Annotated in this window: 61 protein-coding genes (1 of these 61 running past the window's edge); 22 read left to right on the forward strand and 39 right to left on the reverse strand. The window is 38.2% G+C overall.

The features are described from left to right. Window positions 1-205 precede the first annotated feature (205 nt). The 8 genes from N0B48_RS06170 to N0B48_RS06205 all read right to left on the reverse strand — a co-directional run bounded on the left by N0B48_RS06170 (window position 206) and on the right by N0B48_RS06205 (window position 6669). Window positions 206-1678, reverse strand: a complete 1473-nt coding sequence (locus tag N0B48_RS06170) for a thiol-activated cytolysin family protein (protein WP_259837561.1) — start codon at window positions 1676-1678, stop codon at window positions 206-208. A gap of 2 nt (window positions 1679-1680) precedes the next feature. Continuing rightward, window positions 1681-2748: a thiol-activated cytolysin family protein gene (locus tag N0B48_RS06175; protein ID WP_259837562.1), complete on the reverse strand. Its 1068-nt coding sequence runs from the start codon at window positions 2746-2748 to the stop codon at window positions 1681-1683. 277 nt (window positions 2749-3025) lie between these two features. Further along, window positions 3026-3625 carry a hypothetical protein gene (locus N0B48_RS06180; RefSeq protein WP_259837563.1) on the reverse strand — a complete coding sequence of 200 codons (600 nt, stop codon included), beginning with the start codon at window positions 3623-3625 and terminating at the stop codon, window positions 3026-3028. Between the two features lie 4 nt (window positions 3626-3629). Beyond that, the gene (locus N0B48_RS06185) at window positions 3630-5183 is read right to left on the reverse strand and encodes a thiol-activated cytolysin family protein (RefSeq protein WP_259837565.1); all 1554 of its coding nucleotides are present in this window, start codon (window positions 5181-5183) and stop codon (window positions 3630-3632) included. 306 nt (window positions 5184-5489) lie between these two features. After that, window positions 5490-5885 carry a DUF7674 family protein gene (locus N0B48_RS06190; RefSeq protein WP_047449580.1) on the reverse strand — a complete coding sequence of 132 codons (396 nt, stop codon included), beginning with the start codon at window positions 5883-5885 and terminating at the stop codon, window positions 5490-5492. A gap of 48 nt (window positions 5886-5933) precedes the next feature. After that, the gene (locus N0B48_RS06195) at window positions 5934-6065 is read right to left on the reverse strand and encodes a hypothetical protein (RefSeq protein WP_259837567.1); all 132 of its coding nucleotides are present in this window, start codon (window positions 6063-6065) and stop codon (window positions 5934-5936) included. A gap of 81 nt (window positions 6066-6146) precedes the next feature. Beyond that, complete coding sequence (locus tag N0B48_RS06200; RefSeq protein ID WP_259837569.1) at window positions 6147-6503, reverse strand: DUF7674 family protein; 357 nt, start codon at window positions 6501-6503, stop codon at window positions 6147-6149. Between the two features lie 4 nt (window positions 6504-6507). Continuing rightward, a complete protein-coding gene (locus N0B48_RS06205; RefSeq protein ID WP_259837571.1) occupies window positions 6508-6669 on the reverse strand; it encodes a hypothetical protein in 162 nt (53 codons plus the stop codon). A 446-nt stretch (window positions 6670-7115) separates the two neighbouring features. Here N0B48_RS06205 and N0B48_RS06210 point away from each other — a divergent pair, with 446 nt between their 5' ends. Further along, on the forward strand, window positions 7116-8129 hold the full coding sequence (locus tag N0B48_RS06210; RefSeq protein WP_259837573.1) for a nucleoid-associated protein: 1014 nt from the start codon (window positions 7116-7118) through the stop codon (window positions 8127-8129). Between the two features lie 306 nt (window positions 8130-8435). Further along, on the forward strand, window positions 8436-9209 hold the full coding sequence (locus tag N0B48_RS06215; protein WP_259837575.1) for a cyclase family protein: 774 nt from the start codon (window positions 8436-8438) through the stop codon (window positions 9207-9209). A gap of 63 nt (window positions 9210-9272) precedes the next feature. On the opposite strand, the gene N0B48_RS06220 is transcribed toward N0B48_RS06215, so the two are convergent. The 6 genes from N0B48_RS06220 to N0B48_RS06245 are packed head-to-tail and all read right to left on the reverse strand — an operon-like array spanning window position 9273 to window position 15438. Then, the gene (locus N0B48_RS06220) at window positions 9273-10022 is read right to left on the reverse strand and encodes a succinate dehydrogenase/fumarate reductase iron-sulfur subunit (protein WP_259837577.1); all 750 of its coding nucleotides are present in this window, start codon (window positions 10020-10022) and stop codon (window positions 9273-9275) included. Between the two features lie 12 nt (window positions 10023-10034). Next, window positions 10035-11951 carry a fumarate reductase/succinate dehydrogenase flavoprotein subunit gene (locus tag N0B48_RS06225; RefSeq protein WP_259837578.1) on the reverse strand — a complete coding sequence of 639 codons (1917 nt, stop codon included), beginning with the start codon at window positions 11949-11951 and terminating at the stop codon, window positions 10035-10037. An 11-nt stretch (window positions 11952-11962) separates the two neighbouring features. After that, window positions 11963-12619, reverse strand: a complete 657-nt coding sequence (locus N0B48_RS06230) for a succinate dehydrogenase cytochrome b subunit (protein WP_259837579.1) — start codon at window positions 12617-12619, stop codon at window positions 11963-11965. Window positions 12620-12635: 16 nt separating this feature from the next. Beyond that, window positions 12636-14066: an anion permease gene (locus N0B48_RS06235; protein ID WP_047449555.1), complete on the reverse strand. Its 1431-nt coding sequence runs from the start codon at window positions 14064-14066 to the stop codon at window positions 12636-12638. Window positions 14067-14087: 21 nt separating this feature from the next. Further along, a complete protein-coding gene (locus tag N0B48_RS06240; protein WP_259837582.1) occupies window positions 14088-15248 on the reverse strand; it encodes a porin in 1161 nt (386 codons plus the stop codon). A 22-nt stretch (window positions 15249-15270) separates the two neighbouring features. Beyond that, window positions 15271-15438, reverse strand: a complete 168-nt coding sequence (locus tag N0B48_RS06245) for a hypothetical protein (RefSeq protein ID WP_259837584.1) — start codon at window positions 15436-15438, stop codon at window positions 15271-15273. 381 nt (window positions 15439-15819) lie between these two features. On the opposite strand from N0B48_RS06245, the gene N0B48_RS06250 reads away from it, so the two are divergent. The 3 genes from N0B48_RS06250 to N0B48_RS06260 all read left to right on the forward strand — a co-directional run bounded on the left by N0B48_RS06250 (window position 15820) and on the right by N0B48_RS06260 (window position 19631). Next, window positions 15820-18009 carry an ATP-binding protein gene (locus N0B48_RS06250; protein WP_259837586.1) on the forward strand — a complete coding sequence of 730 codons (2190 nt, stop codon included), beginning with the start codon at window positions 15820-15822 and terminating at the stop codon, window positions 18007-18009. 27 nt (window positions 18010-18036) lie between these two features. Beyond that, on the forward strand, window positions 18037-18588 hold the full coding sequence (locus N0B48_RS06255) for a biliverdin-producing heme oxygenase (protein ID WP_259837588.1): 552 nt from the start codon (window positions 18037-18039) through the stop codon (window positions 18586-18588). Between the two features lie 116 nt (window positions 18589-18704). After that, window positions 18705-19631, forward strand: coding sequence for a malate dehydrogenase (locus tag N0B48_RS06260; protein WP_259830962.1), 927 nt, complete (start codon window positions 18705-18707; stop codon window positions 19629-19631). A gap of 194 nt (window positions 19632-19825) precedes the next feature. Here N0B48_RS06260 and N0B48_RS06265 read toward each other — a convergent pair whose 3' ends face one another. From N0B48_RS06265 to N0B48_RS06320, 12 genes are all read right to left on the reverse strand, one after another. Continuing rightward, entirely contained in the window at window positions 19826-20767 is a 942-nt protein-coding gene (locus tag N0B48_RS06265) for an RDD family protein (RefSeq protein ID WP_259837590.1), read from the reverse strand. Window positions 20768-20876: 109 nt separating this feature from the next. Next, window positions 20877-21425 (reverse strand): hypothetical protein, encoded by a 549-nt coding sequence (locus N0B48_RS06270; protein ID WP_259837592.1) that lies wholly within the window; start codon window positions 21423-21425, stop codon window positions 20877-20879. Window positions 21426-21467: 42 nt separating this feature from the next. After that, the gene (locus tag N0B48_RS06275; RefSeq protein ID WP_259837594.1) at window positions 21468-22385 is read right to left on the reverse strand and encodes an alpha/beta fold hydrolase; all 918 of its coding nucleotides are present in this window, start codon (window positions 22383-22385) and stop codon (window positions 21468-21470) included. 66 nt (window positions 22386-22451) lie between these two features. After that, entirely contained in the window at window positions 22452-22895 is a 444-nt protein-coding gene (locus N0B48_RS06280) for a hypothetical protein (protein WP_259837596.1), read from the reverse strand. Between the two features lie 262 nt (window positions 22896-23157). Beyond that, window positions 23158-23670, reverse strand: a complete 513-nt coding sequence (locus N0B48_RS06285; protein ID WP_259837597.1) for a hypothetical protein — start codon at window positions 23668-23670, stop codon at window positions 23158-23160. A gap of 27 nt (window positions 23671-23697) precedes the next feature. After that, a complete protein-coding gene (locus N0B48_RS06290; protein ID WP_259837599.1) occupies window positions 23698-24066 on the reverse strand; it encodes a hypothetical protein in 369 nt (122 codons plus the stop codon). 663 nt (window positions 24067-24729) lie between these two features. Beyond that, window positions 24730-24963, reverse strand: coding sequence for a bacteriocin-like protein (locus tag N0B48_RS06295; RefSeq protein ID WP_259837601.1), 234 nt, complete (start codon window positions 24961-24963; stop codon window positions 24730-24732). Between the two features lie 211 nt (window positions 24964-25174). Continuing rightward, the gene (locus tag N0B48_RS06300) at window positions 25175-25912 is read right to left on the reverse strand and encodes an SDR family oxidoreductase (RefSeq protein ID WP_259837603.1); all 738 of its coding nucleotides are present in this window, start codon (window positions 25910-25912) and stop codon (window positions 25175-25177) included. A 69-nt stretch (window positions 25913-25981) separates the two neighbouring features. Then, a complete protein-coding gene (locus tag N0B48_RS06305) occupies window positions 25982-26566 on the reverse strand; it encodes a TetR/AcrR family transcriptional regulator (RefSeq protein WP_259837604.1) in 585 nt (194 codons plus the stop codon). 121 nt (window positions 26567-26687) lie between these two features. Beyond that, window positions 26688-27221 carry a GNAT family N-acetyltransferase gene (locus tag N0B48_RS06310; protein ID WP_259837606.1) on the reverse strand — a complete coding sequence of 178 codons (534 nt, stop codon included), beginning with the start codon at window positions 27219-27221 and terminating at the stop codon, window positions 26688-26690. A 24-nt stretch (window positions 27222-27245) separates the two neighbouring features. Continuing rightward, window positions 27246-27638 carry a VOC family protein gene (locus N0B48_RS06315; RefSeq protein ID WP_259837608.1) on the reverse strand — a complete coding sequence of 131 codons (393 nt, stop codon included), beginning with the start codon at window positions 27636-27638 and terminating at the stop codon, window positions 27246-27248. A gap of 5 nt (window positions 27639-27643) precedes the next feature. Then, complete coding sequence (locus N0B48_RS06320) at window positions 27644-28690, reverse strand: tetratricopeptide repeat protein (protein ID WP_259837610.1); 1047 nt, start codon at window positions 28688-28690, stop codon at window positions 27644-27646. Between the two features lie 233 nt (window positions 28691-28923). Here N0B48_RS06320 and pafA point away from each other — a divergent pair, with 233 nt between their 5' ends. Beyond that, window positions 28924-30570 (forward strand): alkaline phosphatase PafA, encoded by a 1647-nt coding sequence (gene pafA, locus N0B48_RS06325; protein WP_259837612.1) that lies wholly within the window; start codon window positions 28924-28926, stop codon window positions 30568-30570. A 508-nt stretch (window positions 30571-31078) separates the two neighbouring features. Here the strand turns inward: pafA and N0B48_RS06330 are convergent. Genes N0B48_RS06330 through N0B48_RS06340 form a run of 3 tightly spaced genes read right to left on the reverse strand, consistent with a single transcriptional unit; the run spans window position 31079 to window position 33979 of the window. Beyond that, window positions 31079-31333, reverse strand: a complete 255-nt coding sequence (locus tag N0B48_RS06330) for a hypothetical protein (protein ID WP_259837613.1) — start codon at window positions 31331-31333, stop codon at window positions 31079-31081. Next, window positions 31314-32444 carry a tetratricopeptide repeat protein gene (locus tag N0B48_RS06335; protein ID WP_259837614.1) on the reverse strand — a complete coding sequence of 377 codons (1131 nt, stop codon included), beginning with the start codon at window positions 32442-32444 and terminating at the stop codon, window positions 31314-31316. The genes N0B48_RS06330 and N0B48_RS06335 overlap by 20 nt, the downstream gene beginning before the upstream one ends. Beyond that, the gene (locus N0B48_RS06340) at window positions 32441-33979 is read right to left on the reverse strand and encodes an AraC family transcriptional regulator (RefSeq protein WP_259837615.1); all 1539 of its coding nucleotides are present in this window, start codon (window positions 33977-33979) and stop codon (window positions 32441-32443) included. The genes N0B48_RS06335 and N0B48_RS06340 overlap by 4 nt, the downstream gene beginning before the upstream one ends. A 239-nt stretch (window positions 33980-34218) precedes the next feature. Here N0B48_RS06340 and N0B48_RS06345 point away from each other — a divergent pair, with 239 nt between their 5' ends. Further along, on the forward strand, window positions 34219-35535 hold the full coding sequence (locus tag N0B48_RS06345; RefSeq protein WP_259837617.1) for a T9SS type A sorting domain-containing protein: 1317 nt from the start codon (window positions 34219-34221) through the stop codon (window positions 35533-35535). Window positions 35536-35918: 383 nt separating this feature from the next. Here N0B48_RS06345 and N0B48_RS06350 read toward each other — a convergent pair whose 3' ends face one another. From N0B48_RS06350 to N0B48_RS06395, 10 genes are all read right to left on the reverse strand, one after another. Then, complete coding sequence (locus N0B48_RS06350; protein WP_259837619.1) at window positions 35919-37166, reverse strand: phage tail-like protein; 1248 nt, start codon at window positions 37164-37166, stop codon at window positions 35919-35921. Between the two features lie 67 nt (window positions 37167-37233). Next, window positions 37234-38481, reverse strand: a complete 1248-nt coding sequence (locus N0B48_RS06355) for a phage tail-like protein (protein ID WP_259837621.1) — start codon at window positions 38479-38481, stop codon at window positions 37234-37236. A gap of 73 nt (window positions 38482-38554) precedes the next feature. Continuing rightward, on the reverse strand, window positions 38555-39805 hold the full coding sequence (locus N0B48_RS06360) for a phage tail-like protein (protein ID WP_259837623.1): 1251 nt from the start codon (window positions 39803-39805) through the stop codon (window positions 38555-38557). A gap of 117 nt (window positions 39806-39922) precedes the next feature. Then, entirely contained in the window at window positions 39923-40243 is a 321-nt protein-coding gene (locus tag N0B48_RS06365; protein WP_259837625.1) for a barstar family protein, read from the reverse strand. A 62-nt stretch (window positions 40244-40305) separates the two neighbouring features. Beyond that, complete coding sequence (locus N0B48_RS06370) at window positions 40306-40614, reverse strand: GIY-YIG nuclease family protein (RefSeq protein WP_259837626.1); 309 nt, start codon at window positions 40612-40614, stop codon at window positions 40306-40308. Window positions 40615-40680: 66 nt separating this feature from the next. Then, window positions 40681-41196, reverse strand: a complete 516-nt coding sequence (locus N0B48_RS06375; protein WP_259837628.1) for a ribonuclease domain-containing protein — start codon at window positions 41194-41196, stop codon at window positions 40681-40683. 40 nt (window positions 41197-41236) lie between these two features. Next, a complete protein-coding gene (gene nadE / locus N0B48_RS06380; protein ID WP_259837630.1) occupies window positions 41237-42031 on the reverse strand; it encodes an NAD(+) synthase in 795 nt (264 codons plus the stop codon). Window positions 42032-42316: 285 nt separating this feature from the next. Then, complete coding sequence (locus N0B48_RS06385; protein ID WP_259837632.1) at window positions 42317-42850, reverse strand: GNAT family N-acetyltransferase; 534 nt, start codon at window positions 42848-42850, stop codon at window positions 42317-42319. 1 nt (window position 42851) lies between these two features. Continuing rightward, window positions 42852-43379, reverse strand: a complete 528-nt coding sequence (locus N0B48_RS06390) for a GNAT family N-acetyltransferase (RefSeq protein WP_259837634.1) — start codon at window positions 43377-43379, stop codon at window positions 42852-42854. 9 nt (window positions 43380-43388) lie between these two features. Further along, the gene (locus N0B48_RS06395) at window positions 43389-44030 is read right to left on the reverse strand and encodes a leucine-rich repeat domain-containing protein (protein ID WP_259837636.1); all 642 of its coding nucleotides are present in this window, start codon (window positions 44028-44030) and stop codon (window positions 43389-43391) included. 52 nt (window positions 44031-44082) lie between these two features. Between N0B48_RS06395 and gldB the strand changes: the two genes are divergently transcribed. The 15 genes from gldB to N0B48_RS06470 all read left to right on the forward strand — a co-directional run. Beyond that, entirely contained in the window at window positions 44083-45066 is a 984-nt protein-coding gene (gene gldB / locus N0B48_RS06400; protein WP_259837638.1) for a gliding motility lipoprotein GldB, read from the forward strand. 129 nt (window positions 45067-45195) lie between these two features. Further along, window positions 45196-46098 carry an ABC transporter ATP-binding protein gene (locus N0B48_RS06405; protein WP_259837640.1) on the forward strand — a complete coding sequence of 301 codons (903 nt, stop codon included), beginning with the start codon at window positions 45196-45198 and terminating at the stop codon, window positions 46096-46098. 7 nt (window positions 46099-46105) lie between these two features. Beyond that, a complete protein-coding gene (locus N0B48_RS06410; RefSeq protein ID WP_259837642.1) occupies window positions 46106-48310 on the forward strand; it encodes a thioredoxin-like domain-containing protein in 2205 nt (734 codons plus the stop codon). Window positions 48311-48335: 25 nt separating this feature from the next. Next, window positions 48336-48665 (forward strand): gliding motility protein GldC, encoded by a 330-nt coding sequence (gene gldC / locus N0B48_RS06415; protein ID WP_259837643.1) that lies wholly within the window; start codon window positions 48336-48338, stop codon window positions 48663-48665. Window positions 48666-48693: 28 nt separating this feature from the next. Continuing rightward, complete coding sequence (locus N0B48_RS06420; protein ID WP_259837645.1) at window positions 48694-49254, forward strand: hypothetical protein; 561 nt, start codon at window positions 48694-48696, stop codon at window positions 49252-49254. An 11-nt stretch (window positions 49255-49265) separates the two neighbouring features. Further along, window positions 49266-50408: a cystathionine gamma-synthase gene (locus N0B48_RS06425; protein ID WP_259838675.1), complete on the forward strand. Its 1143-nt coding sequence runs from the start codon at window positions 49266-49268 to the stop codon at window positions 50406-50408. A gap of 19 nt (window positions 50409-50427) precedes the next feature. Beyond that, window positions 50428-50913: a nuclear transport factor 2 family protein gene (locus N0B48_RS06430; protein WP_259837647.1), complete on the forward strand. Its 486-nt coding sequence runs from the start codon at window positions 50428-50430 to the stop codon at window positions 50911-50913. Window positions 50914-50922: 9 nt separating this feature from the next. Continuing rightward, window positions 50923-51375, forward strand: coding sequence for a GNAT family N-acetyltransferase (locus tag N0B48_RS06435; RefSeq protein WP_259837648.1), 453 nt, complete (start codon window positions 50923-50925; stop codon window positions 51373-51375). A 91-nt stretch (window positions 51376-51466) separates the two neighbouring features. Beyond that, entirely contained in the window at window positions 51467-51973 is a 507-nt protein-coding gene (locus N0B48_RS06440; RefSeq protein WP_259837650.1) for a DinB family protein, read from the forward strand. A gap of 192 nt (window positions 51974-52165) precedes the next feature. Continuing rightward, on the forward strand, window positions 52166-52591 hold the full coding sequence (gene tnpA, locus N0B48_RS06445; protein WP_259837652.1) for an IS200/IS605 family transposase: 426 nt from the start codon (window positions 52166-52168) through the stop codon (window positions 52589-52591). A gap of 441 nt (window positions 52592-53032) precedes the next feature. Further along, entirely contained in the window at window positions 53033-53581 is a 549-nt protein-coding gene (locus tag N0B48_RS06450; RefSeq protein ID WP_259837654.1) for an L-threonylcarbamoyladenylate synthase, read from the forward strand. 105 nt (window positions 53582-53686) lie between these two features. After that, on the forward strand, window positions 53687-54031 hold the full coding sequence (locus tag N0B48_RS06455) for a nuclear transport factor 2 family protein (protein ID WP_259837656.1): 345 nt from the start codon (window positions 53687-53689) through the stop codon (window positions 54029-54031). Window positions 54032-54076: 45 nt separating this feature from the next. Then, a complete protein-coding gene (locus N0B48_RS06460) occupies window positions 54077-55498 on the forward strand; it encodes a CCA tRNA nucleotidyltransferase (protein WP_259837658.1) in 1422 nt (473 codons plus the stop codon). Between the two features lie 132 nt (window positions 55499-55630). Beyond that, the gene (locus tag N0B48_RS06465) at window positions 55631-56674 is read left to right on the forward strand and encodes a hypothetical protein (protein WP_259837659.1); all 1044 of its coding nucleotides are present in this window, start codon (window positions 55631-55633) and stop codon (window positions 56672-56674) included. After that, window positions 56634-57200 carry the start of a hypothetical protein gene (locus N0B48_RS06470; protein ID WP_259837660.1) on the forward strand. 1779 nt of this gene lie beyond the right edge of the window, so 567 of the gene's 2346 nt are visible here — the first part of the coding sequence; its start codon is at window positions 56634-56636; the stop codon falls past the right edge of the window. Before N0B48_RS06465 ends, N0B48_RS06470 begins: the two co-directional genes overlap by 41 nt.

The raw sequence follows: 57200 nt of genomic DNA on the forward strand, positions 1-57200 counted from the left end.
TTCAATAAACTTTCTGTATGATCAATAATAATCGGCGTTACAAAGAATTCTACCAACTATATTTGACTATTAAACCTTTTAAAAAGATTTATAAAAATATCCTGTATTTCTATCTTTTGACTTCAATAACTTCCCTCTTCGAGCTTCTGACTTCCTTCCATAATGATAAAACTGGAATGTCTTATCCCGAACCCAGGTTATCTTATTAATCGATCACAAGGTAATTGTACTTGTCACTTGGTGCTATGCTGTATTCCACATCTTCAGTGTAGATAGGCACTACTTCACACCCGAATCTTCCCCTTGGCATACAAGGCCCGTTTTCACGGGACAGTACCTGATTGGGAATGCTCATATTAATATTCATTCCGGCATTTTGAAGAATGATAGGCTCATTGGTGGTCGTGTAAGTCCAGGCCCCATTCATACCGCTATTTTTTCTTCCTACTTTTGATATTTTGTTGATCACAAAGCGGATGCTCGGATGGGCAATCGTGTTGGTCTGGCTCTTGCTGGAGTAGAAATACAGTTTTAGGTCCACATTTCTGTTTCGGCCACTGGTAACATTTTCTTTCACCAATTTTACATAAACCGGTGGGTTTTTAATGTCAAATTTAAAGGTGGTCTTCACCGGAGAATTATCCTTTAAATAAGAGTATGTACAGAAAATCGGAACACCTGGCTGGCTTTTAGAGAATGTTCCCTTTGAAATATGGTTCACGAAAGCTTCATAGCCTTTGAAAGACTGTGCCGCTGTAACGCCGCTTCCACCTATCAGATAAAGATTGAAATCTGCTCCGTTCAGGAAGTTTTTTTCCTCCTGAGTCAGATAGCTTTCCCCTTTTACAAATAACTTGCTGAATGATTCATTGATCGTCGTTCTTGCCGTCTCTGCCAGTTCATTGGTTTCAATCGTTAAAACACCCATTCTTCCGTAAGAAATAGAATTCACATACACCGGTTCTACACCGCCGCTATCGAAATTGTTGTCATTAACAAGTGATCCGGCAGGAATATCCATATCCAGCGTGAAAGACGTCTGGTAAAATTTCACATAGAATCCCGTTCTTTTTGCAATCATCCCTTCTTCAATATTCGTAGAGGAAGAATTCTTACCAAATAAAGATCTTGTATTTACATTTGATCCGAAGGCAACTTTAAGCTCATCATAAGACGTAAACTGCTCCACACTGTAGCTCAGCGTTCCGTTCTGTGTAAAATCAGCAGACTGGATATAATCCTGCACCAGCTGTCTTGTTTTGGAAAGAGAAGGCTGGTCAATCGTAAATGCCGTTTTCTTATTCAGTGCTGGAATAGACATAGAAACCGTAACAGGCTTTACCGAAGCCGTAATGGGCTTAAAATTCATATCCTGTATGGAATTGCCTTTCAGCAGAGATCCCGGGAAAATGTACATCTGTAAGTGAGGAAGGACAATAGATTCTGAAGATTCAAACTCTTTTGTTTCTATAAATTCTTCTGCATTCCCACCTTTGGCGAGCATGCTTCCGTTCTTACCTGATAATGCGGATGGATACGTTCCGAATGAAGTCACATTCACCACCTGTTGAGGAGAACGGACCATTTCCTGAGCTTCTGCAGATCCCTCAAGCTCATTCGTACAACTTTGTAAGGCAGCTATAGAAATAGCTGCCATTAGGAATATTATTTTTTTCATGTTTATTTATCTACAGTAAACGTAGTGTAGTATACTGAATTGTCACCTGCATGAGCTGCCGTAAAGTTAATTGGAACTCCAGGAGCGTTAGCTGTAAACTGGCCTCCGTTCACAATGAAGTTAATAAAGCCCGTGTAACCCTGTACTACTTGTACTGCATCAGAACCAATACCTCCCAGGATATACACTTTCAGATCGGATTCTTCAAGAATTTTTTTACTCTGAACATCAATACTGATGGATCCGTTAACCATTTTAGCATTTAAAGCTGCTTTTAAAGCAAATGCGGTTTCGTTGTAAGAATAATCAGATTCAAGAGAGATGATTCCCAGTCTTCCGTAAGTAATGGAGTTGATGTAAACCGGATTTTTAGAAGCCGCCAGATTCAGGTCAGATTCATTTTTGAAGATATTTCCGTTATCAGGAAGATCCATATCGATGGTGAAATTCTTCTGGGTAAACTTAGCAAAGATCCCTGTATTTCTTTTCACTTTATTGTTGCTTCCGCTGATGTCGATGCTGAAAATACTTCCGATATTAACGTTAGCTCCGAATGCAATCTTAAGTTCACTGTAATAAGAGAACTGCTTGATGTTGTAATCAAAAGCAAGAGACTGCTGACCACTGAAGTTGGCACTCTGCATCGCTTTGAAGATAGAAGATCTCATGCTTGAAAGGGTTGGTTTTTCAATCGTGTCAACAATAAAGTCAGACGGGAATGAATAAGAAACCGTGATAGGCTTTACAGGATAAGAGATTGGTGTGTAAGACAGATTGTCCAGGGTAGTGGAATTGTAAACACCTCCGATAAATGTTTTGTTAGGAGAGGTTACTACCATCTGGTCACTGTTTAGTGTTACCGTAGTGGTTTTGGAAGCGACTTCTTTTCCGCCTACAGATACTTCGTCATAGTTTAAATACTTGGAAGGTAAAGCGACAACAGGATTTAGTTTGGCAGCCTTTGCTCCTTCTGTTACAGTTTGCGTTTCCTCATTGATATCCTGACGGCAGGAGATTGAAGTAATACTGGCTACAACCAGTAATGCGATAGGTAAAATGATTCTTTTCATAAATTTAATTTGAGGTGCTAAAAGTATAGTTTTTACACAAGTCGGTGAAATATTTATGTATTAAATCTTTATTAACCATTATTAATAAAAGATTAATGAAGTGTAACTGTTTGATTGTATTTAAAATAGTTCTCTTTGTAGTGATAAATATCATGTGAATCTGCAAAAAAATCCAAAAAAAAACTCCCCTGATGATTTATCGGGGGAGGCTGTTCTCAGATCAAATAAATGTATGAAAGGATATTTCTAGGATCTGATTACACATCGTGAAAATTTGTTATAAGTTTTTGTAATAATAATCCATATTCGCCCACACAATGTCATCTCCGGTGGCATCCATTGATGATGGGTTGTCGAAAGCACTTTTCCCGAAAATATCCTGATAAGCTGTCATTCCAAAAACAGTTTTCTGGGAAATGGTTAGAGCGTTCACATTTTCCCTTGGCATCTTTTTCACATATCTGAACGATCTCTTAAGCGTAAATGAAGCTTCATTTTTATTAAAAATACCTACAAAACTCTTTCCGCTGTTTTCATTAATGAATACCGAATCCTTCTCAATATTCACAATATATTTAATATCTGCTGACGTTCCGGATATAAGATGCAGGGAATTATTTTTCAGATCAAGACTTATTTTTTTCCAGGCCGGTTCCTGATACGTACTCCAGTAGCTGTTCAGATAAGATTCTGAAACATCAGTTTTCTGACCGGAAGGGCCTTTGTACACTGAAATATTCTGTACTGCGTAATTTTTGTACTCAAATTGAAAAACTTCCTTTTCCGTAGGATTAGGATTTTCAATAATTTGATCATCATTACTGCTGCATGACACTGCAAGCAGGGAAGTAAGAATGATGTAGAATGATTTTTTCATAATTTTAATTGATTACGATATAACTGTTGCTAGGATCAGGCAGAATGGTATAGGTGTATTTTGCACTCTGGCTCATATTTCTGCCGTTCACGAAATTTCTCAGTTCGTTATCCAGAACAATGTTCAACGGGTTTACACAGTAAGGAGCATTATTGGGATTGGCTATGTCAAAAATGCATGAGGTAGAGTAAAACCCTGAAACATTGGTGTAAGTATCACCGCCGGCATTTTGGAGGGTAATTTCCCTTGGATAGCTATATTGATCAATGAAAGGACTCTTCATGCCCAGAATATTATCTCCTGTTGCCGTTCTGTCTGCTTTAATCTTAAACTTTACATACGGTGGAGCAATCATTTTGGTTCTGGAACGGCTGTCATAATAATGAAGTGACAGCTTTCCCATCTTGCCAAACTGCGTAGGTCCAAATAATGTAGTTCTGAAATTTTCTATATTTTCTATTTTCAGCTCTACGTAAACAGGTTTCTTTTTAATATCGAATTTGAAGGTCGTCTTCACTGGTGAATTATCATTCAGGTAAGAATAAGAACAGAAGATAGGAACTCCCGGCTGACTTTTAGAGAAAGTACCTTTAGAAATATGATTAACAAAAGCGGCATATCCCTGAAAAGACTGTGCTGCTGTAACGCCGCTTCCGCCAATCAGGTATAAATTAAAATCAGCACCATTCAGGAAGTTTTTTTCCTCCTGAGTCAGAGAACTTTCTCCATTTACAAATAGCTTGCTGAAGGTCTCATTAATCGTCTTTTTTGCTGTATCTGCCTGCTCATTCGTTTCAATAGACAGAACGCCCATTCTTCCGTAAGAAATAGAACTTACATAAACAGGTTCCACACCGCCACTGTCAAAATTATTGTCATTAACAAGCGATCCTGCCGGAATATCCATATCCAGCGTGAAAGACGTCTGGTAAAATTTCACATAAAATCCGCTTCTTTTTGAGATCATTCCCTCTTCGATGTTGGTAGAAGAAGAATTTTTCCCGAATAATGATCTGGTGTTCACATTCGATCCGAAGGCTACTTTCAGCTCATCATAAGAAGTAAACTGTTCAACACTGTAACTTAAAGTACCGTTCTGCGTAAAATCTGCAGTTTGGATATAATCCTGTACCAGTTGTCTGGTCTTAGACAATGAAGGCTGATCTATCGTAAATGATGTTTTTTTGTTCAAAGCCGGAATAGACATAGAAACGGTAACTGGCTTTACCGAAGCCGAAATAGGTTTAAAATCCATATTCTGGATAGAATTCCCTTTCAGAAGAGATCCCGGGAAAATATATGCCTGTAAATGAGGCAATACGATCGATTCTGAAGACTGAAATTCACGGGTTTCCGTAAAATCATCAGTATCTGTTGCTCCCTTCGCTAAAGTTTTAAACTTTGAAAGTGATGAAGGATAACTTCCGTATGAAGTAATATTAATAACCTGTTCAGGTGTACGTGCCATCTGATTATCATCCATTTTTGCCGCCTCATCAGTACAGCTCCCCAAGACTGCTAAAGAAAAAGCAGCCATTACATATATAAATTTTCTCATAGTCTGTTTTTACTCCGGATACGGTCTTCTGAAATAGAAAAGAACAAAATCCGGCGCGGTTGAAATTACAGTATACCAGTAATTCCTTGTATAGTGAAATTCATGGGTGTAAAGATAATATTTTGCACCATACTGTGAAATATAATTTATGAAATTTGTTGAAAGTGTAATAAAACAGGCTGTTTTTGATAATAAACCATTGATATTGAATTAAATATTTAAGGGTGAAAAGTATAATTTTTGGAAAACAAAAAACTCCCCAGACAAAAATGCCTGAGGAGCCTATTTACAAATTAAATTATTTTCTTACTTACCGAAAAAGATCTCGTCCTGTTTCTGCTGCTCATTATAAATAAGCTGAAAATTGTCAGGCATATTCTGATAAAGAAGCTTCCACTGCTGGATTTTAGAGTGTTTTTTAAAGCTCTCCAACGATCTTACAAACAGGTTTTCGATCACGGTTCTCACATAAGAATCACCGTTTCTGTAGATCCAGTCCATTAGTTTGATATGATGGGCTACAATGTAGATTTTCGATTCCTGCAGCATATCCTTTAAATAATTAATGGTGGCCTGAATCACACCGGCAAAGTTTTCCTGCACAGATAACTGAGTGATTTCACTTCGGAGTGGTGGGTAGAAAAATTTTAAGTATTCAACGGCTATTTTTTTATTAATAGCCTGCATTTGTACTTTCATCATAATTAATATTCTTCAGTATTTATCTTGCAGCGAAATGTGTACCAAAATTTACAGCATGGCAGCAAAAATAAAAACACCTATAATCACAGCGATGTGAGTAACCAATAGTTCTGCATTATGCCTGTTGGTCGTGGTTTTCCATGTTTTCCAGTCGGATATTCTTCTGATTTTTGTTTTCATAATCCATTGAATTTGAGTGGTTTTGATTTTAAAGCAAAATCTGCATTTGTAATGAAACAGACGAAAAATGTAATGAAAATTTTAAATTCCGTGATTGTAAATCTGTCTCGAATATGTTTGTTGCAGCTCTTTTGACATATGACTAAAGATCACTTTACGGTATTCTCCGCTACAGAATGCTGTAAAATTGTCCAGAGAATAAATAAAAACACCCTCTATAGCATTTTTTAAAGCCAGATCTCCGTTTGTGTAAATTTTGTCCATTTTTTGAAGGCTTTTGAATAAAACATTTCTGTCATTCTGGCGGACCATATTTTTGATACGTTCCGTGAAAGTACGGATTACACTGTACGAGTTCTGAGGCATCGTTTTCGTAAGTTCATTTTCAAAGTCCGGAATAACTTCTGTAATTTCCTGGACGGCTTCTGAATAGTTCATATGATTAATGATTTTGTTCTAAAAGTTTAATGATGGCTCCAAAGACGAAAACGGTCATAAAAGCCATGAGAAGCAGATGGTAAGGTTTCAGCCACTTTGGGGTTTCCGGTCCTCTGCTTTTTAATCTTCTTAACTTGTCAATGCGGTTTAAAGTCTTTAAGTCCATATTGTATGTTTTGAAGATGATGAAGCGAATGGCGTTCCTTTAAATTTGAATTCTATTTAATTTGTTTTAAATCAATATGTTGTGTGATTTGTTGGGTGTGCCAGCATCAAAAAAAACATGTCAAAATGATAAGGTTTTTATCAAAACGAAATGAAGAGAACCTATTTTTTAATTTTAAATCAATAGTTTTTAAGAATGTGAAGAAACGCTTCTTTACAATCTTGTTCCCTTAAAAAAATCAGATGATTTTACCTTAATGTTCCTTATCTCCTTCAATACTCTTAATGGTTTAAATCTACATTTGAAAGATAATCCGCATTGTCAGCCAGATCCGCGAGCGATAAAAAACATAGCCATTTATTTTCTTCCAAACATCAGCCGACTTATTTTATTTGTATGATGGAAAGAATAGAATGAATATCTTTGCACTCCAAATTATTCAGGACATGTTTTCAAAAATTATAGTACACAGAGTAGGAAATAAAATCAACGGAGAATCTTTAACGCTGTCTCAGGAAGAGCTGAAGCTGGAAGAAGGAATGGCAGAATTGCTTGAAGATTACTTTTTAGGTTCTTTTAAATCGGAAGAGACCTTCAATTTTTACAGTGACACGTATTTGGTCAATAATCCGGTATATAGTTCCGTATCCGAGATTTTTGAAGACAAAGCGAAATTCCTTTGGGAATCTGAAAATATTGCAAAACACCTTTTTGAGGCGGCTGAAAATCCTAGAGTTCAGGGTGGAGAATTGTTTATTGTACTTTTTGAAGAAGAAAGTGACCGTCCGGATAAAGTAGATAAGATCGGGATCTTTAAAACGGAGAAGAGAGAATCTTTCCTTAAAATTTCTCCTAATGAAGAAACTTTTGACATTGAAAAAGACCAGGGCATCGGTTTGTCTAAAATTGACAAGGCAGCTTTGATCTACAATAATAACAAAGAAACGGGTTATGTACTTTCTGTGGTTGATAACAACAAAAACGGAGATATGTACTACTGGTTCGAGGATTTCCTGAAAATAAAACAACGTGACGACGAATATTTCCACACGCAGGAAGCCCTGATGGTGTACAAAGATTATATCACCAAACAACTTCCGCAGGAATTTGAAGTTTCAAAAGCAGATCAGGCAGATTTCTTAAATAAATCCATCAATTTCTTCAAAGAAAAAGAAGAATTCAAACTTGACGAATTTGCAACCGAAGTATTGGGAGATCAGCATGTCATCGAAAGTTTTGTGAATTTCAAAACCGATTACGAGCAGGATATGCAGGTGAATATTGCAGAAGAATTCCCGATCAGTGAAGCAGCTGTAAAGAAAACACAACGTCACTTCAAAAGTATCATTAAGCTTGATAAAAACTTCCACATCTACATCCACGGCGACAGACAGAAGCTGGAAATGGGCGAGGACGATAAAGGAAAATACTACAGACTTTACTTCGAAAAAGAAGTGTAATCAAACAAAAATAACCTGAGTTAGGGTTTGAAAGTGAGAGAGTTGGATAGTTATAGAGTGATAGGGTTTTAGAGTTATGGACTGGTTGTCAGTTGCAGGTTGCTGGTTCGTAGTGATAAAATTAATAAGATGATTGTCTGAAATCTGGAGTCTGATATCTGAAATCTTAATTCTAGCATTCACCATTCACTTGCGAAGCAAAATTCACCATTGACATTCTAAATATAAAGAATCAAAGAGGGCTAATTTTTAAATTGGTCCTCTTTTCGTATTGGGTAATTCACCCCTTTTTCCTTCCTTTGTTATATGAAAACAACCATTATCGATCTGTCCAAACCGATTCAGTACAACGCTGGAGACCCTTGGTTCATGAGGGTTAAAATCAAGCATAAGGCACACAAAAAATCCCAGTGGCTGATCCGTCTGGCATTGAATCTTCCGTTCAGACTTTTTCCAAAAAACTGGACAGGTTGGGCAGATGATTCCATCAAAAATATGGGACTTCATGCGACGACGCATATCGATGCTCCATGGCATTATGGTCCTTTGGTTGAAGGAAAACCGGCCAAGACGATTGATCAGATTCCTTTAGAATGGTGTTATGGTGACGGTATTGTCATCGACTGTACCCATAAAGAAGATTTTGTAGTCATTACGATTGACGATCTGAAAAAAGATCTGGATAAAAACGGAATTACCATTCAGGAAGGAAATATTGTCTTGATCCGAACCGACCGTGACAAAATGATGGGAACCCCGGATTTTGTAGAAAAAGGAACCGGAATGAGCAAAGAAGCTACCGAATGGCTGATCGACCAGGGTGTAAAAGTAATGGGAATCGATCAGTGGGGTTGGGATCTTCCGTTAAAATATATGGCTAAAAAAGCAAAAGAACTCAATGATCCGGAGTATTTCTGGGAAGGTCACCGTGTGGGTATTGAAAAAGAATATTTACACATGGAACAGCTTACCAATCTTGCTGCACTGCCGCCTTCAGGGTTTAAAGTCAGTGTATTTCCATTGAAAATTGTAGGTGGATCTGCGGCTCCGGCTAGGGTGGTGGCTATCATCAATCCTTAGACCGGAAGTTATCCTTGGCAAGATTCTGAGCCTTGACAAGGATATTCAACGATATTTTTCCAGTTACTTTTTTCTGAAGAAAAGCGCTCTTCCGTACTCATAGTTCATTCTGGCAATATTCAGCACAGAAATTCCTTGAGGACATTCCACTTCACAGGCTTCCGTATTGGAGCAATGGCCAAAAAGTTCATGATCCATTTGAGTGACCATATTCAGGACACGGCTGCTCCGTTCCTCCTTACCTTGAGGAAGAAGCACCATATGAGTGATTTTAGCAGAGGTGAATAAGGCGGCACTTCCGTTTTTACAGGTGGCCACACACGCCCCACATCCGATACAGGCGGCTGAATCAAAAGCTTCCTCAGCAGTCTGATGAGTGACTGCAATTGCTGTAGCATCAGGAGCCTGACCCGTATTCACCGATACAAATCCACCTGAAGAAATAATTCTGTCAAAGGCCGATCTGTCTACTTTAAGATCTTTCTTCACCGGAAAAGCTTCTGCGCGGAAAGGCTCAATTAAAATCGTTTCACCGTTCTTAAAAGACCGTAAGTGAAGCTGGCAGGTCGTTGTATTTTTTAAAGGTCCGTGGGCAATTCCGTTGATCATCATACCGCACTGTCCACAAATTCCTTCACGGCAATCGTGATCGAATTCTACAGGTTCGTCGTCTTCTGTAATGAGTTTTTCATTTAAAGTATCCAGCATCTCCAGGAAAGACATGTGAGGATTCAGTTCTTTCAGATCATAACTGACCAGTTTCCCTTCGCTCTTTCTGTCTTTCTGTCTCCATATCTTAAGATGTAAATCCATAATTTTTGTTTTTTATTTGTAGCTTCTAACCGTCGGCTGTATCTCTTCAAATATCAGTGGCTCTTTGATGAGTTCCGGTTCATTGTTTTCACCAGCCCATGCCCATGCGGAGATAAACTGATAGTCGGCATCATTTCTTAAAGCTTCTCCATCCGGCGTTTGATATTCTTCCCGGAAGTGAGCACCGCAGGATTCATTTCGGGTTAAAGCATCATAGCACATCAACTCACCGATCTCGAAATAATCGGCGACGCGGCCGGCTTTTTCAAGTTCCGTATTCATAGTATCACCTTGCCCGGAAACCCGTACATCCCGGTAAAATTCTTGTTTTAATTTTCTGATTGCTCCGATGGCATATTTCAGCCCTTCTTCATTTCTGGCCAGCCCACAATAATCATATAAAAGCTTTCCTAAAGTTTTGTGGAAATAATCAACGGTTTTGGTTCCATTGATATTGATGAAACCCTGAATCTGTTCTTTAACAGCCTGTTCTGCCGCTTCGAACTCAGGAGCATCGGGTGAAATTTTTCCGGTATGAATCTCATCAGCCAGATAATTGGCAATCGTATAAGGCGCGATAAAATAGCCATCTACAGAAGCCTGCAAAAGTGAATTGGCTCCCAGTCTATTCGCTCCGTGATCTGCAAAATTAGCTTCACCCAAAGCAAAAAGTCCCGGAATAGTAGTCATCAGCTCATAATCCACCCAAAGTCCACCCATAGAAAAGTGAGCAGAAGGAGAGATCATCATCGGTTCATTATAGGCATTGTATCCCGTAATTTTAAGATACATGTCGAATAAATTTCCATATTTCTCCTGAATCTTTTCCTTTCCCTGTTCATTTATCGCTTTAGAAAAATCAAGATAAACAGCATTTTTCAAAGGTCCGATTCCAAAACCGGCATCAATCCTTTCTTTAGCAGCACGGGAAGAAATATCTCTCGGAGCCAGATTTCCAAAAGCAGGATACCGACGTTCCAGATAATAATCTCTTTCATTTTCCGGAATATCATTGGGAAGTCTGGTTTCATCAGTCTTTGACGGAACCCAGATCCTTCCGTCATTACGCAATGATTCTGACATCAGCGTTAATTTAGACTGATAATCTCCCGATTGCGGAAGAGAAGTCGGATGTACCTGAATCCAGCTTGGAGAAGCCATCAAAGCCCCTTTTTTATGAGCCCGCCAGATCGCAGAACCATTACAGCCCATGGCTAAGGTTGAGAGATAATAAATTTTCCCATAACCTCCGGTTGCCAGAACGACTGCATGAGCAGCATGTCTTTCAATTTCTCCGGTATCTAAATTTCTGACGATAATGCCTCTTGCTTTACCATCGATCATAACCAGATCAAGCATTTCATGTCTGGAATACAGCTGTACGGTTCCTTTTCCAACCTGTCTCATTAGGGCCTGATAAGCCCCGAGAAGAAGTTGTTGTCCGGTTTGTCCCCTTGCATAAAATGTCCGGCTTACCTGAACCCCACCGAAGGAACGGTTATTAAGGTAGCCCCCATATTCACGTCCGAAGGGAACGCCCTGCGCTACGGCCTGATCGATGAGGTTTAAAGAACATTCAGCCATCCGGTAGACATTGGCTTCGCGGGCTCTGAAATCTCCGCCTTTTAAAGTGTCTACGAACATTCTGTAAACACTGTCGCCATCATTTTTATAATTTTTAGCAGCATTCACGCCACCTTGCGCTGCTACAGAATGGGCTCGCCTCGGGCTGTCCTGAAAACAGAATGATTTGACATTGTAACCCATCTCGCCCAAAGAAGCAGCAACAGAGCTTCCGGCCAGTCCGGTTCCGACGACAATAACATCCAGCTTTTTACGGTTAGCAGGATTGACGAGCTTAGCCTTCTTTTTATAGTTGTCCCATTTTTGTTCCAACGGGCCTTGAGGTATTTTTGAATTTAAGATCATAACTTTTCTGTTTAATGGGCAGTAAAGAATACATAAACGGGCATCAGAGCAAAACCTATACTGACAATGACTGAATAGACAATTCCGGCGGTTTTGAACCATTTTACAAACTTGGGATGAAATAATCCCAGTGTTCTGGCCGCACTGTGAATTCCGTGGATCAGATGATAGCATAAAGCGGCCATTGATACTACGTAAATGATGACGTACCACCATTCTTTGAAAACCGTTACGACGAGGATATACAGATCCTTATTCCCGTTGGCATCCAGCGGTGGGTTTCCGAATTTGTAGACATACCAGAAATTCTGAAAGTGAATCACCAGAAAGATCAGGATCAGAGTTCCGAGGATTCCCATATTCCGGGAATACCATTTGCTGGCTCTGCCACGTCTTTCCGACTGATAATGGCCTCCCGATTTTTTATTTTTTAAAGTAATAATCAATCCGTCCAAAGCATGCAGAATAATACTTGCATACAGAACGTATGAAACCATTTTGATCAGAATATTTCCCGACAGAAAATGCGAATAGGCATTAAACTGAAGGTGCGCCTGCTCCGGCGGAAGAAACAGCTGGAGATTTCCCAAGAAATGGATCAACAGAAAGAAGCTCAGGAATAGTCCTGTAAGGCACAGCAGCATTTTTCTTGACAAGGTTGACAGCATATTTTTGATTTAATGATTAATAATATCCCAAAACTTTCATCCAAAGTCCTCCGACGACCATATAGATGATAAGTAAAACAATTCCGATTTCAAGACCTCTCAGCCACCAGGCTTTCAGCTCTACATAACCGCTTCCGTAGAATACCGGAGCAGGGCCGTGACCGTAGTGAGTAAGTACTCCATAAATTGAACCTAAGAAACCAAGCATCATAGCCAATAGCATCGGCGGGATTCCTAAAGAAACACCAACGCCCAATAACGCTGCATACATGGCGGCCACATGAGCCGTTGCACTCGCGAAAATATAATGACTGAAAAAGTATACGACAATAATCACCGGAAAGGCAACCTGCCAGCTTAATCCACCTATTTTTACTTTGATCAGATCACTGAACCAGCCAATAAAACCAAGCTCATTTAAAGAACTGGCCATCATCACCAGAACCGCGAACCATACGATGGTATCCCAGGCTCCTTTTTCCCCTTTGATATCTTCCCACGTCAGAACTGACGTAAGAAGCAACATGGTAAGTCCTATGAAGGCCGTGGTAGTAGCATCAATAGATAATGCTCCTCCAAATATCCAAAGAGCTAAAAGGATAAAGAAAGCCAATAACATCAACCATTCATTTCTGGAAATAGGTCCCATTTCTTTTAATTTCTGAGCGGCCATTTTTGGAGCATCTCCTGTTTTTTTCAATTCAGGCGGATATAATTTGTATAAAACCAACGGGACCACAAAGAATGCTACCAATCCCGGAACGAAACCGGCTGCAGCCCATGACATCCATGTGATATTGATTCCTAAATTCGCTGCAAATTTCTGACACATCGGGTTACTCGCAGTCCCGGTAAGGAACATGGATGAAGCGATGAGGTTCATATAATAACTGTTCAGGGTGAGGAAAGAACCCAGTTTTCTGTGTGTTTCCGGTTTTTCTGGAACTGAGTCAAAACTTATTGCCATAGATTTCATGATCGGATAGATGATTCCACCACCTCTTGCCGTATTACTCGGGATGGCAGGAGCCAGACATACATCGGCTAATCCAAGTCCGTAAGCAAGTCCTAATGAGCTTTTACCGAAGATTCTGATGAATAAAAAAGCAATCCTGTTTCCCAATCCTGTTTTGATAAATCCCCTGGCGATAAAGAATGAGATCCCAATCAGCCAGATCACTTTATCCCCGAATCCGGAAAGAGCTTTTGTAATAGATTTTCCGGCATCTCCCGGCGCGACTACCTGAGTAAGCGCTGTAAATGCAATGGCCATCATACACATAGTGCCCATAGGCGCTGCTTTAAGGATGATTCCTAAGATGGTGGCCGCAAAAATAGCGAACAGATGCCAGGCGTTTTCAGCAACGCCTTCCGGAGCCGGAATAAACCATATGATCAGCGCAACGGCAAACGTTATCGCGATATTTCTGATATTAATTTCTTTCATGATCTATAAATATTTAAGCGGTTAAAATCTACTTTGCACCTGAACAATGAATAGATTGTTGTTGTATTGTGATGTGTTGTCTACCTGATGTTTGTACCGGTCGAACTGCATACCCAGCTGGATTCTTGCTCCATAGTTTTTCAGAAATTCCAGTCCGAACATTGGCGTTATGGTCTGCCTTGGATTGGAATTCAGCCTGAAATTGGTATCCAGATATTCATACCGGCAGGAGAGTTCGAAGGCGCTTAGGTTTTTATGATTGATCTCGTACCGTACATTCGGAAGGAAATAAGCGCCACGGATCAGATATTGGTCAGGATTGGAAGGTCTCAGTTCCGGATCCATCGTGTTGTAAAGAACATGATTGGTGGCCTGTTTGGCTTCCAGCTGCATATCCAGGCTCCATTTCGGGTCAAACTGGATCAGTGAGCTGAGGTCAATTCCTACAGCGTATACTTTTTTGCTTAAAACCTCGCCGACACCACCATTCAGGCCGACGTTGAAGTTGTATTTTTTAGACAAACCGAAAACCAATCTCGTGGAATACTGCTTCCCGTCGTCGTTGTCATTGATCTGATTTTTTCCATTTCCATTGACGACTGACACCGCATATTGGAAAGGAATCTGACCTAACTGAAGCTGCCCCGTTGCAGAAAGTCCGATCTGAAAGCTGGTCCAGCCCAGTTTTCCGAATTCCGTATACTGATTGGACCAATCCAGAGATTTGATGATGTCAATAGGATAGGTTTCCTCAATTCCGAACCATGGTCTGAATTGCCCGACTGTAAAGGCGAGCTTAGGGTTGAAGGTGTATTTAAGGTAAGCATTTTCAAGAACCCTGCTTTTAGGATCGTTTTTAAAGTCTGCAAGGTTGGCAAGTGCTACGACTTCCGTTCTTTTACTGATCTGCGCGCGTACCTGAACCCTCATGTACTTCAGCATGAAATTGTTGCTGGTTCCGGATCCGTCCGCGTGATGCAAACCGTTCACATCGACATCTTTAGTCATGCCTACGAGATAACGCGCCTGGAAAAGGCCTTTGATCTGAAGCACCGGATATTTCACATTGTCTTCCTCCTGCTTGTTCTGCTGCAGAGAATCCTGGATCTGTGCGCCGGCAGAAAAACCTGCCAACAGGGCACAAAAGATCAGACTTCTCTTTTTTGGTGAAAAAAGGGTCATAGTATTTGTGTTTAAAAAATTATTATTTAGTCGCCTGGAAATTGGAAAGGGACTTGCCCCAATTCATGGAACTTAGTGTAGTCATCGGGTTTTCCGAATCTTTGTAGGCTTTTCCACTACAGTCTTCGCAATAAATTTCGATTCCTGATATGGGGATAGGGGTGAGGATAATTAAAGGGAACTTTTTCATAGTCGGATTATTTGAATTTAAATGAGGATTTAATTGAAAATAATGCAAAAAAATTCAACAATTTTTAAACGTATTCATTATTTGGTGATATAAATTTAATAAATTTTGTTTAATTAACATAATTATTTTAGGCGTTAATGTAAAATTCATGTGATGAATCATGATGGGGAAATTAAACTTGACCGGCTCTGAAATTTTTAATATATTATAAATTAAAAGCAATTATCAGTATTGAAAAAGCAAGCGTATTAGTGCTGAAATTCAGACAGATTCATGTCACGGATTTCAGGGATGACGGTGCTTTAAGGACTTCCGTGATTTCATACCACAAAATAATATGTCGTTAAAAAAATCGTTATATTTGGTAGATCAAAGAAATATATGAATTTTGTAGAGTGTCATGAAGAGCCCATCCATATTCCTGGGTATATACAAAGTTTTGGATACCTGATTGGCATTGATGCAGAATCTCATTCCATCACTTTTTTCAGCAGGAATATTGCGGATATATTCAGAATCGAAAATGCGGAACAGCTTTTCGGAAGAAATCTTATGGATTTTCCTGAAATTTTTCGTTCTGTGATGGATTCTGATTTGTATGCTTCTCTAAAAGACTTTACAAAAAGAGAAAATGAAACCCATTTTGATAAGGTGTTCATTAGTGGAAAGGAATATCATTTTTCCATTTTCAGAAGTGGGAAACATATTTTCCTGGAATTTGAAGCCGTACTGGAAAATCCGAATAAACGTATTTCTAATAAATATGACAATTTCTATGTGATTGACAATGAAAAGGAGCTTTGGGAGCAGTTGCTGAGTACCCTTTCCAAGATAGTAAATTATGACCGGATGATGGTTTATAAATTTATGATGGACGGCTCAGGAAAAGTGATTGCGGAAAGGAGGGATGAAAATATGGAAAGCTATCTTGGTCTTCATTATCCGGAGTCTGATATTCCAAAGCAAGCCCGAGAACTTTATTTAAAGAAAAGAAAGAGAATTTTCAGCAATGTTTATGCAGATACGGTTCCATTGATCAGCAGAACGGATGATACTATTGATCTTACTTTTGCAGCATCACGCGGAATGTCGCCTGTTCATGGGCAGTACATCAAAAATTCAGGAGCTTCTTCCAGTTTCAGTGTGTCTATTATTATTGAGGATCATCTTTGGGGACTGGTTACGTGCCAGAATTCGGAGGCTAAACATATTGATCTTGAAGACAGGGTGCAGGCTGGTATTTTTACGGCTTTGGCTTCTAATGCCTATTCTTCGTTTAAATCAAAAAATGAACTGAACTACCGTTTGGAACTGAACGAAAAATCGTCACAGCTAAAAGCGGAGTTTTTAAAACATAATAATCTTTTCGATTCTCTGGCAGACAATAAAGCAAAAATAAGAAAACTGCCTGAAGCAGATGGCTTGGCGATTATTGCTGAAGGTGATATGGTGACTGTAGGAACAATTCCTGAACGTAACACTATTGATGCCATCGCTCACTGGGCATTAGAAAATACTACGGAGAGTATTTTTGTCAGCAGAAGTTTCCTTAAAGATTACGGTGAGGAACTTGGGCTGGATGAAAGTGCCGCCGGAATCATTATTTATTTTATCGAAAGAAGTAAAAAAGAAATGCTGATCTGGTTCCGTAAAGAATTTGATGAGCATATCAGCTGGGCGGGAAATCCTGAGAAAAAAATCGGGGTGGTTCTTCAGGATGGACAAGAAAAACAGATCATTTCACCAAGAACGTCTTTTCATATTTTCACGGAAAACATTAAAGGAAACTCCAGAAGGTGGAATTCCAGAGATATCAGTTCGGTGCAAACCGTTCGTGATGTGATCCTTGAGACTTCGCACAAACAGTACAATGCTATCAAAGCCCTGAACAATGAGCTGAGAAAAGTAAATGAGGAACTCGACAGTTTTTCTTATACGATTTCGCATGATCTGGGAACACCTTTGACGGTGATGAAACTGAATGCTCAGATGCTGCTTGCCAATTTTGAAAAGACAGAAAAAAATAGAAATAAACTGACCTCTATTGTTGAAGAAATCGACAGTATGGCGGAGATGATGCACGATGTTCTCCAGCTCAGCCGTGCAAAACACAGCGAAATAGAATTGGAACGAATACATCCAGCCAATACGATTCTGAAGATTTCAGAAAATGCAAAGATTACTTTCGAAAGCCCGAATTGTGAAATCATTATCAAAGAATGTCCCGATGTACTCGCGGATAAAACGATGCTTCATCAGGTGTTTTTAAATATCATCAATAATGCAGTGAAATATTCCTCTCATAAGGATGAACCTCAGGTTGAAATTTGGGGTGCAGAAGAGGATGAACATATTGTGTACAGAATCTCAGATAACGGAATCGGGATTCCACAGGAAGAAAAGCATAAGATGTTTAAAATCTTCAACCGGATGGATAATGCGAAAAAATTTAAAGGAAATGGAGTAGGGCTGTCCATTGTACACAGAATCATGAAAAGGATAGGTGGAAATGTGGATTATGATAACAATAAAGAGGGCACTTGTTTCATTTTAACGTTCAAAAAACCGTAAATTTGGGAAACTTTAAAAACCTTATTTATGGTATCAGAGTATCTTAAGCAAAATACAGCGGAGTATCACGATGCTGCAGAGAAACTTTTCAATTCTGAAAAAATTTTTAATAAAACTTTCACTCTGGAAGATTACAAAAAGATCATTCATACGAATTATCTGATGCTTCTTCACAGTGAAGATAAAATATTCGGAAGTCTTTCTGATAAATATTCGGAAAAGCTTCAACTTAACAACAGAAAGAAACTTTCCCTTATCGAAAAGGATATTGAAAGCCTTTCGCTGGAAAATCAAACTGTTTCCCACGATCTTGAATTTGACAACGAACATGAAGCTTTAGGAGCTATGTATGTGATCGAAGGTTCTACTTTAGGTGGGAACGTGATTGCTAAACAGCTTTCTAAAACGGAAGGTTTTGACCATGTGACTTTTAATTTCTTCGGATGCTACCAGGAAAATACGGGACCAATGTGGAAAAATTTCAAAGAAGTTCTGGATACTGAAGTGACTGAAGATAACTACAATGAAGTCCTGTCAGGAGCAAAAAAACTATATACGTTTTTACTGAACGTCAATTAATTTCATTGAACCCTAATTAAATTCCTGAAAAATTGCCCACATTTTCAGGAATTGTTAAATTTGGGCGTTTCAATTTTTAGACTAAACTAAAAAATAATTTAAAAAAAGTATACAATATGAAAGTAACTGTAGTAGGTGCAGGCGCTGTAGGAGCAAGCTGTGCAGAATACATCGCAATGAAAAACTTCTGTTCAGAAGTAGTTTTAGTAGACATTAAAGAAGGATTTGCTGAAGGTAAAGCAATGGATTTGATGCAGACAGCATCGCTGAACGGATTCGATACAAAAATTACCGGAACAACAGGAGATTACAGCAAAACTGCAGGTTCTCATGTAGCAGTAATCACTTCAGGTATTCCAAGAAAACCGGGAATGACAAGAGAAGAGCTTATCGGTATCAATGCAGGTATCGTGAAAGAAGTTACTCAAAACCTGGTAAAAAATTCTCCTGAAGTTATCATCATTGTGGTTTCTAACCCAATGGATACTATGGCTTATTTAGTACACAAAACTTCAGGTCTTCCTAAGCACAAAATCATCGGAATGGGTGGTGCATTAGACTCTGCAAGATTCAAATACAGATTGGCTGAAGCTTTGGAAAGCCCGATCTCTGATGTAGACGGTATGGTAATCGCTGCACACAGTGATACCGGAATGCTTCCATTATTGAGCAAAGCAACAAGAAACGGTGTTCCTGTAACTGAATTCTTAGATGAAGAACAACAGAAATACGTTATCGAAGAAACTAAAGTAGGAGGTGCTACATTAACTAAATTATTAGGAACTTCAGCTTGGTACGCACCAGGTGCAGCAGTTTCTGTAATGGTTCAGGCGATCGCGTGCGACCAGAAAAAAATGATCCCTTGTTCTTTAATGCTTGAAGGTGAATACGGACAAAATGATATCTGCTTAGGTGTTCCTGCTATTATCGGAGCAAACGGAGTAGAAAAAATTGTCAACGTTACGCTTACTGCAGATGAGCAGTTGAAGTTTGCTGAAGCAGCTAATGCTGTGAGAGAAGTGAACGGAGATCTTAAGTTTTAATTGATTTAGCTTTATATAATAGCTCAGCGCGGCCTTCGGCCGCGCTGAGCTTTTTTATGTGTATAGAATTTTAAGGAAATTGGGTTTGTTTGGGCGCGGCCGGAGGCCGCGCCGAATCCTATCAAGATAAAGTTCGAGGTTCATATAAAAAGAAAACGCACTTAGGGTGCGTTGTTATATTGATTTTCAGTAAATCATTGCTTAAGTGTCTCTCTCCATTTATAAATAGGTTTGATAACGTTATAGGAATAATACTTTCTTGCTATACCAATATCGAATCCTGAGCCGATCACGATGTTTAGTATGCTTTGGTCTGTTTTATAAACGTTGCTGCTGATAAATGTTTCAACAGCTTCTTTGACAACTGGGTCATTATCCATATTGCCGTCGAATTTCTGTTTTTGATCTGTTCTGATAGATATAGTATAGACAGGCTTGTTGTTTTCAGGTGGAAAGTAATTCATTGAAACAGTGGTTCTTAAAACGTGGTCCTGCTGTGATATTTTTTCATAAACAGGAATCAATTCTTTTATTTCACTGTTGCTGTTGAAGTTATAAACGGATGTTATGATGATAATGGAAAGAAGTCCACCTGTGATATAAAATGGTAATTTTTTCAGTGGAGGCATCATTGTAACTGAATGATTTCTGTGGTCCCGGACAACATAGGTTTTCGTTATGATGTCATGTAGAGATTGTCTTGTTTCTTTGTTGAAGATGTAAAAAATGATGATTCCTATGCCCGATGCGAAAATAATGATCGATTGTACAATATTAATCACAGAGAATGTATCTGATCCTGGAATTGTAAATCCATTCAGAAAAAATGGAGTAGTGAGGATCATAGCTCTGATGAATGAGGTTTTTAAATCAATCGTTTTTCCTTCAATATCGGTCACCTGGATCTTCATGAGTTTCTTACCAGGGGTCTGACCATTATTCATCTTAGAATTTAAAATTGAAAAATAAGTCAGAGAAACAATCCATCCTAGTAATTTAGCACTTTCTCCCAGAGAAATAAAGAAATTTTCGAAGGCGAAACCTAATATAAATCCAAGGATTCCAAGAATAAATGAATCAATGAATAAAGCCCAGACTCTTGTCCAAAATGCAGATAAGAATAAATTGTTTTTCATTTTTGTTATAAATATGAGTTTTTTATGGGCCAGAAATTAATGAAGTTTCTACCATAGTCGTAAAATAAAAAATACACTGAAAAGTGTGTCTTTTTTACCGTATATTTTTTTATAAAGCTTCCGGTTTAGGGACTTTAAACAATAAAACAATGGCCCAGACCTGAAGAATGGTTTGAAGAATGCTCAATACTCCCAGTACAGGATTAGATAAAAAGTTAAAGTAAATAGAAGGAAGTCCAATCAATCCAATGAGGAAAGTGATCAGCAGAACAAATTTTACCCATTCGGCTCCTTTTCCAGCCAGATAACCCATTCCGAAAATAAAAGCCAAAATGGCAACAGCGATAAATATGGAGAGTCCGGTTTTAAAATCCTCGTAAGCCCAGATCATACTCGCAATGCTCAGTACCCCAGAAAGATACATGATATTTGCGGCTTTGGTGTGATTGGGATGTATGATGATCTCCTTTTCCTTTTGTGTTTTTAAAACCATGGAATTGATTCTGGTCTCTTCCTCCGGGCTGAATATTTTTCCTCTTGACTGAAGTATTTCATAGGCATGTTTAATGGCTTCAGGGACAAAAGGACTTTCTGGCTTTACATACTGTTCAAGTTCCTGGGTTGACATCTTTTCCAGAATATTTTTATTTGTACTCATTAGAATAATTAGAGAAAGCAAATTTAATAAATGTCCCTGAACTTAATGGAGCTTCTGAACAAAATTCCAAACAGCATTCACAAATTCTTTATTTCTCTCATAATACAAAAGATGCCCTCCATCAATGGAAACAACCTTCTGATCAGGAAATTTAAATGTTTTGTAATGCTGCGTTCCTACAGCTTTATCCTTTTTCCCGGTGATAATTAATACAGGAACATGAATGTCTTTTGTGAGCGGCGCATGATCTGTATAATATTCAGGATAGTCTTTTGGTTTAGAAATCACAGCCATACCAAAATCTATGATTCTCGGATGAAGGGAATCTATTTTATCAGTATGCTTAATAGTTTCAATATCTTCGGTGAGAAATTTATACCCGATTCTTTTCTTTCTTAATGCGGCACTTATTTTTGATAGTTCAGTAGAAAGACTGTCGTCAGGGATGGCTTTATTGGGTTGTTGAAGCAGGCTGTTTCCGTATTCAATCTGTTCTTTCAATGACTCATTGTTGAGGAAATGAAGCGTGATATTAGCCAGGATGAGTCCTTTCGTGTGTTGAGGGTATTTTTTAGCATAATGAGTGGCAATAATTCCCCCGAAAGAATGAGCCAGCAGAAAAACTTTATCAATTTTCAAATGCTGCCTGAGTTCTTCAATGTCCTGAACCATTGCCTCCAGATGATAATTGTCCGATGTCCCTGATTGTCCTGAACCCCGCTGATCCATATAAATCATTTTCATCTTTTTTTCAAGGCTGCTTCCGCCTAAGAGTTCAAATGACGGATATCCTTGCCCCGGACCTCCCGGAACATAAATGCATGCTTCACCTTTTCCGGAAACTTTATAGTTGATTTTAACATGATCTGAGCTTTCAAAAAACTTCTCACCACTATTGTTTTGTGCAAAAATGGTGGTGACCGACAGGACGAGAAATATAAATAATTGGATCGCTTTCATATAGTAATAACAGTTGAATAGAACTGTTTATTACTTCCAAGGTAGATGATATCGTTTATTTTCACTTTAATCTGAGTCTTTAACCCATGCTAATTCTGCCCTGTCATGAGAAATATCTGCAATGATCATATGATTGTTTCTGCGGAATATTTGTTTTCTGACAAAGAAAGATGGGCAGGATTTCGATTCAATATTTGTGAAATCTTTCAGGGTCTGAATAATTTCCGAAGGTACAACGGTTGAGTATTCTCCAGGAACTGCTGTAAAAAAAGAAGTCCATTTTTCAATCATAAAATCTCTTTTTTCTTCGTCGGTCAGAAATATCCAGTTGCAGTTTCTTGTCATCACTGAAATGTTGAGAACACGCTCTCCGGACTGTACTTTTGTCTGTTCGTTTGTTTCATACTTATTCAAAGAAAAACTAAAATTGAGATCAGTTTCTTTTAGATTAAAAACGTACGAAAATATCTCGTCATCAGATATTTCCTCCTGTTCGGCTTTATTCATCATAGAGAGTATATTTTATTCATAGGATTAACGGATTGAAAAGTAAGCCTTTATAATGGTGTAAGTCAATATTTGTAAGTCAATTGCTGGAAATTGGGAGGTAAATGATTTACTTTAAGATATTATATCAACAGTTTTGAATGTATTATAGTTTCCTGATCATAAAATTGACTGTTAGCTATCGTTGTTGTGTTACTTGTAAGGCATACAAAAAGCAGACTCAATCATTGAGCCTGCTATGCTGTTTTATCTGGTGTAAATTGTATTAATTGATGAATACAACCACGTTATTTCCTAAGTAATTCCAGGTAGCAGTGATGCCGCTTGGTGTTGAGCCGTTGAAAGCTCCATGGTGGCTGTTAACATAGCCGCAGTCTCTTCCAAGCTGAAGATATTCACCATTGGCAAAATTCATGGTTATAGACTGCCATGATGTAAGAGAAGTAATTGCAGTTCCGATCGTTACGCCGCCGGATACATTGTACGTCTGGCCGGGAATTCCTATAGCATCCGAAATGACAGCCCACTGATTGATAGGAGGGTTGACCAAATGACTCGTATTATACTGAGAATAAGTCACAGTGTTGGATGGAGCTAATAAAGCAGCAGGGGTTCCCTCAACTATTGGCTGGCAGTCTATGGGCTGGCTGTTGTCATTAGTACCCACAAGTCTATAGCTAAGGCTTTGAGTGGAGAAGTTGTAAATAGTCATTGTTCCAGACTGAGCGTATGCGAAAGTTCCAATTAATAATAAAAGGAATAATGAAATATTTTTCATAAGGATTGAGTGATTAAAACTTTAAGATTATAAAGAAGAATTGGTATAGTTGTCCTGGAAAATTTCCATGGCCCATAAGATGATTTTGGTTTTATCACCGTGTGTGGCTTTTTCGATCTGTTCATCTTTGATTCCTGTAGACTTGATGAGAGACTTTGCCGCAGGGAGAAGAATGTCTTTTCTTTTTTCGCTTAATTGAGGAAACTGATATTCAGAGCTCTGCTTTTCTTCACTCAAAGGAAGATCTTTGGAGGTATTTACCGTTGTGATCGCACGTTTGAAATTTTCAACAGCCGTTGTTTTTTGATTATCATGGGCTGCTGTTGGAATACTTTCATTATTGCATGAGGTCAGGAAAAAGAAACCTGCAATAGCAAACAAGAATGTTTTTTTCATAGTAATTAATATTGTTTTAGTTCGTGATAAATATATAAAAAATAAATATTATTTCAATTATTGGTGATAAAAATATTATATTTTTAATTTATTGATTATTTAATTTAATTAATTATGATTATTTGTTGTTTAAAATTAAATTCTTGATTTCTGTCAAAATTTTAGTCAATAAAATAAGCCTTATGAGAACATAAGACTTCAGTACAGTTTGCTTTTTACTCGGAATTTCAGTTATTTCAAATTCCTGTTTTCCTTTTCTTTTTTTAACCCTTTCCAGTTAATAATATTGATGATTAATAGTGGAAGAAGACATATGGGAACGATCATGATTGGTGTAAAGCCTTTTACTACATAATCACATCATACCCTGCTAAAATCCAAGTAATCCCCGAGAATATGAAAAGAAGTGTCCTGTTAATAAGAAGTATTGCCGGACTCTTTTTTTTTCAATGAACAAAAGCCCCAAGCCGGATAATTCTATTTAAAAGCAGGTTGAAAAACACGGAGCCAATGCATGGAAAGATATTTATAAACTCACCGCAAAAGAAGTACTTGAGAAAAGCAGATATGAAGCATATATTTCGTCGTTATGATGAACAGGGTTGTATAAAACAAAAAGAGCGGTAAAAAGACCGCCCTCAAGATTTATCTAACAAAATTTTTTTAAATATAAACACATCCGCATCCGGTTTCCCAGTCTTGGCACAGATGCATAGGTTCCGTACAGCCTCCTCCGGGGTGACCTCCTCCCGCAACTCTATAACAGATACCATCATTGCAATAATAAGATCCTATGGTACGTGGGCAATTACCGTCAGCATCACAAATGCCATAAGCGATATCGCCTCCGCTGATGAATTCAAGTTGTTTTCTCGTTAATTTCTTTAAATTTTTCATAGCAGTTAATATTTTTAATTTGTTGATTACTAATATAAGAAATTTTAATACACGTAGAAGTGATTTAAATGATATTATTTTAAATTTTAAGATTAAATCATTCAGTGATTTAAAAATTTAATAGAAGAGAAGCTTTTGATTCATTACAATAATAAAACTGCGGGGAAGAAATATTTCTTTCCCGCAGTTAAGGCAGTATATAAAGAACCAGTTATTGATTCATCATGCTGAAGGCACCTTCGGAACCTGCAAAGAAGTTGCTGTACAGAACTTCAGTATTTCCGACACGGATTTCATAAGCGTTGTCAATCAGGCCCTGTACCAAACTGTCCGCCACCTCTGAAGCCGGAATGCCGTTTTCCCTGCCTCCGATTTCTGCAGATAAATCCGTATTGACAAGTGGTGGCATTAGTTCAAAAACTTTAACCGATGTATCTTTAGCCAGTTCATGTCTCAGCAATTGTGTATAAGAGTGAAGGGCTGCTTTAGAATCAGAGTAGGTCGGAACATGAGAACCTGGTGCAAATGCTACAATAGAAGAAACATTCACAACAGCTGCGTTTTCCTGCTGTTTTAATAAAGGAAGTAATTTTTCTGTCAGACGAATCGGAGCAAAATAATTGGTTTCAAATTCTTCTGATGCTTTAGTGTAGGTATCTGATGCGTCAGAAAGCGTGTAAGCATAAGCATGTCCTGCATTATTGATCAGAATATTAAGACCACCGAAATCGATCTTAATTTCCTCTACCAATCGTTCTACATCTTTCTCATTGGTGATGTCCGCCTGAATAGTAAAGACATTGTCAAGACCTTCTGATGCGGCATCAAGTTTTTCTTTGTTTCTTCCGGCAATAATAATTTTGTTGGATGCATTCAGTGATTTTGCAATTTCCAATCCGATTCCTGATCCTCCGCCAGTAATTAAAATTGTGTTGTTAGTAATGTTCATGATTTTTTGGTATTAAATTAGTAGATATTTTTAAATTGTACTATTTGGTACAAAATTGGTTAAAAAATTTTAGTCCAGTATTTTAAGATTGATTTCAATAATGCCTTTCAGTATTTCCGGTGAGCTTTCCATCCTTTTGGTCACATGAATGCCGTTCCAAAAATTACTCAGGTGCCAGCCGATGAGTTCCGGATCTTCTGTGCTGGTGATTAGTCCGTTTTCCTGTGCATTTCTTACCGTCTCTGCGAACAGAACCTGCAGTTTTTTCAGCATCTGAGCGGTGATCTTTTTTATTTCATCATCCTTTTCAGAAAGCTGTACTAATGCATTTCCCAGATAACAGCCGGGCTCTTTGTCACATTCAGCAGTGTTGGCGATATTCAGAAAAAAACGTTTGAGGAATTGGATTTTATTTTCAGATGCAGCAAGGCTTTCCGAAATTTTTTGATAAAAATGGTCTGAAAACTGGCTGATGGAGCGCATATAAAGTTCTTTCTTTCCTCCTTTGAAGGTGAGATAAAAACTGCCTTTTCCGATGCCCATTGCATGTAGCAGTTCCTCGGCAGAAGCTGTATCATAGCCTTTGTCTCTGAAAACTTCAGTTGCTTTTTCTACAACTTCATGCTCGTCAAATATTTTAGGTCTTCCTGCCATTGGGATTATTTTCTGGGACAAAGGTATGTAATTGTACCGTTCGGTACAAAATAAAAAATTCAATATGTTTTATAGTTTCTGTCGATTACAAAACCAGAGGATTGAATAAAAGTGCATCATCCTACAGATCTAAAGTCATAAAAACAGCAGTTTCCTCCGGATTGTCATACAGTCTTGTGTTCAGTCCTGTAATGCTGAATCCCATCCGTCTGTAAAACTGGATCGCCGGATAATTGGTGTTCTGTGTTTCAAGTTCAATGATTCTGCAGTTTAAATGTCTCGCTTCACGAACAGCATTTTTGATCAGCTGAGCTCCGGCTCCGCTTCTTCTGAATTTTTCACTGATCAGAATATTTTCGATGTAAAAGCTGTTATTCCACGTTCGGTGTTCACAAATGATCCAGCCTATGAGCTCTCCATCTTCAAAAACGCCGAAAGAATATCCTTTTTCAATGATTTCATTTAGCTCTTCAATGTCGTTGGAATCGGTTTCCCAGACTTTGGAGTAGGGCATAAATTTTTCTTTGAGTACAAATTCAAAAGAACCACCATATTCAACAAAAGAAACAGACAGGATTTTATCCGTAGTGTATCCATTAAGTCCCCAATTGATTGTAGGATTTTCGGTCAGTTTTTCTAATTTTTTGCTCTCCATGGAAATGTGGAATGTGATTGATTGTTACTGGATTTCTGTGCAGATTTCTACTAAATAATGATCCGGATCTTTGATATACGCTACCTTTTGCCCCCAGGGTTTTACGGCCACTTCTTCATAGAGAACAGCTCCGTTTTCAATTGCTTTTTCTACCAGTTTCTCCACATCATCAGTAGTAAATCCCAGTTCAATTCCGAAAGGTTTTTCTTCCGATTTAGAAGATAAAAATCCCTTTTTTATATTGGAACCGGCCAGACTTATAGATGCAAAAGAAAGGCTGGTTTCTCCGGTAAGCAGTTCTCCGTAGTCTTTTTCAGGCGTGATGAATTTAATGGGGGTATCAAATGTTTGATGGTAAAAATTCATTGACTTTTCAACATCTTCAACGTATAAAATGATGTATTTGAATTTGATCATATGAATCAGTTTTTTGTACATACTTGGTTAAAAAGTTGTGTTCCTTCGGTTTGTTCGAACTCTTTTAATTTTTTTAAGGCAGTGCAAGCTGTAACCACATCTTTTTTGTCAAGGCTGATGGAAACCGTATTATACAGTGCATCTACATTGGTATTATCGAGGTCAAATGCTTTGTTAAATAGTTCAATGGCTTTATCTAATTTCTTATCGTTTAGAGCGTTAATTCCTTTGTTGTATGTTTCACTAGATAATGTTTTATCTTTTATTGTGACAGGGATTTTACCAGAATCCTTATGCTCATTTTTAAAAAAAGCAAATTTCATCGTTGCCTGTGGATACTCAGTCTTGTGTTTAAAAGAATAGGGGATAATTACCTGATCAAAGTTTTTAAAAGCTGTAATGGTCCATTGATGGTAACTTTTTTCAATAGTTGATTTTAAAAACTCCATACCTTTTACATTCTTCTTAGATTCAGGAGTGTTTTCATATTGTAAATCAACCTTTTGTTTTTTTGGATAAATAATAATATTTCCTTTTACAGTAAGATTACTATTGTACATATAGTCTTCCGGTATCTCAAAGAAAATATTCTTTTTAAGGGAAGGGGTAAAATATGGGCTGGCCACTGCGATACTGTCATTCTTTAATGTACTAAGATATTCGTTCTGAAGTTTTGAAATTCGAACGAACCATATTTTCTCTATTTTATCGTTACTGGTGATTCCATCAGCTCTATCAATAACAGTTAATGTATCACTAGTTAACTTATCAATTTCATAGAAGGTTTTTGGTGAAGTTCTGATGCTTTTATTTTCTAACTTAATATCAAAGCATTTTTTTCGATCTTCAAATATCGGATCTGGATATTCGCAAAGTTGGTGATCAGAAAGTTTCCAGATTAAAAATCGATCAGATCTTTCTGAAAGATTTCGGCTTCCGTCCAGCATACTGGATTTTACCAGTGCCCAATCATCAACTACTTGCTGCTTATTGATTTGTGAACTTGTTTTAATGAGAAAGAAAATAAGAAAAAAGGAAATATACCTGCGCATAAATTAAGCTATTAATTAGAGCTGTAAAAGTAAGTAAATTTCTAATGTAATAAATCTGGTATTTCTGAAACACTTGCTGGTCTAGACTCTTTCAGATATAAAGGCATTTTTCTATAGGAGGTCACCCGAACTAATAAAAATTGAAAGCTTACAGGTTTGATTAAATTTAAATAAAATTTCACACTCCAAAACGTACAAAACCCTTAAATTTGTGGTCAACAAAAATTTACTAGATGCTTAGGAAAATTTCAATTGCGGGAGCGGCTTTATTGTCCGTAATTACAATCAATGCTCAGAAGAACAAAAATTCTCAATTAGAAAGACCCAAATTAGTCGTAGGATTAGTTGTAGATCAGATGAGGTGGGATTATCTGTACCGTTTTTACGATAAATACGGAAATGATGGTTTTAAAAGACTCCTGAATACAGGATATTCTTTAAATAATGTCCACATTCCCTACGTACCTACCATTACAGCTTTGGGACATACCTGCATCTATACAGGTTCTGTACCTGCGATCCACGGGATTGCCGGAAACGACTGGACAGATAAAGAAACCGGGAAAAATGTTTACTGTACGGCAGACGACAGCGTTCAGCCGGTAGGAACAACCAATGCGAAAATCGGAAGTCATTCTCCAAAAAACCTTTGGTCTACCACTGTAACCGACGAATTGAGACTGGCTACCAACTTTCAAGGAAAAGTGATCGGAGTTTCGCTGAAAGACCGTGCTTCCATTCTTCCTGCGGGCCATACGCCGAACGGAGCCTTCTGGTTTGATGACAGTACCGGAAATTTCATTACAAGTTCTTGGTATATGAATGACCTGCCTCAGTGGGTGAAGTCGTTCAATGGACAGAATCTGCCTGAAAAATTAGTAGCGAACGGCTGGAATACTTTACTTCCGATTAATCAATATACAGAAAGCTCACCTGACAATTCTTCATGGGAAGGACTACTGGGAAGTGCAAAAACACCTGTTTTCCCTTACAGCAATTTGGCTCAGGATTATCAGACTAAAAAAGATAACATCCGTTATACACCTTTCGGAAATACGCTGACGCTGAAACTGGCTGAAGCTTCTGTAGATGGAGAAAAATTAGGAGGTGATAATATTACTGACTTCCTGGCAATCAACCTGGCTTCTACAGATTATGCAGGTCATAAATTCGGACCGAATTCTATTGAAGTGGAAGATGTTTATCTGAGACTTGATCAGGATCTGGCTCAGTTTTTCAGCTACCTGGATTCGAAAGTAGGAAAAGGGGAGTACACGGTTTTCCTTTCTGCTGACCATGGTGGAGCGCATTCCGTAGGATTCCTTAAAGAACACAAGATCACAACAGGATTTTTCGGGGAAGGAATGGAAAAAGATATCAATCAGAAGCTGAAAGATAAATTCGGAGTGGATAAACTGATCAATGCAGTAGATAATTATCAGATTTATTTCGACAGAAAGCTGATGCAGGACAACAAAATTGAACTGGATGACCTGAGAGATTTTACAATCAGAGAATTACAGAAGGATCCAACGGTTTTATATGCAGTATCTGTAGACGAAGTTCAGGAAGCTACTATTCCGGAACCGATTAAGCAAAGAATCATCAACGGAATCAACAGACAGAGAAGTGGCGATATCCAGCTGATCTCTCACGATTCCATGCTTCCTCCATACTCTAAAACAGGAACGACACACAGTGTATGGAATTCGTATGACTCACACATTCCATTAATCTTTATGGGATGGGGAATCCAGAAAGGAGAAAGCAATAAAGCGTATAACATGACTGATATTGCCCCTACCGTTTCATCATTACTGAAAATTCAGTTCCCGAGTGGAAATGTAGGAAACCCGATTACGGAGGTTATTGGAAGATAATTAAAACCTTATAATATTAAAGAACATTCCTTTCGGGGAATGTTTTTTTTTGATGTATAGGTTTGCTTATAAAAATTAAATCTGAGTTTTGATGAATACGCTGAAGCCTTTGCTTTAATATTAAATTTTTACCTTTATTTAATTCTATTTTTAGGGATATATTATTATATTTGAAAAAACTAATTAAATATGTAGTCATGAAAAAATTATCAAGAGAAAATCTAAAAATGATCAAGGGTAATGGAGATTTAGCATGTTCAGTTGACCTTAGATGTCCACCAAAGCATGTCTGCTGCAATAGAGTTTGCCTGAAAACAACCGAAATAGTCCATTTACCTATTTGTGAAGAAATATAATGACAGCTGACTTGGTATCTGATTTACTTTGCTATTTCAGTTCCCAGGCGGAAATGTAAGTAATGAAATATCGGGGGATATTTTTTTCCATATCATAAAGTCAAAGGGATGCAGTTTTTGCATCTCTTTTTTTTTGTATTGATTTCAATCAATCATTTCAACTTATTTAAAATAACAAAAATATTATTTGGAAGGGTTGCTCTTATATTGATGGTATCCTGGTTTCCTGAGCCAAATGTGATCCTGAGAGCCATTCCGTTGGCACCCGCGCCATTGACCATAATAATGTAATTTCCTGCAGATAAATTAAGAGTAGAACGGGGCACAAGATACAAATTACCGGTTGTGATAAAAGTGGTAAAGCTGTTAATATAAGATGATCCATTATTACGGCTGTATAAGCTCATGAATTTTTTGCTTATACTGAAGATTTCGTTTCCTGATCCTGAAAATCAGATAGAGAAGCAGAATAATGAGAAGACCTCCAATACCTGCAATGACGCCCGTAAAATAATAATACCGGGTTTTCATTTCCGTACTTTTCTTCAGCGTTTCCTTATTGTGTTCATTGATGGCATGATTGATAGAACTCAATTCATTCTGCTCCCTCTGAAAACGCATCTCAAAATATTTCCTGCTGTAATTTTGATACAGACCGGACTTTCCCATCGCCAGATAATTGTCGGACATTTCTTTGTAAATTCCTTCATTGAGGATTAGGTCACCGGTATTTTTACTGAGATCTTCAGCTTTGACAAGCAGCTGCAGAGCTGTTTCATTTTCCTTTTTCTGTTTGTACATTTCAGCCATTCCTTTGAGTGCAAATGCTTCCAGGCTTTTGGCTTTGTTTTTCCGGGCATATTCTGCAGATTGGATAAATGCCTGATCAGCCTTTTCAAGCTGGTTGAGATTAAGGTAACAATAGCCGATATTATAGTAGACCACACTCATATTGGAATAAGTCGTCTGTTTATGTTTTATTTTTTCAAAATTCTGAATGGAGATCAGAAATTTTTCAAGGGCAATTTCGGGATTCGACTGGCTTTTATAAATCATTCCCCGGATAGCATAGCTTCTTGCCGTTTCAATATGTTTTTCAGGAAGATCATCCGGAAGTTTAGCTAGAAATTGATCTGCTTCGTTCAGTGTTTCAAGGCTTTTGCTGAAAAGTTCCATCTGCTGGTACTGGATAGCAGCTGAGATCAGGACGCTGGTACGAACCTTCAGATCATTCGTTTTTTCCGCGGTTTCTTTTGCTTTTAAAAGATACTGAAGCGACTGGTCGAAATCTCTTTTTGCAATACTAGCGGTGGAAAGAAGCTGATAAATACCGATTTGCTTATGAATATCCTTTTCCTTTGTGATGAGGTTTTTCCCGATCCTGATGGCATTATCTGGATTGTCATAGATCTCAAGGCGTGCTTTCTTCATCAGAGAATCGAAAGAAGTTTTCTGCCCGGAAACGAAGAGGCAGAAGTTCATAACAACAAGGGTAATAATTTTTAATAAGAATTTCATGATGTTCTGCTTTTACTGATTTCCTGGATATAAGCATTGGGAGACATTCCCGTCACCGATTTAAAGACTGTCGTAAACGCGCTGTGGGACGAGAATCCTGAATATTCCGCGAGATAACTGACCTTATAATTTAGATAAACAGGATCGGTTCTCAGGAGACGTGCAATATGATTAATCCTTAATTCATTAATATAAGCGTTGAAATTTTTTCCTTTACTGCTGTTGATCACTTCAGAAAGATATTTTGTATTCACGCCCATCTGTGAAGACAATGCGGAAAGCGTCATACTTTTGTCCAGATACCGTTGCTGTTTTTCCCATTCTTCCAGTTTATGGAGGATTTCATTTTCCTTTTCCTTTGAAATTTTATTGGGATCTTTTTCGGTTGCAGACTCTTCTTTGGAAAGACTCTTAGAGGTGATCTGCTCCATATTTTTCTGTTTTTCAAAAAAATCCGACTGTTTTTTAAGATCCTTATGGCTGCTTTTCAGAATTAAAAACCAGATAAGAAGACCCATAATCACGATAAGGAAACCACCGGAGATCAGACTTATATTTTTCAGCTGTTTCTGTTTCTGGAATTCCAGATTGTTATTCTGGTTGGTTTCTACGAGTTTGACGATATAACGAATGCCTTCTTTGGTACTGGAATCCAGTTTCGTCCTGAGTTCAGTGTAAAGTTTGTTGTATTGATGGTATTTTTCGTCGTGATGAAGAGCAAAATAATTTTTGGATAAAGATTCGTAAATCTTTGCTTTCAGGCTGTTGTAAGGAAGGTTTTCTATTTTGGACAGTCCTTTCTCAAGCATTTCCACAGCGGTATGATAGTTTTCCTTTAAAAAATAATAACGGGAGAGGTTTTCATAAGCCAATGCCTGGATAAAATAGTAATCCGTGTTCTTTTCAGCTAAAATAATTGTGGATTCCAAAAGATATTTAGCTTCCTCCAGCTTATTCTGTCTCATTAAAAAAGATGCCCTGAACACTTTATTCTCCATTTCAAGGATTCTGTTTTCCTGGTTGTTGAAACCGAGATACTGATCACTTTTGCTGAGGTTTTCGAGTGCAACAGTATAGTTTCTGTTAATCCCGAAATTAAGCGCCTGAAGCTGGTAAAGCTTGGCTGTGATAACATTCATCCGCGGATTTTCCCCTTTCAGTAATTTATTATCAACTAAAAGATCCGAAATAATCCTTTGCGACTGGCTGTAAAGATCCAGATTCTGGTACTGGTCGGCGAGATTGTAATCACCGGCTGCCTGCAGGAAATAGGAGAGGTTTTCTTTTTCCCTTGAATCTTTTTGGCTGTAAATATTGACAGATTGGATATAGTCTCCCTTCATAGCATAGGCCTGCGAGATGATATTCTGCAGTACAATCCTGTGCTCAGGATTCTGGTCGCTGATCAGAAGACTCTGTGAGTAATTGATGCACTCATCCGGATTCTGATATAATTTATGAAAAGCTTTGTCCGCCAAAATACTGAAGTCGGGACCGGATTGTCCTTTAGCCCAAACTGAACAGAGAATGATCAATAAAATTTGAACGGTTTGAATCCAAATAGTAGGGCAAAAAATAGATTTTTTTTCGATTTTTCTTACAGCTTCCTGATGATCTGTCCTCAAAGTAGATTTTTGTTATAGGGTTGTATTTTAACGATTTATATTTTTTATTCTTTTAAATTTCACGAATTATGTAAGCCAAACTCTTTTGAAAGGGCAAATATAATATTAATATTGTTTCTGCCAATTCAAAATATTAAACTTAAATAATTATGAAAAAGATTTACAAAATTTCAATGAAAGCTGTATATGCTTGCTTTCTGTTTGGGTTTTCATCGGCTCATGCCCAGCTGACTGTCATGGCGGTTGGAAATTATACCGTAGGCGGTATTTCTGATGGCGGAATTGTAAGCATGCACACCAGTGCCGGGCAGATTTTTAAATGGGATGAGATGAATGGTCTGGTGCAGATCGGTTCAGTTTCCAACGGATATCCTGCTGCAGGAAGAACACTGATCACCGGAGATGGTAATAAAATAGCGTCGTCTACCACCAATTCCGGAACGGGATTTAATGAGATATCCACTTATGACACAGCTTCAACTTCCTGGAGCAATCACGGAGGTCTGGTTCCTACAGGCTGGGATGGCCATGTAAGTTCTACCTGGGGAATGACTTCAGACGGAAATACCATCGTAGGACTGGGATGGATAACCGCTGGAAGCGCACATGCCGTAAAATGGAATGCTGCCACCGGGGTGACAGATCTTGGAAGTACCGTACCAAACAGAAGTTCAAGAGCGAATGCCATCAATTCCGACGGATCCGTAATTGTCGGATGGCAGGATCAGGATAACGGGACCAGAAGCGGGGCCAAATGGGTCAATGGAGTAGAAAGTTTTATCACAGACAGTAACGGCGAATATGTAGGCGAAGCAGGAGATGTTTCTGCAGACGGAACGACAATCATAGGATCTGCTATGCCCAATCCATACGTGTGGAACAGCGTAAGCGGCCTTACATATATTACTCATCCAAATTCCTCAGCCTTCTTCAGAGGAGGAGCCACCGGAATCTCTGCCGACGGTAAAAAAGTAGTCGGATTTTTCAGACCTTTCGCAGCACCTCCAATGTCCGGAGAAGGCTTTATATGGACTGCTGCAGGCGGTCGGGTAAACCTGAATGATTATGCAGTCAATATGGGAATCAATATCCAGGGCGTGAATATGTCACTTCCTCTCGCCATTTCAGGAGACGGAAAAAGAATTGCAGGCATAGGAACCAATGCATCCAATCAGATCGTTGCATTTTATCTCGATCTTTCGAAAGTACAGCTTTCTACGGATGAAAGCACAAAACATAACAGCAACATAGCCATTTATCCAAATCCTGTAAAAGATGTTCTTTATTTCAAAGGAATCTCAAAGATTGAGAAAGTGGAAATATACAATATGGTCGGCCAAAAAGTAAGAACAGACAATGCTGTGGAAAGCAGAATAGATGTTTCTTCCTTGTTAAAAGGAAATTATATTCTGCAGATTTTCGTGAAAGGGGAGACTTCACAAAGTTTTAAATTGATCAAACAGTAAAGTAAAAATTAGACGTACTTAAAAAGGCTTGACCAAAAAGAACTCGCAGGAATTTCCTGCGGGTTTTGTGTATGATTTCAGATGCCAGATTTCAGACATGAGACATGAGACACGAGACTTTTAGACTAAGGTTGAGATTTAGGGAAATGTGAATGGTGAATTTTGCTTTGCAAGTGAATGGTGAATGATAGATTCAAGAAACAAGAAACAAGAAACAAGAAACAAGAAACAAGAACAAAGATGCTAGATGTCAGACATCAGATATCAGACAATAATCTTATTAACTTAATCACTACGAACTAGTGACCAGCAACTGACAACCAGTTTGAAACTCTAAAACCCTCAAACACACTTACTCTCAAACCCGACTCTCAAACTCAAACTTAGTTGATATAAGAAGCATTGAAAGACATGGAGATAGGTCTACAGGGCATGTTAACACCGGAGGTTGTTCCGTTATTGACTGCTCTGATCATTCTTACATCCAACGTGTGATTTCCTTCCGTAAGAAATTTTACTGTATTGATGGTAAATTGGGTATTGGTTCCGGCTGAAGATTCCTGGGTACGGAGATAGCAGTCTGTCGCAACACCGTCAATATAGAGCCTGGCTTCATAAGTCGCCTGTCCACTTCCGGCAGGGCTGCCCAGATAATCGATTCCAAGCATGAAATTAATGAATAAGGCTTTACCACCTGCAGGAATGGTAACAGATTGAGGCGTTCCCGTCACTACAGTTGCTGTAAGGTCATTGACATTATAATCGGCACCGGTAGTACTGTTAACGGTAGCGGTGCTGATATTTGCCGCAGTAGGATTGGCTACGGTAATAATATTTCCTGTGGCATCCACACCTATAGACTGTCCTGTTCCGATGGGCGATGCAGAAGTCAGGTTGGTGAATTTTATCCCCGAAACATTAGCGGTACCTGAAGCTATTTCAAGTTTTGTATTGGGAGTGGCAGTACCTACTCCGACATTTCCGTTACTCAGGATGGTGATTTTTTCTGTTCCGTTGGCTTTTAAAGCAAGGGATCCTGCATTATTAGTCCCTAAGCTGAATCGGGTTGAGCTTCCGTACGAATTAATCTGTGTCTCACTGGCATCGTCTGTATACATATCAAGGTTAGCTGTTCCGCCTCTTAAGGTTACCGCTCCTCTTTCAGTGGCGGTTGTGGCAACTGCTCCCAAACCTCCGCTCGTGACAAGTCCCACGAGGGTAGCTTCGTTTAAAAAAAGCAAAGGATTTCCATTGGTGGTTATGGTTCGTTGTTCTGCCAATGCTCCGTCTGAATTATAAATATTCACAGGTGCTCCTGCTTTTGTCCAGGCTGTTCCATTAAAATAATAATAGCCAGTAGCATCTATATTGGCGGCAGTTCCAGCTAATGTTCCCGTAGCGATACTGTTTACATAAATCAATGTTGAAATGGGAACCAAATCCATGCTTTGTGCCCGTTGTCGGTCTACTCTTGGAACTAGTAATCCGTCAACATTAGTAGTGGTGCCGGTTGGATTCTTTGCTGTGATATCCAATGTTGACAATGGGGTATCATTGTTAAATCCCGTTTGTGCGATGGCATGTGAAATGGCTGCTAATAAAAATATAATGGAAAGTTGAAATCTTGTCATGAAGTAAGTTTAAGATAATGATTAATTTTTACGATGCTTACAAGGCTGTATCTTATTGAGCTTCATCTTAATTTAAATAGGAAGCATTAAATGACATCGACATCGGGGTACAGATCATATTCGCTCCGGACGTCGTACCATTATTGAATGTTCTCTGCATTCTCACATCAATCGTATGGTTTCCTGCATCAAGAAACTTAATCGTACTGATGGTGAAAGACGCATTGGTACTTATCCCCACTTCCTGAGTACGCATGTAGCAGTCTGTAGCCACTCCGTCTATGTATAATCTTGCTTCGTAATAAGCGGTTCCGCTACCAGCCGGGGTATTGACGTAATCTACCCCCAGCATGAAATTGATAAATAAAGCTTTTCCACCCGTCGGGACAGTTATGGTTTGCGATGTTCCGGATACAATAGTCTCAGCAAGGTCGTTAACATTAAAATCTGAAGCCGCCGTACTGTTGACCGAAGAAGTACTTACATTCGTAGGGCTGGGATTGGCAACGGTTACTACATTTCCAGTGGCATCCACGCCCAGCGCCTGGCCTGTGCTTATGGGGGAGGAAGAAGTAAGATTGGTCAGTCTTAATCCGGATGTATTGGTGGTTCCTGATGCCAGTTCAAATGCTGCGGAAGGAGCTGTCGTTCCGATGCCCATAGTTCCGTTGCTGAGAAGAGTCAGTTGATCTGTGCCGTTTGTTTTAAGGGCAAGAGGCGTTGCATTATTAGTTCCGATACTTAATTTTGTGGAATTTCCCGAACTGCTTATTTGTGCTTCGCTGGCTTCGTCTACATGGGTATCCACCAGACTGGTGCCGGAGGATAAAATCAGAGTGCCTCTTGTTGAGCCGGTAGCGGAAAATTTCCCTTCTGTTGAAGTAGTGATGATTCCTACATTGCTGGTTCCGTTTACAAAATTAATGGTATTTCCATTGGTTGTTACACTTCTCATTCCACTTAATGGGCCGTCTGAGGTGTATATATTGTTCATAGGATTTAATTTGATCCATGAAGTTCCGTTATAATAGTAGTATCCCGTTGTATCTATATTGGCAGCAGTACCCGCTTGAGTTCCTGTAGCAATGTTGTCCAAATAAATCATGGTGGCAACCGGAACGCTGTTCATGCTTTGCGCTCTTTGTCTGTCTACTCTCGGTATCAAAATCCCATCTGCATGGGTGGATGTTCCTGTAGCGTTTTTAGCTGTAATGTCTAATGTGGTGAGGGGAGTATTGTTATTGATGCCTATTTGTGAAAAGAGGATTGAAGAACTGAAAATAGAGAGTATGATAGAAAATTGTATGCTGTTCATGTAGGGGATTTTTAAGATGATCATTCATTTTTTACAGTAAGAAACTGTATTGTTGGTGCTGATATTATTTAAATTAATTCAAATAAGTAGCATTAAATGACAGGGAAATCGGGACACAAAGCATATTAGCCCCAGAGGCCACCCCGTTATTAAAGGTTCTTGTCATTCTTACATCTATTGTATGATTTCCGGCTGCAAGAAATTTCACCGTATTAAAGCTGAACTGGGCACTGAATCCGCCCGGACCATATTCCTGAGTACGCATATAGCAGTCCGTAGCAACTCCGTCTATGTACAATCTTGCTTCATAATAGGATGAGCCACTTCCTGCAGGATTGCTTCCATAATCAATCCCCAGCATAAAATTGATGAATAAAGCCTTTCCACCTGTAGGAATGGTGATAGGCTGCGAGGTTCCCGGTACCATCGTGACTGTTGTATCATTCACGTTGAAACTGGCTCCTGTGGTACTGTTGACCGATGCGGTTGTGACGCTGGCAGCAGTAGGATTGGCCACTGTTATAACATTTCCAAAATCATCTACTCCTAAGGTTTGCCCTGTACTGATGGGAGATGCAGCATTGAGATTCGTCAATCTTGTACCTGAAACATTGGCTGTACCCGAAGATATTTCCAGTGGGGTATTGGGTGCTGTTGTTCCTATCCCTACATTTCCATTGCTTAAAACGGTAAGTCTTTCGATGCTGTTTGTTTTTAAGCCTAAAGGAGTGGCGTTGGTGGAACCTATACTGAGTTTGGTCGAATTTCCGGAAGAATTGAACTGGGCGATACCCGTAGTTTCTACATAAAAATCAATATTTGAAGAGCCTCCTACAAGGTTGAGAAATCCTCTTGAAGAGCCATTGGCAGAGAGTGCTGCTTCGGTAGCAGTGGTGGTTATTTTCACATTGTTACCGCCATTGACCAGACTTAAAAGATGGCCGTTGGTTGTGACGGTTCGAGGGCCGGTTAAAGTTCCGTCAGCATTATACATGTTCAGCGAAGTGATGAGCTTTGTCCAGACAGTTCCGTTAAAATAGTAAAATCCTACAGCATCAATATTAGCGGCTGTACCCGCCAGTGTTCCTGTAGCAATGCTGTTTATATAAATCAGAGTGGATACGGGAACAGCAGACATGCTTTGCGCCCTTTGTCTATCTACCCTGGGTATCAACAATCCATCCGTATGGCCGGAAGTTCCTGTAGGATTCTTCGCACTGATGTCCAGTGTAGAAGCGGGAGATGGATTGTTTATACCTACTTGCGCATTGATGAAAGCAAAATTCACCAATAAGAATATCATAGAAAATTGTACTCTTTTCATAGTTTGATTTTACAAGGAGATTAATGGTTGCCGGGCTGCAAATATTGATCTTTTATTTTGAAAACACACTAAAAAAGAGGATAATATTCAGTTAAACTATTTCAGTTGAGACTAGGGTTATATTTCTTCTTCCTTCCCGTCCTGATCGTCATTCTCATCATCTTCGTATTGCTCCAGATAATACGTGAAACTGAAATCTTCCATTTCATCCTCCGCATCTTCCAGAGTGGTCAGCAGATCTTCAAAGATTTCCAGCTGGTCTACCGTCATATTGACGAATTCTAGGTCAAGTGGCATTTCCAGTTCACCGGTAATAACGTCAGACAGCGCATCCAGGTTATCCCCGAAATATTCAGGAAGAGTTACCTTTTCCTTTAATTGAGCATAAAAATCTTCATAGTCGCCTATGTTTGTAAAATCGATATATATTGTCTTCATATTCTTTTTTTTTTTTTTAATTTAATATTGGTCATTGCGAGGAGCGCAGCGACGAAGCAATCTCAAAAAACATCCATAATATTTTCAATGTCATCCGTTAGATCCCTCCATTCAGGGTTTAACGAATTGATGAGATCCAGCTTTTTCTGTCTTGAGCCTGCCTTGATCTGCTTTTCCCGAAAAATAGCATCTCCGATTTCCTGGAAAGATTCCCAGTACACCAGAATATGTAACTTGTATCTTGACGTGAAACTTTGTTCGTAATAGGTGTCTTTATGCTGTTGGACGCGTTTGGGCAGGTCTGAAGTAACTCCTGTGTAAAGAGTTGTATGGTTCTTGTTGGTCATAATGTAAACAAAGCCTGGTTTCATATGTTGTATGTTTATTTATGATTAAAGATTGCTTCGTCGCTTCGCTCCTCGCAATGACGTGTTTAACTACTGCTTTTCAAAACTCTTATAATGGTTTTTAGTCAGATAAACATCGCCGTTTTTGGTAAAAATAATGCGGTCTGCATTCCGGTTTCCACAGCTGTAGTTTACATCTGCTTCAAAGTATTTTTCACCTTGCGGAAGTCTTTTCTCACGGTTGCTGAAATAATCACCACCAATAGCTTTTCCCGGCAGTACATCACAGAGATTACCTTTTGAAGGATTCCAGCCGAGCTTTTTTGCCTCATTTTTAGTGATATAATAATCCGGAAGCATGTGGTTCTGTTTTACATAATTAATGACTGTTTTTTCCTTCGTCAGTTGGTCAATGGACTGTGACGAAGAATTTCCGCTGGTACTTTGAGAATCATTAGAAATGTTTCCGTTGGTGGAAGCTTCTGTTTTTGTGATCTCTGTATTTCCCTTTTTGTCTGCAATAAAATTATTGTAGATATACATCACAGACATCCCGAAAAGAAGTCCCAGACAAATAAAAAATACCGATCTTATTTTACCGTTCATATCAACTTATAGCTTATCATTAATAATTTACAACTCAGCATTAGCTTTCTCTCCATTCCTCAGGAATATCACAAACCGGGATAGGATTGATTTTATGTTGAGCTGCTTTGTGCATTCTGTCGAAAATTAAAAAGACTTCTTTGTCTCGGCCTTCATAATCATCGGCAGTTTTGGTTCCGTATTCCTTCTGAATTTTTTCCAGTTCAGGATAGGTAGCTCCGATTTGTTGCTCATCCGTTCTGTCCACATCCCAAAGTCCGTCCGTAGGAATCGCTTCCTGAATATTTTTAACCAGATTTAAGGATCTTGCAAGGGTATACACCTCAGTCTTATAAAGGTCTGCAATAGGAGAGACATCTACACCGCCATCACCGTATTTTGTATAAAACCCGATTCCGAAATCCTCTACTTTATTTCCTGTTCCACATACCAGAAGACCGTTGATCTGTCCGTAATAATACAGAGTAAGCATTCTCAGACGCGATCTGGTATTGGCAAAAGCCAGCTTCTCATTAGGATACAGATCATCTTTTACATCAAATGCTTTATAAAGTTCTTCAAAAGCCGGAGTAAGGTTTACAGACATGGCTTCCACATTAGGAAACTTAGATTTCAGATCATTCATATGCTCCCAGGCACGGTCGATCTGATCCGGTTTCTGGCGTATTGGCATTTCAATCAGAAGGGTTTTTAGGCCTGTCATGGCGGCAAGAGTAGAAACCACACCGGAATCTACACCTCCGGAAACTCCGATGACATATCCGTTTACTTTAGCTTTTACAGCATAATCTTTTAACCACTGTACAATATGATCTGTTACTTTTTGAGTCTGCATTGTTTATTTTTTAGTGTGTTTACATTTATTGTTTTTCAACATGAAAATATTCTTCTTAATTCGTTATGTTGAAAGAATTCTTAACGTTATTTTTTTAAAACATTAAGGCATTTAGAATCCTAACTTTAAAGATTGATTAAGTATATCTCCGATATTTTAAGCGGCCGCTTTATTTTGCCATCAGCAAATTCTTAAATAATCTTTCCCTGTTACATTAGAAGCACCTTAACTTCTTAATGTTCATAAAAAGTATTCAAAATATAATTTAAAAAGTTCTTTCACCTATTATTCTATTCCAAATTCTTCAGGGTATTTTACTACCCCTTTTACATTTTTTAATCCGTCTTTCGTCAGCTCAACAGCCATACCATTCACCTCAGGAATTTCAAACGGAAAAGAAATCCCAAAATTACTGGTTTTTTCGTAACCAAACTTAGGATAATAATTTTCGTGCCCGATCAGAATGGCGGAGCTGTAGCCCAGTTCTTTAGCAATGGAATGTCCGCGAAGGATAAGCTGTCCTCCAATTCCCTGATTCTGAAAATCAGGACGTACGGAAACAGGTGCGAGAGCCAGTGAGTCAAATGTTTCGTCACCATTCACAATTTTAAGTTTTGTGAATAAAATATGACCTGCGATTTCACCATCTTCAGTTTCAGCAACCAGAGAAAGTTCAGGAATGAAAGCAGCAGATTTTCTTAATTTCTCCACAAGAAAATGTTCTTGATGGTCACTCTGCTCCATATTTCTGAAAGCTTCTTCCGTAAGCTCGAATACTTTTTTATGGTCTTTTTCCTCTTCCGGTCTTATCGTCAGCATATTATGGAAGATATTTATTGCGTTTGAGTTCGTACCAGTTACAGATAGCATCTGGTTCCTCAAATTCGCCGGTTTTTTCAAAGCCTAATTTCGTTAAAATATGATTGGAACCTTTATTTTCAAAATGTGCGCAGGCATAGATGACATCCGCCTTCATATCAATAAATCCCAGGTCAAGAGAGGCTCTTGCAGCTTCCATTGCATAACCTTTTCCCCATGATTCAGGTAAATAGCGGTAGCCAAGCTCCAGAACATTTTTGTATCCGTTGATCTCTTCAGTCAGTAATTTCAGACCGCTCCAACCGATCAGTAATCCGGTTTCCTTTTCGATCACAGCCAGTCTTCCTGTACCATTTTCATCATATTGTTTCCTGATCTTTCGAATCATTTCTAATGCCTGTTTTTTTTCTGTAAGTACCGGAACACCGATGTATTTCATCACTTCCGGGTTAGAATCCAGCAGAAACATTCTTTCAATATCTGTTTCTTCCAGTTTTCGTAAAATCAGTCTTTTTGTTTCTATTTTCATAGTCATAATTTAGGGCTCAGTTCCAAAAATCGTTACGTCGGTCTTTGTTCCCATCTTAATATCTGTTTCCTTCATTTTATTTCCGCCTACATTCAGGGTTTGCAGGGCCGGGTTTCCGGAAATATCAAGCTTAAGAATTTTATTGTGTTCAACGTTCAGCTTTCTCAGGTTTTTGAGCGCGGTGATATCAATGGTTTTTAATTGATTTAAAGATAATGTTAATTGATCAATTCTTGGCGTTTCCTTCAGCGAAATATTCTCCAGAAGGTTGTTGTCAAGATACAGTGACGCCAGGCTTTTGAGACTTTGTCCCTTAAATGAAGACATCTTGCATCCTGTACAGGAAAAGAGTTCGAGGTGGGGCAGACTGGCAATAGATACACTGGAAATTGTATTGTCATCCAGCATGATCATTTTAGCATTGGGAAAAAGCTTGATATCGTCAGCTGATTTTATACCTTTCTGAACCAGAAACAGATTGGTGACCATGTCCGCTTCCAACTGTTCCAGTGAACTGTTTTTATTAAGGTCAAAATTTTCCAGCGCGGCTTTTTCAAAGTTTTGATCTTTAAAATTAAGTTTTTGAGCGCAGAAAGTGGAAAATCCTGAAATAAACAGGCAGAGGCTTGCAAATATTTTAATTTTCATCATCGATTGTGTTTTTAATCCTTATTTTTGTGTCCTTAAATTTCATGTAAAAATAATGAAGATTTTTAAAATTATTGCCCTTTCTTCCATTTTAGTTCTGGCTTTGGATTCCTGTAAAAAAGAACCCGAAAACATATGGAAAGTAGAAGTGAAAAATACCGCAGAAAAAGTTGAAGTAACTGATATTTCCAAAGAGTTTTATGATCAGAATATTCCTCTTGATCAGTTTAAAGCTAAATTTCCATGGTTTCAGGGAACGGTTTCTGATGCCGATTTCGGGAAGAGAAGAGCCGATGCAGAAGAGATCAAAATCTATAAGGAAGCCGCGGGAAAAATAGATGAGGCAAAGATTCAGAAAGGACTTCAGGATCTGTTTGCTCATATGAAATATTATTTTCCGCAGTTTAAAAGTCCTAAAGTTTACCTGTTTTCTTCAGCATTGCAGATGGTTCAGGATCCTATTTTTTATGATTCAAAAGGAAATCTTCTGTTTATAGATATAACTGGGTTTATGGGTGATGGCAATGCCAATTACAAAGGACTTGAGTTGTATTTTCAGAAGTCGATGAACCCACAGAATATGGTTCCGAAAGTTTCACAGATCTTCGCGGAAAGTATTGTGACAGAATCTCCTGATCATCAGAAATTCATAGACAAGGTGATTCTGAATGGAAAAATCATGATGTTGCAGGATGCTTTCCTTCCTGATACACCAGATTATCTGAAAATGAATTACACTAAAAAACAGTACGATTGGGCGGTAGCGAATGAATCCAACATCTGGAATTATTTTGTGGAAAGCAACCTGATCTTCGGAGATGATCCGAGACTGGTAGAGCGTTTCATTTCTCCCGGACCGTTCTCAAAGTTTTATACGGAAATTGATAACGAATCTTCCCCTCAGATCGGGATTTTTACAGGATGGCAGATTTGTAAAGCTTATTTCAAGCAAAAACCGGAAACCAAACTGGCGGAATTCTTAAAACTCGATGCTACTAAGATCTTTAATGAAGCAGTGTACAAGCCTAAAAAGCCGTAACATTTAAAATAAATGATAACCTTCAAGTCAATTTGGAGGTTATTTTTTTGTGTTAATTTTTAAAAACATACTACTTTGTATTGCATATTACTATTTAATTTGTATTTTGCTGGAAGCAAAATACAAATTATGGAAAATATAATTCAGATCCAAAACTTAAATTTTGAATTTTCCAGGAATAAACCTGTTCTTAAAAATATAAATCTTTCGGTTCCAAAGGGAAGTATTTTCGGATTTTTAGGAGCTAACGGGGCTGGTAAATCTACGACGATGAAAATGCTGATCGGCAGTATTCCTGATGAATCGGGCGCCATCAGAATATTTGATCAAAGCCTGGCAGAGCTTTATCCTGACGGGTTTCATAAAATCGGAAGCCTTATAGATACTGCGGCTTTCTACGACCATCTTTCCGGATGGGAAAACCTTCTGATTATTTCCAGGCTCAGAAACCTGCCGGAATCCGAATGTGAAAGAGTGCTTCACCTTGTTGGTCTTTGGGAAAGCAAACATATGAAGATGAAAAGATATTCCCTGGGAATGAAACAGCGCCTTTCCATAGCAATGACCCTTCTGGGAAAACCCGATCTGCTGATCCTTGACGAACCTGTGAACGGTCTGGATCCGAATGGAATGCTTGAAATACGTGAACTTCTGATCAAACTTAACAGGGAAGAGGGCGTAACCATATTTATTTCGAGCCACCTTCTTCAGGAAATTGAAAAAATGATCACACATCTTGCCATTATTTCTCATGGTGAAATTCGTTTTACCGGAAGCATAAAAGATTTGAATGAACTGTACAGATACGATCATATCAGGATTGGACTGAATAATGCCTCACAATTTATGGAGCAGATTCCAAAAACCTATTCGCCAAAAATGATTGATGCAGGAACTATTGAAATTACTGCTGAATCTAAGGAGAATATTGCTGTTCTCATTAAAAAGCTGGTGCTGAATGATGCTGAAATTTTCGAAATTAAAAATAGTGCAGGTCTCGAAGACTGGTTCATGGAAATCACTAAAAACTAAAACACAGATGAAAAAATTATTAACTGCCATCAACGTAGAATGGCTAAAAACAAAAGGGCTGGGATTAACCTATATTGCCATTATTTTGGGAGCGCTGATTCCTTTGGGAGGATTTGTTCCCGGCTTTTTCAGATCAGACCACGTAAAAGAAGGAAGACTTAAGTATTCCGTTTTTGAAGACGCGATAGGAGAAGGAGACGGCTTTAAAGCGTTTGTCTTTTTTATCATGCTTTTGTTTGTCATTATTGCAGCCAACAGGATCGCACAAACGGATCATAAAAACAATGGATGGCAGCTGATGGAAACGCAACCTGTAAGCCGGTTTAATCTCTATTTTTCCAAATATATTATTTTGCTGTTGCTGAGTTTTATCTGTGTGATTTCTTATTTCGGGTTTAATATTGCTTTAGCACTGGCAGATTATTATATCCATCCGGATCCGGCTAAGCTTTTGACTTTCGATACGGTTTGGGTGATCCAGACTTTTGCAAGAATCTGTGTGACTATTTTAGGAATTGCCGCTTTACAGCTCTGTGTTTCCGTAGTATTTCCGGGATTTATCTGGTCGTTTCTTATTGGTGCGCTGGGAATAGCTTCCAATATTACTTCACTGGCGCAAAAGCAGTCATTTTTCTTTAATCCTTACGGTTCTCTTTGCACATTCTGGAATGCTCCTGAAGTGAAAAATCTGAATAGTTTTATGTCATATTCAGAATATATGAGTCTCTTCTGGATGGTTGTTTTCCTTGTGGTGGGTTACTTTTGGTACAGCAAAAAAGGATTTAAAAATGCATTCCTGAAAAGTAAAAAACAGATTGTATTTTCAGCAGCTTCACTGATCATCGCAGCAGGATTTCTTTATATGTTCCAAAAGCCGAAACCCTATCAAAGCGACGGAACCGGGATTGTGATCAAAGGAAAACTACAAACGGATCTGAAAATCGATTCTGTACGAATCTATTCCAAAGATTTCCACAAAAAGATCGGCGCTGCAGCAGTTAAAAACAATACGTTCAATTGGGTAACCACAAAGGCTTTTCCACTGGATGAATATGTCCTGGAATTCGGAAACAAAAAATTGGATATCGTAATGGGGAGCGGCGACTGGTTTGATTTTGAAATTCAACTTAACGGAGCCAACATGGTATCTTATGTGAAATCTAACCGGAAAGCCGATCAGATATATAAACACGCAGAAAGTTCTTTTGGATATGAATTTGAGTATGCGCTTGAAAAACAAAATTATAACAACGATCCGAAGAAGTTTTATGAAGTGGCGGAATCAGACTGGAAGGAGAATAAAAGGGTTTTAAATGTTTTTGCTGATCCCGAAAATAATGCCATTTCAGAGGAGTATAAAAAGTACAAAAGACAGCTGATGGCTATCGAGTATCTGAATGAGATCAATAATTATAGAAAAATGACCTCATGGAACGACCCGAAATTCGCTGCTCCGACCTCTTTTATGAAGGGACTTAATGAAAACATTCAGAAACCGGGAATTCTTTTAAGTAAAAATGACAACTATCTTCAGTATAAATTAGATCAGTTACTTTCAGATAAAGACCAGGCTTCAAATCCGGACAGTATTCTGTTCGTAAAAATCAATCAGATGCCTAAGGGTATTTCCAGAGACCAGATGATGGCCAAACATCTTGCAAAAACGATTGAATTGCAAACGGACAGTCTGGCGAGAAACAAACTTTTTGCTGCTGAAATTGAAAACATAAACGATAAGGATTATAAGGGAATGCTATATTCTAAGATCGATCAGATCAACAGGTCTCAGAAAGGGTCTGCATTTCAGGATCTTGTGATGCTTAATGATCAGGACAAAAAAAATCAGCTTTCAAAATATAGAGGAAAATATGTGGTGATTGACTTCTGGGCAACCTGGTGTGGTCCTTGTAAGCAAATCCGTCCTGTATTTGAGACCAGAAGTTATCAGTACCGATATTATGACAATATTCAGTTTATTTCTATAAGCCTGGATCAGGATAAATCCAAATGGCAAAATTATCTGAAGACCAAAAAATCTAATGTTCCGCAGTTCTGGCTGACCAATACAGAACAGTTTATGAATAAATACAAGATCCAGTCTATTCCAAGGTTTATCATTATAGATCCGGAAGGAAAGATTTTTAATTTTAATACACCATTTCCTGATGAAGATAATTTCGTAGAAATTTTAGATAAGCTTAAGAAGTATTAACTTTGCGGAAAAATTTTAGATTGATATGAGAAAAACTCAGATTACAATAGATGTAGAGTTGGATGAAAACCACATTCCTGAAAGTATAACTTGGAACGCTCAGGACGGCGGTGTGGAAAAAGAGGAAACTAAAGCGACGATGATCTCTGTTTGGGATGACAAAACAATGGAAGCTTTAAGAATCGATCTTTGGACCAAAGAAATGCCGGTAGATCAGATGAAGATGTTCATTCACCAGATTTTGGTATCTTTAGGAAGTACGTATCAGAGAGCTACCGGAGAAGAGGATGTAGCAGAGTGGCTGGAGCAGATAGCGGATGAATTCGCTATTAAATCAGCTATCAGGTCGATATAGCAAAACTCCACACCAATCACAAAATTATATGAAAAAAGCACTTTTACTCATCAGTACAGCGGTATTGTTGGCCGCATGCAGTAAAAAAACGGAACTCAAAGAAACCAAAATACAGGATTCTGCTGTCACGGCAGAAAAACTTCCTGCTTCTGAAAATAAAGAGGTTTCCGGAACGGAGAAAGTTTCTGAAAACGAGGCTATGGACATCGCTTTATTCAAAGAAAAGGAGATTCCTGCTGCGATGTTAAAAGGAAGTCTTCATCCCCACGATATGGAAGGTGAATCTATCATGGAGCTTGTTCCCAGTATGGATGATTTCAGTAAAGGAAACGGCTCGGATATTGCTTATATAGATGATTCCCTGAAAAAAATAATTCTCAAAATCAACGGAAAATTTGTGGAACTGAAAGAAACAGGTAAGGATCAATATGAAAACAGTGAATATCTGGCTTCTTTTACCACAACTGTTCCTGATAAAGTTCCCGAAGATATAGAAGTTCTGGCGTATGCCTTTAACGGAAAGCTGGAAGTGAAAAGAAAATCCGATAACGTTTCAAAGAGCCTTGATTTTTTCATGGGAGGCTTATAAAAAATAAAAATATTATGAATTTTAATACAAAAGTAATTCACGGAGGGCAGCATCACGAGTCTGCAACAGGTTCTGTAAATGTTCCTGTATTTTTAACGTCTACATTTGCACAGAAAAGCCCGGGAGTACATTCCGGATATGAATATTCAAGAGCTGCCAATCCTACAAGACAGGCATTGGAAGACTCTTTGGCAAGTATTGAGAACGGAGCAAGAGGTCTTGCTTTCGGTTCCGGGCTGGCTGCCATCGACTGTGTTTTGAAATTACTGAATCCGGGTGATGAGGTAGTAGCGGTAGATGACCTTTACGGTGGAACTTACAGAATGTTTACAAGACTTTTCGAAAAATATCAGCTTAAATTTACTTTCGTGAATTTTGATGATGTTTCGAAAATTGCTGATGTAATCACGGACAAAACAAAACTGATCTGGGTAGAAACCCCTACTAACCCTTTGATGAAACTGGTAGATATCAAAGCGGTAGTGGAAATGGCAAAAGGAAAAGATATTCTGGTTGCGGTAGATAATACTTTTGCAACACCATATATCCAGAGACCAATTGATCTGGGAGCAGATATCGTGATGCACTCGGCTACAAAATATTTAGGCGGACATTCAGATGTAATTGCCGGAGCATTGATTGCAAAAGATGCTGAACTGGGTGAAAAACTTCACTTTATTCAGTTTGCGAGTGGTGGTATTTTAGGACCTCACGATTCTTATCTTGTTTTAAGAGGAATCAAAACGTTAGCATTAAGAATGCAGCGTCACTCAGACAACGGACTTGCCGTAGCGAAGTACCTTGAAACTCATCCTGCAGTGGATAAAGTAATTTACCCGGGATTGGAATCTCACCCTCAGTACGAGCTTGCTAAAACCCAAATGAAAGAATCGGGAGGAATGGTTTCCTTCACTTTCAAATCCGGTAAAAAAGAAGATGCTGTAAAATTCCTTGAGAAAGTAAGAGTGTTCACTCTGGCTGAATCTTTAGGAGGAGTAGAATCTTTAGCCAATCACCCTGCATTGATGACGCACGCTTCCATTCCTGCCGATAAACGTGAGGAACTGGGTATTACAGACGACTTAGTTCGTTTAAGCGTGGGTATTGAAGATGCCGAAGATCTGATCGCAGATCTTGAGAAAGCTTTTTCTTAACACCTTAAAATAAAATATAATGAGAAAGATTCAATTTTTTTTGATCTTAAGTTTTGTCAGTCAGATTGTATACTCACAGGTAAAAACTACCGACGAACTGTATAAAACAGCCAAAAAGCTGGACAGTTTGATATTTGATATAGGATTTAATAAATGTGATCTTTCTCATTATAAATCTATAGTCAGCAAAGACCTGGAGTTTTATCATGATAAAGGAGGAATCACTTCCGGTGAGCCTGCTTTTACAGCTTCCATTAAAAATAATATTTGTGGCAGCCGTAATAAAGTAAGACGAGACCTCGTGCCCAACAGCATGAAAGTCTATCCTTTATACAATAATAATAATGTTATGTACGCTTTCATAGAAGAAGGAGAACATGATTTCTTTGAATTTTCAGATGGAAAATGGAATCAGGGAAGCCGGGCGAAATTTACTATCTTGTGGATTCAGGAAGATAAGCAATGGAAGATGAAAAGGGTATTAAGCTTCGATCATCATTTATAATCAATCAATATGAAAAGCACCAGAAAAGCAACCTTTGAAGATGTCAGTCAGTTGGCGGAATTATTCGACCAGTACAGAATCTTTTATCACAAAGAATCAGATATTCCAGCAGCTGAACATTTTCTCACAGAAAGAATAGAGAACAAAGATGCCGAAATTTTTGTGGCAGAAGAAGACGGAAAACTAACAGGATTTGTCCAGTTGTATCCGATATTTTCATCCACAAGAATGCAGCGGTACTGGCTTTTGAATGACCTATATGTCAATGAAAACCACAGAGGAAAAGGTTATTCCAAAGAACTGATCGAAGAAGCTAAAGAGCTGTGTAGATCATCCAATGCCTGCGGAGTTCTCCTGGAAACAGGGAAAAGCAACGATGTGGGAAACCAGTTGTATCCCGCCTGCGGATTCGAACTTTATGACTCTGTGAATTTCTATGAATGGACGAATAAAGAGAAGTGAAAAGGTCAATTGTGAATGGTCAATTGTGAATTCATAGTATAGACCAATCATCATCCATTACTCATTACTAATTACTCATAATTAAGCAAGCATGTCAGATTTTCAAAAATACGTACAAAGATATCTGGATCAGATCCCTTCAGAGGACTGGATCGGAGAATTAAAAATATCGGGAGATAAAACAGTAGAAATATACGCTGCTCTTACGGAAGGACAGTCTCTTTTTGCCTACGCAGACGGAAAATGGACCCTGAAAGAACTTTTACTCCACCTGTCTGATACCGAAAGAATATTCCAATACAGAATTCTGGCCTTTGCAAGAGGAGATAAAGCCCAATTACCGGGCTTTGATGAAGAAGAATATGCGGCGGCTTCTTATGGAAATAACAGATCATTAGAATCCCTCCTGGAAGAATATAAACTTGTAAGAAAATCCTCACAAATCCTCATTGAAACCCTTGAACCCGGTGTGTTAAATAATACAGGTATAGCCAACGGTAATAAACTGGCTGTGGAAACAATCGGGAAACTGATCGTAGGGCACAATTATCATCATTTAAGCATTATTAAAGAGAGGTATTTGCCGGGAGTGAAATAGGGTTTGGTTTATAGAGCCAAGAATAAAGAATAAAGAGTTAGGATGTGGATATAGAGATATCCTCACTGTGCTTTAACGAAAGAAAATATTCAATAGGAACGGGCTTTAGCCCGTTTTTTTATGATAATCAGTCCAATCTGGCTTTAGCCAAAACATAAATAAAAAATGTTATTTTTGGTTAAAACAACACAAATGTCTTTTATTAAAATTTATATTCATCTTGTTTTTTCCACAAAAAACAGAGTGCCCTATTTGAATACATTCGACCTGAGAGTTAAAATGTGGAAGCACATTAAGGAAAATGCTTCTCAGAAAGGAATTTATTTAGACATGGTTAATGGTTATTCGGACCATTGCTACTGCCTGATTTCGTTAGGATCTGGTCAAAATGTAGAAAAAGTAGTACAACTGCTAAAAGGAGAATCTTCTTTTTGGATTAATAAAAACCAACTTACTCCAGAGAAATTTTCATGGCAGGATGAATATTTCGCCATTTCGGTTTCTGAATCGAAAGTAGACGCTGTGAGAGAATATATTAAAAATCAGGAGAAACACCATCAGAAAAGAAGTTTTGCAGATGAATATCAGGAATTTCTCGAGAAAAATAATTTTATATAGGTTTTGGCTAAAGCCATTGGCTGAATTTCTTATTGTAAAACGGGCTAAAGCCCGTTCCTATTGAATTTCCATGCACATTTTTATAGATAATCGCCTAAATAAAAATGGTTTCGTTTATCATTTTAATTTACAATATTATTATTCGATCCTGTGGATTTATAATAAATACCAACCTATTTCAATAGGAATGGGCTTTAGCCCGTTCACCTATTGAATATGTCCATTATTTAACATGTAATATTATTATTCTGTGCTCCGGTTATAATAAACAAATATATTCAATAGGAATGGGCTTTAGCCCATTTAATAAAAGATACAAAATGATTCAGGCTTTAGCCAAAACCTAAAAAACTCACCCAAACAAAACATTTATCCCATATTTTTTGGCCGAACCTTCCCGTTTTTTTACCTTTATCCACGGGATTAATGCCCTTTTAAATTATGGAAAATATTGTTGAAATACTCAAGTCCGGTGGAACGATTCTTTACCCTACAGATACCATCTGGGGAATAGGATGTGATGCTACCAATATAGAAGCGGTCAATAAAATTTTTGACATCAAAAAAAGGGAAAAAAACAAATCGATGATCATTCTGGTAGAGTCTCAAAAGAGGCTTCAGGATTTGGTGGATGTTCCGGAAATGGCATGGGAAATCATTGACCTTAGCGAAAAACCGGTTACCATTGTTTATGAAAATCCCCGCGGACTTCCAAAAGAACTGCTTGCTGAAGACGGCAGTATAGGAATCAGACTGATAAAAACTGATTTCTGCAAAAAGTTAATTACTAAGTTAAACAGACCTCTGGTTTCTACTTCTGCCAATTTTAGTGGTGAAAAAAGCCCGTTGAAGTTTTCGGATATTTCACCGGAAATGATCAAGCTGGTAGATTATGCAGTGGAAGAAGATAGAGAGAAAGTTTCAAAATATTCAGGATCTTCCGTGATTAAGATATGGAGTGACAATAGAATTAAGGTTCTTCGTGAATAAAATTCTATAATAATTCCTTCATTTTAAAATCTTGTCAATCTATATCGGCAGGATTTCTTTTTTTTAATTTCTATCTTTGCATTCTTCAACTGTTAAAAGACTACCATGAACCACCATAAATTTGCTGAAGAATGGATCCGTGCCTGGAATTCTCATGATCTTGAGGATATACTGTCCCATTATGCAGAAGATATTGAGGTGACAACACCTATGATTTCGTTGGCTACGGGAGGAAAAGAAAGCACATTAAAGGGAAAAACAGCTGTCCGTGACTACTGGAAAAAAGCACTGGATAAATTCCCGGATCTGCATTTCGAATTGATCAAGTCAACGGCAGGAGTGAATTCGGTAGCTTTATTTTATACATCCATAATGGATAAACATGCTGTGGAAGTCATGTTTTTTGACGATGAAGGAAAAATTAATAAGATGTATGCCCATTATGATTAATGGAAAAGATGCATTGACAGAACAAAGACGATCTATTTATTAACGATGAAAATTAATCTTACCCAAAATAAAAACTTAAAACTATTCAAGATCATTGCTGATGCTGCGGAAAAAAATAACCAGTCCGTATACATCGTCGGTGGTTATGTCCGTGATCTTTTGATGAAGAGAACAGCATCCACGGATATTGATTTTGTGACGGAACAGAGCGGTATTGAACTTGCACAAACTGTAGCAAAAGATATTGACCCCAAGTTAAAAGTTTCTGTCTTCAAAACCTACGGAACAGCCATGATCAAATATAAAGATCTTGAGCTGGAATTTGTAGGCGCCAGAAAAGAAAGTTATACCGAAAACAGCCGCAAGCCTGAAGTAGAAGGTGGATCACTGGAAGATGATCAGAAAAGAAGAGATTTTACCATCAATGCAATGGCGATTTCTTTAAATAAGGCTAATTTTGGCGAGCTTATAGACCCTTTCAATGGGGTTGAAGACCTTGAAAAAGGTATTTTAAGAACACCTTTGGAACCGGCCCAAACCTATTCTGATGATCCGTTGAGGATGATGAGAGCGGTTCGTTTTGCATCTACCTTGAATTTTGTCATTGAAGAGAAATCTCTGAACGCCATCAAACAGGAAGCAGAGAGGATTAAGATCGTTTCTATGGAAAGAATCATGGTAGAATTCAACAAGATCATGATGTCTAAGAAACCATCTGTAGGCCTGGGATTAATGGAAAAAACAGCTCTTCTGAAACTGATCATTCCCGAGCTGATCGAACTGAAAGGAGTGGAAGAGGTAGAAGGACAGACTCACAAAGATAATTTCTACCATACTTTGGAGGTCGTAGACAATATTTCTGAAAGTACAGACAACCTTTGGCTACGTTGGTCGGCATTACTGCATGATGTAGGTAAAGCGCCAACCAAAAAATTCGTGGAAGGAACGGGATGGACTTTCCATGGACATGAGTTTTTAGGCTCAAAAATGGTGAAAACCCTTTTCCACAGACTGAAGCAGCCGTTGGGAAGTGACATGAAATATGTTCAGAAAATGGTTAAGCTTTCCTCACGACCAATTGCCCTGATCACGGATGATGCTTCAGATTCCGCACTGAGAAGGCTTTTGTTTGATGCTGGTGAAAACCTGGAAGATCTTTTCACGCTTTGTAAAGCAGATATTACCACCAAAAATTCCAAAAAGCAGGAACGATTCAAGAAGAATTTCGAATATGTTGCGGTAAAAATCAAGGAAGTGGAGGAGAAGGATCAGGTGCGTAATTTCCAGCCACCCATCACCGGAGAAGAGATTATGCAGATGTTTAATCTTAAACCGGGAAAAGAAATCGGAATCCTGAAAGAGAAAGTGAAAGAAGCTATTCTGGAAGGTGAGATCCTTAATGATAAGGAAGAAGCTGAAAAGTTTGTGATTGCTGAAGCGGAAAAACTGGGGCTTACCATGAGTTAAAAATATTTTCTTAAAGAATCTTAAATTTTTGTTAATAAAACAGTAAAACAGTGCGCTGTTGAATTGATTTTGTAATTACATTTGTAAAAACATTCCAATTCAGCAGCGTATTATTTTTAAAACATTGTATTAGTGAAAAAAGTTCTTTTATTCCTGCCACTTATTCTGCTTTTATTTTCATGTGACAATAAAGTTGAATCTGTTGAAAAATCATTCTATTACTGGAAATCCGACAGTGATTCGTATTATAATGATAAAGAAAAAAGTATTCTGAAAGAGCAGAATATAAAAAAGCTTTACGTAAAGTTTTTTGAAGTGGATTATCAGGAAGAACTGGGAAATCTTCCGGTTTCCAAAACTAATTTCAATATCTACTCCTATTGTAGCGAAAATGATTCTCTTCCGTACCGTATTGTTCCCACAGTTTACATCAAAAACATCGTTTTTCAGAAAAGCAGCGAAAAAGAATTGGATAAGCTGGCAGACAATGTAAGTTATCTGATTGATAAATTTACAAATGAAAAACTGGATTCCATCAGGGTTTCAGAAATACAGATAGACTGCGACTGGACGGCTTCTACTAAAAATAATTACTTTTATTTCCTTAAAAAGCTAAAACCTATTTCCAAAAAACAGATTTCTGCCACACTTCGTTTGTATCCTTACAAATATCCGGATAAAATGGGCGTTCCTCCCGTAGATAAAGTGACACTGATGTGTTATAATCTTATCAATCCGTTGGAAGACCAGTCAAAGAACTCAATCCTTGACCTTAAAGAACTGGAAAGCTATCTGAAGCCAAAGAAGAAATATCCATTGCATATGGATGTCGCTCTGCCTGTATATTCATGGATGCAGATTTATCAGAATAATAATTTTAGCGGGGTCATCTATAACAGTAACGGACTGAAGAAAAACCTTAAGGTGATAAAGCCGCTTTGGTATGAGGTGACCAAAGATACAGTCGTCAGTTACAATACATATCTGAGGCGTGGAGACAAAATAAAATATGAGGAAATCACTGCAGATAAGGTTAATAAAGCCATTGCAATCATTAAGAAAAATATAAGTCTTGATAAGAATATTACCGTAACCCTTTTCCATCTGGATGAAAACGAGTTAAATAATTACACCCATGAAGAAATTAGCAGTTTTTATAGCGATTTTACTAAGTAATATCATTTGGGCATGTGGTTTTTACCCTTATGGAGAAAGTGTCAGATTTTGTTTTTTGAATCCGGCCCATTTTCCTTACGGGAATTATGCTTCGTTCAATTACTCGTCTTTAGGCTTTAGTCAAAATGATGCAGCTGCGCCTTCCGGTGAAGAGAATGAAAAATTATGGAATCAGTACTGCGGTGGGAATATTGATTTGAATGATATTAACAAGGTTCTTGATCAATACACGTATTCGGATATTAAACCAGATCCGCGCAATACATTTCTTACGTATCTCCATAATCAGAAAGATACCGAAGCTATCGAATATTTAAAATTTGCAAAAAACTGTGAGTATTTCAATACATGGCAGGATGATCCCTGGGAAAGAAATGAAAGTACGGTGACGGTGAAAAGAAATAACCTGCTTCAGAAAGCAATTTCACTTGCTGGAAAAACTGTAAATAAAGATATCAGGAAAAGGTATGCTTTTCTGGCTCTTCGGCTGGCTTATTATCAAAAGGATTTTAATATCATTAATACC

The organism is Chryseobacterium herbae (assembly GCF_025154075.1).
In the GTDB taxonomy this organism is placed as follows: domain Bacteria; phylum Bacteroidota; class Bacteroidia; order Flavobacteriales; family Weeksellaceae; genus Chryseobacterium; species Chryseobacterium herbae.

Excerpts from the sequence above, each read along its gene's own strand:
- N0B48_RS06170 (WP_259837561.1), bottom strand. The coding sequence starts at position 1,678 with ATGAAAAAAATAATATTCCTAATGGCAGCTATTTCTATAGCTGCCTTA.
- N0B48_RS06175 (WP_259837562.1), bottom strand. The coding sequence starts at position 2,748 with ATGAAAAGAATCATTTTACCTATCGCATTACTGGTTGTAGCCAGTATT.
- N0B48_RS06180 (WP_259837563.1), bottom strand. The coding sequence starts at position 3,625 with ATGAAAAAATCATTCTACATCATTCTTACTTCCCTGCTTGCAGTGTCA.
- N0B48_RS06185 (WP_259837565.1), bottom strand. The coding sequence starts at position 5,183 with ATGAGAAAATTTATATATGTAATGGCTGCTTTTTCTTTAGCAGTCTTG.
- N0B48_RS06190 (WP_047449580.1), bottom strand. The coding sequence starts at position 5,885 with ATGATGAAAGTACAAATGCAGGCTATTAATAAAAAAATAGCCGTTGAA.
- N0B48_RS06195 (WP_259837567.1), bottom strand. The coding sequence starts at position 6,065 with ATGAAAACAAAAATCAGAAGAATATCCGACTGGAAAACATGGAAAACC.
- N0B48_RS06200 (WP_259837569.1), bottom strand. The coding sequence starts at position 6,503 with ATGAACTATTCAGAAGCCGTCCAGGAAATTACAGAAGTTATTCCGGAC.
- N0B48_RS06205 (WP_259837571.1), bottom strand. The coding sequence starts at position 6,669 with ATGGACTTAAAGACTTTAAACCGCATTGACAAGTTAAGAAGATTAAAA.
- N0B48_RS06210 (WP_259837573.1), top strand. The coding sequence starts at position 7,116 with ATGTTTTCAAAAATTATAGTACACAGAGTAGGAAATAAAATCAACGGA.
- N0B48_RS06215 (WP_259837575.1), top strand. The coding sequence starts at position 8,436 with ATGAAAACAACCATTATCGATCTGTCCAAACCGATTCAGTACAACGCT.
- N0B48_RS06220 (WP_259837577.1), bottom strand. The coding sequence starts at position 10,022 with ATGGATTTACATCTTAAGATATGGAGACAGAAAGACAGAAAGAGCGAA.
- N0B48_RS06225 (WP_259837578.1), bottom strand. The coding sequence starts at position 11,951 with ATGATCTTAAATTCAAAAATACCTCAAGGCCCGTTGGAACAAAAATGG.
- N0B48_RS06230 (WP_259837579.1), bottom strand. The coding sequence starts at position 12,619 with ATGCTGTCAACCTTGTCAAGAAAAATGCTGCTGTGCCTTACAGGACTA.
- N0B48_RS06235 (WP_047449555.1), bottom strand. The coding sequence starts at position 14,066 with ATGAAAGAAATTAATATCAGAAATATCGCGATAACGTTTGCCGTTGCG.
- N0B48_RS06240 (WP_259837582.1), bottom strand. The coding sequence starts at position 15,248 with ATGACCCTTTTTTCACCAAAAAAGAGAAGTCTGATCTTTTGTGCCCTG.
- N0B48_RS06245 (WP_259837584.1), bottom strand. The coding sequence starts at position 15,438 with ATGAAAAAGTTCCCTTTAATTATCCTCACCCCTATCCCCATATCAGGA.
- N0B48_RS06250 (WP_259837586.1), top strand. The coding sequence starts at position 15,820 with ATGAATTTTGTAGAGTGTCATGAAGAGCCCATCCATATTCCTGGGTAT.
- N0B48_RS06255 (WP_259837588.1), top strand. The coding sequence starts at position 18,037 with ATGGTATCAGAGTATCTTAAGCAAAATACAGCGGAGTATCACGATGCT.
- N0B48_RS06260 (WP_259830962.1), top strand. The coding sequence starts at position 18,705 with ATGAAAGTAACTGTAGTAGGTGCAGGCGCTGTAGGAGCAAGCTGTGCA.
- N0B48_RS06265 (WP_259837590.1), bottom strand. The coding sequence starts at position 20,767 with ATGAAAAACAATTTATTCTTATCTGCATTTTGGACAAGAGTCTGGGCT.
- N0B48_RS06270 (WP_259837592.1), bottom strand. The coding sequence starts at position 21,425 with ATGAGTACAAATAAAAATATTCTGGAAAAGATGTCAACCCAGGAACTT.
- N0B48_RS06275 (WP_259837594.1), bottom strand. The coding sequence starts at position 22,385 with ATGAAAGCGATCCAATTATTTATATTTCTCGTCCTGTCGGTCACCACC.
- N0B48_RS06280 (WP_259837596.1), bottom strand. The coding sequence starts at position 22,895 with ATGATGAATAAAGCCGAACAGGAGGAAATATCTGATGACGAGATATTT.
- N0B48_RS06285 (WP_259837597.1), bottom strand. The coding sequence starts at position 23,670 with ATGAAAAATATTTCATTATTCCTTTTATTATTAATTGGAACTTTCGCA.
- N0B48_RS06290 (WP_259837599.1), bottom strand. The coding sequence starts at position 24,066 with ATGAAAAAAACATTCTTGTTTGCTATTGCAGGTTTCTTTTTCCTGACC.
- N0B48_RS06295 (WP_259837601.1), bottom strand. The coding sequence starts at position 24,963 with ATGAAAAATTTAAAGAAATTAACGAGAAAACAACTTGAATTCATCAGC.
- N0B48_RS06300 (WP_259837603.1), bottom strand. The coding sequence starts at position 25,912 with ATGAACATTACTAACAACACAATTTTAATTACTGGCGGAGGATCAGGA.
- N0B48_RS06305 (WP_259837604.1), bottom strand. The coding sequence starts at position 26,566 with ATGGCAGGAAGACCTAAAATATTTGACGAGCATGAAGTTGTAGAAAAA.
- N0B48_RS06310 (WP_259837606.1), bottom strand. The coding sequence starts at position 27,221 with ATGGAGAGCAAAAAATTAGAAAAACTGACCGAAAATCCTACAATCAAT.
- N0B48_RS06315 (WP_259837608.1), bottom strand. The coding sequence starts at position 27,638 with ATGATCAAATTCAAATACATCATTTTATACGTTGAAGATGTTGAAAAG.
- N0B48_RS06320 (WP_259837610.1), bottom strand. The coding sequence starts at position 28,690 with ATGCGCAGGTATATTTCCTTTTTTCTTATTTTCTTTCTCATTAAAACA.
- pafA (WP_259837612.1), top strand. The coding sequence starts at position 28,924 with ATGCTTAGGAAAATTTCAATTGCGGGAGCGGCTTTATTGTCCGTAATT.
- N0B48_RS06330 (WP_259837613.1), bottom strand. The coding sequence starts at position 31,333 with ATGAGCTTATACAGCCGTAATAATGGATCATCTTATATTAACAGCTTT.
- N0B48_RS06335 (WP_259837614.1), bottom strand. The coding sequence starts at position 32,444 with ATGAAATTCTTATTAAAAATTATTACCCTTGTTGTTATGAACTTCTGC.
- N0B48_RS06345 (WP_259837617.1), top strand. The coding sequence starts at position 34,219 with ATGAAAAAGATTTACAAAATTTCAATGAAAGCTGTATATGCTTGCTTT.
- N0B48_RS06350 (WP_259837619.1), bottom strand. The coding sequence starts at position 37,166 with ATGACAAGATTTCAACTTTCCATTATATTTTTATTAGCAGCCATTTCA.
- N0B48_RS06355 (WP_259837621.1), bottom strand. The coding sequence starts at position 38,481 with ATGAACAGCATACAATTTTCTATCATACTCTCTATTTTCAGTTCTTCA.
- N0B48_RS06360 (WP_259837623.1), bottom strand. The coding sequence starts at position 39,805 with ATGAAAAGAGTACAATTTTCTATGATATTCTTATTGGTGAATTTTGCT.
- N0B48_RS06365 (WP_259837625.1), bottom strand. The coding sequence starts at position 40,243 with ATGAAGACAATATATATCGATTTTACAAACATAGGCGACTATGAAGAT.
- N0B48_RS06370 (WP_259837626.1), bottom strand. The coding sequence starts at position 40,614 with ATGAAACCAGGCTTTGTTTACATTATGACCAACAAGAACCATACAACT.
- N0B48_RS06375 (WP_259837628.1), bottom strand. The coding sequence starts at position 41,196 with ATGAACGGTAAAATAAGATCGGTATTTTTTATTTGTCTGGGACTTCTT.
- nadE (WP_259837630.1), bottom strand. The coding sequence starts at position 42,031 with ATGCAGACTCAAAAAGTAACAGATCATATTGTACAGTGGTTAAAAGAT.
- N0B48_RS06385 (WP_259837632.1), bottom strand. The coding sequence starts at position 42,850 with ATGCTGACGATAAGACCGGAAGAGGAAAAAGACCATAAAAAAGTATTC.
- N0B48_RS06390 (WP_259837634.1), bottom strand. The coding sequence starts at position 43,379 with ATGAAAATAGAAACAAAAAGACTGATTTTACGAAAACTGGAAGAAACA.
- N0B48_RS06395 (WP_259837636.1), bottom strand. The coding sequence starts at position 44,030 with ATGATGAAAATTAAAATATTTGCAAGCCTCTGCCTGTTTATTTCAGGA.
- gldB (WP_259837638.1), top strand. The coding sequence starts at position 44,083 with ATGAAGATTTTTAAAATTATTGCCCTTTCTTCCATTTTAGTTCTGGCT.
- N0B48_RS06405 (WP_259837640.1), top strand. The coding sequence starts at position 45,196 with ATGGAAAATATAATTCAGATCCAAAACTTAAATTTTGAATTTTCCAGG.
- N0B48_RS06410 (WP_259837642.1), top strand. The coding sequence starts at position 46,106 with ATGAAAAAATTATTAACTGCCATCAACGTAGAATGGCTAAAAACAAAA.
- gldC (WP_259837643.1), top strand. The coding sequence starts at position 48,336 with ATGAGAAAAACTCAGATTACAATAGATGTAGAGTTGGATGAAAACCAC.
- N0B48_RS06420 (WP_259837645.1), top strand. The coding sequence starts at position 48,694 with ATGAAAAAAGCACTTTTACTCATCAGTACAGCGGTATTGTTGGCCGCA.
- N0B48_RS06430 (WP_259837647.1), top strand. The coding sequence starts at position 50,428 with ATGAGAAAGATTCAATTTTTTTTGATCTTAAGTTTTGTCAGTCAGATT.
- N0B48_RS06435 (WP_259837648.1), top strand. The coding sequence starts at position 50,923 with ATGAAAAGCACCAGAAAAGCAACCTTTGAAGATGTCAGTCAGTTGGCG.
- N0B48_RS06440 (WP_259837650.1), top strand. The coding sequence starts at position 51,467 with ATGTCAGATTTTCAAAAATACGTACAAAGATATCTGGATCAGATCCCT.
- tnpA (WP_259837652.1), top strand. The coding sequence starts at position 52,166 with ATGTCTTTTATTAAAATTTATATTCATCTTGTTTTTTCCACAAAAAAC.
- N0B48_RS06450 (WP_259837654.1), top strand. The coding sequence starts at position 53,033 with ATGGAAAATATTGTTGAAATACTCAAGTCCGGTGGAACGATTCTTTAC.
- N0B48_RS06455 (WP_259837656.1), top strand. The coding sequence starts at position 53,687 with ATGAACCACCATAAATTTGCTGAAGAATGGATCCGTGCCTGGAATTCT.
- N0B48_RS06460 (WP_259837658.1), top strand. The coding sequence starts at position 54,077 with ATGAAAATTAATCTTACCCAAAATAAAAACTTAAAACTATTCAAGATC.